Raw genomic sequence first — 57,452 nt, 5'->3', positions numbered from 1 at the left:
TGCGTTAGATTTATTTGCAGGTGCAGCGGTAGATCCTCAAAGTAAAAGTTGGTCAGGTTTACAAAGTCGTTTTGAAAAGAAAGTAGAAGCCGGAGCGCAATTTTTTCAAAGTCAATTAATTACAGATTTTGAAATTCTTGAAAAGTTCATGGATAAAATCGCCGCAGGTTATAATAAACCAATTTTAGCAGGAATTTTTCTGTTGAAATCAGCAAAAAATGCCCAGTTTATTAATAAGGCTGTCCCCGGTGTAAATATTCCCCAACATATTATTGATAGGTTAGCAAAAGCCAAAGATCCACTTGAGGAAGGAATAAAAATCGCAGCGGAACAAGTGCAGATTGCGCGGGAATTGTGCCAGGGTGTGCATATGATGGCGGTGAAACGAGAAGATGCGATCGCACCTATCTTAGATTTAGCAGGGGTGGAGAAGGTTAGTTAGAGGGAAATGCAGCTTAAATTATGAATTTTGTTTGTAGAGACGTTCCATGTAACCTCTCTACAAAGATTTTGACATCACGCATATTTAAATTCAGTCGTTGTCTTTTATATTGCTAATTTTGCTAAACTAAAACAAACCTCACGCCAGCAAGAGGATATATGACTTTTACCACCAATCCCCCAACCTCTGAAACCACTCTCCCAGACCATACCCAACTTCCAGAGTCGGACGGTACATTTGTGAAAAACTGGCAAGAACATCCTCAAAGCATCTTACTGACTGACTCAATTACACCCATTCTCAAAAAATCAAATCCTGATGGTCAATATTGTATTGGCCAGGACTTAGGTATCTACTGGCGTATTACCGACCCCCCAGAACGCGGTGCTGAAGCTCCAGACTGGTTTTATGTACCCAATGTACCGCCTACCTTAAATGGGCAAACACGCCGTTCTTATGTCCTCTGGCAAGAATACATTGCCCCATTAATTGTGTTAGAATTTGTTTCTGGAAATGGCAGCGAAGAGCGCGATAAAACTCCTTGGAAAGGTAAATTTTGGATTTATGAGCAGGTAATTCGTACCCCCTTTTACGGCATTTATGAAGTGAATAAAGCCAGTGTAGAAATTTATGAATTAATTGGTGGACAATATCAGTTATTACCAGCAAATGAACGGGGACATTATCCGATTACACCTTTGGGGATTGAGTTAGGTTTGTGGCAAGGAGAATATCAGAATGCAGAATTACCCTGGTTACGGTGGTGGGATTTGCAAGGTAATTTGTTGTTGAGTGGTGAAGAAAGAGCGAATCGCTTGGCTGAACAGTTGCGTGCTTTGGGAGTTGAACCGGAAGCGTAATATTAAATTAAATGTAATGGTGTAATAGTGACAATGTTGGATTTAACAGGAGTAGAGACAGATGATCGATCACCTTTTTATCACCAAACAAACTATTAGACTAATAGACTTCATCATGATTACCAATATAAAGTAAAACAATCACTTCTTCTGTATTATTTTCATCAATTTCTAAAGTAAATAAAATTCGACAGTCATAACCACAAGAACAAGCTTTTAGTCCTAATAATTTTCCTTAGAAATAGTTCATGGATACTCAAGAGATAAAAGACCAGACCTGAAACAATTTATAGCCTTTCCCACTCTAGTTAGATACAAAATTACCCCTCCCCAACCCTTACCAAGGGGAGGGTGCGCGACAGCGCGGGTGGGGTGTATTTCATGAGCTTGGGAATTGCTATATGAACACCTCTTTTTCTCTACCTCTGCGCTCTCTGCGTCTCTGCGGTATGGCTAACGCCACGCTGCGCGAACGTTATAAGCTCTATCTTTTGGCAAATAAAGTTAAATTCAGCCAGAAAAATTAGGTAGATAAAATTTTCCTGGCTGGAATTTTTCAAAAATATCAATAATCTGAGTCACATCTGCGGAATGTGGGTACAATCAGTGGTAGGTTCAAGCCTACACTAATTGCAATTACGAATTATTTTGACGCTTCTTCTAAAAAGGGATAGTCAGTGTAGCCCTGTTCTGTGCCGCCGTAAAAGGTACTGCGATCGTAGGGATTTAACGACGCATTCAAGGCAAAACGTTTCACCAGGTCAGGATTAGAAATATAGATGCGACCATAGGCAATTAGATCAGCTTCGCCCTTGGAGATGATGTGTTCGCCAATTTCACGGTTTAATCCGCCAGCGGCAATAATTTTGCTGTTAAACAGGGGACGGAAAAAACCAGAGGTGAGGTCGCTACTGAGATGTTCTAGGGTATCTTGGCTCGCATTGAGACGGGGTTCGATGAGGTGCAGGTAGGCTAAGTTAAATTTGTTGAGTTCCTGCACGACATAGCTGAAGAGGGTCTTGGGGTCTGAGTCGCCCATATCGTTAAAACTGCCGGAAGGAGATAACCGCAAACCAACGCGATTGCCACCCCAGACTTCAATCACGGCTTCCAGAACTTCCATCAAAAAGCGCGACCGATTTTCTACTGAGCCGCCATAGGCATCGGTGCGGTGGTTAGTGCAGTCTTGCAAAAATTGATCAATCAGATAACCATTTGCGCCATGTACTTCAACGCCGTCAAAGCCTGCTTCGAGGGCATTTTTCGCACCTTGGCGATATTGGTCAATCACGCTGGGGATTTCTTCGAGTTCAAGGGCGCGGGGCGCGACGTAGGGTTTCATGCCTTCGTAGGTTCCGACTTCTCCTGTTGGAGCGATCGCGCTAGGGGCAACGGGTAATTCACCATTTGGCTGAAAATCAGGATGGGAAATGCGCCCAACGTGCCAGAGTTGCAGAAAAATGCGACCACCTTGGTCGTGAACCGCTTGGGTAACTTTTTTCCAGCCAGCAATCTGTGCAGCGGAATGGATGCCGGGGGTAGCGGGATAACCTTGTCCTTGGGGACAGACTTGGGTGGCTTCGGAAATAATCAGTCCAGCGGTTGCTCGTTGTGCATAGTAGGTGGCATGGAGTTCGTAGGGAACGTTGCCAGCCGCAGCACGACAGCGGGTTAAAGGAGCCATCACCAGACGATTCGGTAAGGTGTAAGTACCAAGTTGTATAGGGGTTAATAATTGCAGCGTGTTATCCATAAGTCTAACTGAAATCGTTTTTAAGTACCTAGGATAATCTATCTCAGAAATTTCATTCTTGTTCCTTTTCCTGCCGTGAGAATCGCTACAACAACCATAATCATAATATTAGGAAATTTGCGATAAATGCTTTTTTGATTTGCTCACTTCCAGGTCAAATTATATCAGTTAATCATCTGTAGTGGGAGTCTCCTATAAATTTTAGATTGACAATAAATGTATTGTACCTTAGAAAATACGTATATAGTCTTTCCCACTCTAGTTAGATACAAAATTACCCCTCCCCAACCCTCCCCTTACCAAGGCTACGGTGTACACACAAGTGGGTGGGGTGTATTTCATGAGCTTGGAAATTGCTATATAATCAGCAATATATCTTTAACATCAAATTATGATAACTTCTCCAACCAAGTGCTTACTGTCTATTTTTTGTGGAATGATAACTCTATGTAGCATAGTTCCCTCAAGTATAGGGTCAAAACCAAAACCTAATTCACATTCCTACATATCTAAAAAACCAAATTACACTCAACTGAAAAAATTATTAGCAGCAGGTAAATGGAAAGAAGCTGACTTAGAAACTTGGAAACAAATGGCGATGTTTTCAAAATCTGGTGATAATTATCTTACCTCTGATGAAATGAATAACTTTCCCTGTAATCATCTTGGTATTTTAAACCAACTTTGGCTCAAGTCTAGTAAAAACCGATTTGGTTTTAGTGTTCAGCGCAAAATTTGGCAAAATTTTGGAGGTAAAGCGAATTTTGATGAGAATATCTACAGAAAATTTGTGATTCGTGTTGGCTGGTATACAAAAGATTCAACAGTTATCGGTGGTTATCGGACTATTAATACTAATAATCTCAATTATTCCTTGAAAGCTCCTCCAGGACATTTACCTGGTATTCCTCTATCAGATTATGGTGTTGGTGGTGGTTTTGGTGGTGCTAGTGGTTGGCGTTTTATTCCCCGTGCGGCATTTTGCAAGATTTAGTATGAATTTTTCATCAAAGTTCACCGCAACAATGCTGAGTAAAAAAGTGAGCCGAGATCCTTGTAATTTCCTATTGTTACGACGGGCATCATCCACACCATTATTTGAAGCAGCATCAATTTCACTGTAGCAAGATCCCGTAGGGTACGCTATCACTGCGGAGCGATTCATTAACGCTGTTTGAAACCCCAAGCTGAGATATGTGTAATTTCCTGCAAGATGGTCTGGAGACCCCTGCTATATCTGCTTTTCAGCCTTATAACACTGTTACAATATGTGTTAAGTGCCTGGTAGATTACGGATATGGCTGCGCTAGAGCAAAAATTAACGCACTATTCCAGGTTAAATCAGAATTGCAGGTTATTAAATGTTTAATGATCCAAACTTTGAAAAAATCTAGCAATGTATCTGATAACCTAAAAGGTAATATTCCAGTTAAAAGCTCTACAGCTTTGGCACATCTACACCAGATACCTAACAACGGTGTCAATTATTAGTACCATGTCCGATTTTAACCCTAATTCCACCCAACTCCAAACACAACTCGCTAAAAAATACTTTGATTTATCCCCTGCTATCCAAAAGATCATCCAATTGTTTTCGGTAATTTATGCACCAATAGACAAAAAATTCATTCCTCAGTTGTCTTTCGCAAACTGCTGCCTTAGACGAAAAGAATAGACCTTGGACTACTACAACCCTCAATTACCAAATTGAGAAATTGGTAATAGCACTTTTACTAGTCAAAGAAAGCAAATCAGGTCCTGAATGCAATCCGTTACTCACAGAAATTGCTACTCGTCATGCTGTAGAAACTGGAAAGTTTGAGATCCTAGTTAAAGCCGTAGAGGAAACATTACCAGTAAGTAATCACTGGAACAAAAATTCTCGGATGTTCCGCAGTCTCCGCCAGTGTATCAGAGAAATCCGCATTGGACTTTACCGCCAAGACCCTATTTTTATTAAAAAGCAAATTGAAGATTACCGTAACCATAGTTATAACGAAGAAAAAATAGTCATAGAAAATATCTTTGAACAGATATGCAATAACCCATTTAACGAAAATTGGTTCAACACCCTACCAGAAGAATTATATCAAAGCTGTATATCAAGTGTCCTCTTCAATTCAGCATTAAAATTATCTGACTGCGAAGATGCATTTATGATGCTAGAAGAAGAATGTTATCAACCTGGAAAATATTCTTCAGATTCTTTGCATCTGATTTTGGCAGAACAATTCCTATTACGTGGTGATACGGCAGAAGCAAAAGATTGTTTAGAACGGATATCAGAAGAAAATCAAAATAACGCCGCTATTTATTGGGGTTGGTTGAGTTTTGTGCGGGGTGAAAATGAACAAGCCATTAAATATTATACAGATGCCCTCAAAGCTATAAAAAAAGCCACAGGCAAACGCCAAATATATTTTAATACAATGGGCGGGTTATTTTTTATCCTAGCATTATTAAAAGATGGTTCAGGACAACGCCTCAAAGAAGCAGAAGATTACGCCACATTAATGTCCCGTGAATCAGATCATTGGCTCACATTTGTTTATGCCAGACTGAAAACGGTACTGCAAGTCCAGCAAGGTGATATTACCCAAAAAGAACTTGTAGTAAGTGCCTATATTGCTTCGGTGGAAGAAGAAAATAGCTTACAAACATTGTTTTGTTCACTATGTCTTTATTGGATGGATGCTGAGAGTGCAAAAAAACGCTTACCTGATTTGTTAGAACCATTATATCGGAGAGCGATCGCATCCGGTCATCACTGGCTGGCAATGGAAACCGCAGAACTCCTATCCCGACTCAAACCCAGTAGTAACTATAAAAAACAAGCAGAAGCACTAAGAGAAGATAGCGGCATCCAAACCATAGTAGACCTCATCCAACCCCAAGAAGCTTGGGAAATGTGCCTCAATGCCCTAGCAAATCTCCAGAAACAACCACAAACCCCTGGCAAACCAGAGTCAGAACTGCGGTTAGCATGGTTCATCACCTTCCATTCCGTTCAATGTAGTTTACAACCCAAGGAACAAAAAGTTAATGCCAAAGGAGAATGGAGTAAAGGTCGTCCCATAGCCCTTAAACGTCTTAGCAGTGGACTATCTGAATTTGATTACGTCACACCCCAAGATATGCGGGTCTGTAGTTGTATTCAGACATATAGTGAGGGCTATTATGGCAAAGTTGACTATATGTTTAACGAAAAAGCCATCTTGGCATTAATTGGACACCCAGTGGTTTTTTGGGAAGACACGCCTAATATCCGGGTAGAAATTGTCAAAGGAGAACCAGAACTACTGGTGAAAAAAGAAAAACAAGGTCGTCTCACCTTGGAATTTTCGCCCAAATTACCAGAATCACAGAACATTCTGCATATTAAAGAAACTCCAACTCGCATCAAAGTTATTGAAATTAAAACTGAACACAGACGCATTGCCGAGATTATTGGTAAAGATAACAAATTAAACGTACCTGCGATCGCCCAAAAGCAAGTTTTAGCAGCCATTAATGCCGTCTCTGGTATCGTTACCGTCCATTCTGACATCGGTGGTGGACTAGAAAATGCAGAAGAAGTCCCCGCCCAAACACTACCCCACATTCACCTCTTACCTGCCAATTCCGGTTTGAAAATCACCCTCTTATCCCGTCCTTTTACCCAAGGTGGCCCTTACTTCCGTCCCGGTGCAGGTGGTGAAACAGTCATTGCCGAAATTGAAGGTAAACGTCTGCAAACCAAACGCAATCTATCAGAAGAGAAAAAACTAGCTAAAGCTGCTATAGCCGCCTGTCCCACCTTAACGCAAACAGAAGAACAAGATGGTGAATGGACAATAGAAGACCCAGAGGAATGTTTAGAACTGCTGCTAGAACTGCAAACACTGGGAAACAGCGTCGTCATGGCTTGGCCAGAAGGAGAAAAACTGCGGGTTAGTCACAATGCAGACTTGAAAGACTTTAATTTATCAATTCAACGTCAACAAGATTGGTTTGCAGCTACTGGTGAATTGAAATTAAATGATGACTTAGTGCTGGATATGCAGCAACTCCTAGCACTTCTAGAAAAAACCCCCAGCCGTTTTATCCCCCTTGGTGACGGTCAATTTTTAGCTTTAACCCAAGCATTTCGTAAACGTCTTGACGAATTACGGATGTTTTCGGAAAAACACGGTAAAGGTATGCGTTTTCACCCCTTAGCCACATTAGGGTTAGAAGATTTTGTTGATGAGGTAGGTAAGCTAAAAGCAGATAAACACTGGAAGGAACATATCCAGAAACTCAAAGAAGTACAAGACCTGCAACCAGAACTCCCGTCTACGTTTCAAGCCGAATTACGGGACTATCAAATGGATGGTTTCTGTTGGTTAGCACGTTTAGCACATTGGGGTGTAGGTGCTTGTTTAGCCGACCAAATGGGACTGGGTAAAACCGTGCAAGCATTAGCAGTCATTCTTAGAAATGCCCATGCAGGCCCAACTTTAATTATTGCCCCTACTTCCGTTTGCATGAATTGGGTGAGTGAAGCGCAAAAATTCGCTCCAACTCTGAATATTATGCAATTTTCAGGTGCTAACCGTCAAAAATTATTAGATGGTTTACAACCATTGGATATGTTGATATGTAGCTATGGTTTATTGCAACAGGAAGAAGTATCTCAGATGCTTGCTCAAGTAGATTGGCAAACAATAGTGCTAGATGAAGCCCAGGCTATCAAAAATATGTCTACTAAACGTTCCCAGGCAGCCATGAACCTGAAATCTAGTTTTAAACTGCTTACAACTGGAACTCCCATTGAAAATCATCTCGGTGAGTTGTGGAATTTGTTCCGCTTTATTAATCCTGGGTTATTGGGTTCTTTTGAAAGCTTTAATCAACGCTTTGCAAATCCTATTGAGAAATATCAGGATAAACAAGCACGTAATAAACTGAAAAAGCTAATTCAACCATTCTTATTACGACGCACAAAAAAATCAGGTGTTAGAAGAATTGCCTTCCCGAACTGAAATTCTGCTTCATGTGGAGTTGAGTAAAGAGGAAAAAGCATTTTATGAGGCTTTGCGTCGTCAAGCTATATCTAAACTAACTGAAAGTAATGCAGATGCAGGACAGAAGCATTTGCAAGTTTTAGCGGAGATTATGAAACTACGTCGTGCTTGCTGTAATCCGAGTTTGGTAATGCCTGATACTGAGTTATCTAGTTCTAAGTTGCAACTTTTTGGTGAGGTGCTGGATGAACTGCTGGAAAATCGCCATAAGGCGTTGGTGTTTAGCCAGTTTGTTGACCATCTGCACATCATCCGCGATTATCTGGATAAACAAAGTATTAAATATCAATATTTAGATGGTAGTACCCCAATGGCAGAACGGAAAAGAAGCGTGGATGCCTTTCAAGCGGGGGATGGGGATGTTTTTCTCATTAGTTTGAAAGCTGGGGTACAGGACTGAATCTAACCGCCGCTGATTACGTGATCCATACAGACCCTTGGTGGAATCCCGCTGTGGAAGATCAAGCTTCTGACCGCGCTCACCGGATTGGGCAACAACGTCCGGTAACAATTTATCGCTTGGTCGCTAAGGATACTATTGAGGACAAGATTGTGGAATTACATCACCACAAGCGAGATTTGGCGGATAGTTTATTGGAAGGTACTGATATGAGTGGCAAGATATCAACGGAAGCATTACTGCAATTAATTCATGAGGGTTGACCAAATAATTACTAATTCGTAATTCGTAATTAAAGAGGGTACAAGCCTCCACTGATTGCAATTACGAATTACGTTGGCTACGCCTGCCGGAGGCATTATTATCAATTACGAATTATTTTGACCGGGAATTTTAGATTTTAGATTAAAATAATTCGTAATTCGTAATTCGTAATTCGTAATTAAGTTTTGTAATGGGGATTTAACCCCAACACAAAACTTGCCGATTATAGAACCGGGGGACTTAAACCCACGGAACTAGTTAAAAAAATAATGATATAGGACTCCTATTTGATTTTTGAACAAACACCGATTCTCTATACGGGTTATACAAATTGCGATTACATTGTTTGTGAGAAATACGGAAGTAAAGGTTTCAGGGTTAATAGCTTTTTTTGTACACTTGAGCCAAAATTTCGTCAGGAGAAATATCAAGATGGTTCATTAATATGCTAATTCACGGCTGTTTTCTTTGGTAAATCCTGATAATGAGCTTTATAGTGTATTACAGGTATTAAAACGTTTGGGAATGGAGGCGATAGCGTTCGCAAAGCGTCCCGGAGGGAACTAGCGCGACATAGGAATCGTCGATGTTTGATAATGTCTGTCGCTTTTTAGCAGAGTCATTTTCAGCCGATTTCGCCACCTGGTTAATCGGTGAATCTATTGAACTCACCCAACTCAGTCCATCAGAATTATCTCTATCAGGACGTATACATTTCTGACAAGTGAAAGTTATTCGTCATTTATCAATAAGCAATAATATTCAAAATGTCGTGAAAAAATGTGCTTTTAGCTACGCATATCACAGACATAATTAAATTAAAACCCTTTTAGTAAACGTTGAATAGAAACTTTAATTTCTGGAAATGCTAACGGAGATATTTCACCTAAAGTCAAGGTTAATTCTTGGGAATAATCACTATTTATTGGCTCTCTAAACACTTTGAATTGTTGATTCTTTAAATCTACTACCCAATATTCAGAAATTGATGTAGCAGCATAGGTGTAGTTCAACCTGACGACTAGCTAAAAGGCCAATTTCAATCATGCGATGATAGTCGTCTAATTGTGTCGGTGTCATGGGTAAAGGTGAGTTAGTTCATTCCTGGTCTAAGCGAAATCATCTCAATCACTTCCTGGTCATTAACTCCCTAGATTGCTCCACTAAGCGAATAAACTCACCGCGATAACCTTCCTGATCTTCCCCCTGACCTTGAGTTGCTAATTTCATTACCAAATCATAGTTAGCATTCCCTTTGTACTCAGAATCACGTATTATCATCCCAAAAGTAGCGATCGCAGCAGCAAATCTCAAATTAGTCGATGGTGTTTGGTTAGCGTTGAATTCACTATCTTTGATAGTCTGAGTAATTAATTGACTGGTGTTGTCCTGGGGTAACTTATAGCGGAGTTTCACCAACATCATCTCATTATCAGCAGTATCGGTCGCAGTTACACCAGAACGCTGATAACGCAAAGGGTCTATATCTGGTAGTTTCACATCACTTTTCATGTCAGTAGGAATAATTTCATATAGTGCTGTCACCGAATGACCAGCGCCAATTTCCCCTGCATCTTTCTTATCATCATTGAAATCTTGGTTTTGCAACAGGCGATTTTCATAGCCAATCAAGCGGTATGCTTGCACTTTAGCAGGATTAAATTCCACCTGAATTTTCACATCTTTGGCAATAGTAAACAGCGTTCCCCGAATGTCATTAACTAGGACTTTTTTAGCTTCTAATAAGGTATCAATATAGGCATAGTTGCCATTACCCTTATCAGCTAGTTGTTCCATTTTTCCATCTTTATAGTTACCAGTACCAAATCCTATAACTGTAAGAAAAATTCCCTGGTCTCGCTTCTGTTCAATTAATCGAGTTAATTCAGCATCGCTGGAAACCCCGACGTTAAAATCTCCATCAGTGGCTAAAATAACTCTGTTATTACCAGATTTGAGGAAGTTTTGTTTGGCGATTTTGTAAGCTAATTCAATCCCTTGACCACCAGCAGTAGAACCTCCGGCTTCTAAGCGGTCAATGGCTGCCAGAATTTTTGTTTTTTGACTTCCAGGGGTAGCAGGTAAGACTACACCCGCATTTCCGGCATAAACTACCAAACTTACCCTGTCTTCAGGACTGAGTTTATTCACTAGCAATTTTAAAGACTGTTTTACCAAGGGTAATTTGTTGGGTTCACCCATAGAACCGGAGACATCAATTAGAAATACAAGGTTACTTGGTGGTAAGGTTTCACTCTCTAAACGTTTTCCTTGCAAACCTACTTGTACTAATTTATGTTGGGGATTCCAGGGGGCAGCAGTCACTTCAGTGGTGACGGAAAAAGGTCTATTTCCTGTTGGTTGAGGATAATTATAGGTGAAGTAGTTAATCAATTCTTCTATTCGTACTGCATCTTTGGGTGGTAATTGCCCTTGGGTAATAAACCGTCGCATATTACTATATGATGCCGTATCTACATCTATGGAAAAGGTAGAAAGAGGGTCATTACCAACACGATGAAAGGGATTATCATCAATTCGGTTATAGTTCTCTGTGTTGAATTGCCGACTGATTTCAGGTTCGGGGGCAATCATACCATTAATGCCACCCCCAACTGTGCGTTTAGGAATACTGTAACGGTTAACATTAGACGTGACAGGGGAACTAGGTGGTAAATTCAGAGGTTTTGCCGTGATTACACCTGACGGGTTAGTCTTGCGAGTAGACTGGTCTTGAATGCGTTCTCTGGTATCTTGAGTAGGAGCGATGTTAGTTTGAGCCTCTAATTCATCTTTGGGATTATTGAGGGTTACTAATTCTGGGGCAAATTCTTTTTGTAAGCGTTGTAGAGTTTGCAGGTCTGTTTGGGCAACTGTGGTGGGGTTATTTGCTATTAGTTCATTGATTCGTTGTGAACAAGTATTCAAGACTGTAGCAAATTCTGTGCGGGCGACGGGAAGAGTGCCAAAGTTGGGAACGGAAACGACACAACTATAATTGTTGACTAATGCCTGGAGTACTTGATAATTCGAGTTATTGGGGAGAATAGAGTTGGCTGAGGTAGTCTGATTGGTGGGAATTGCTTTTGTCAGAGACTGATTTAAAACGGCAATTCCTACTGTTGGTAGTAATAATAAGAACGTTAAAATACTGACGCGCTGCCACATTTTGGACGGAATCGGGTAAGACATTGCTAAATCCTCACACTCAAGATAGTTGCCCTGTTGTTCTTACTTAGAATAGTCCTGAGCAGGGTGAGATTTGATCACCGTTACAGTTTTGGTAACTGTGGGAGATACAATACTTCACATAGTCAAAAGAGGATGATTATGAGTGAATACCAGTATTATGAATTTCAAGCTTTAGATAGAATATTAACAAAAACTGAACAAAGTTACGTTGAAAGTCTTTCTAGTCGAGTGGAATTATCACCAACAAAAGCAGCTTTCACTTATAGTTACGGTGACTTTCGGGGCAACCCCCAAGATTTGTTAGAAAAGTGTTTTGATGTCATGTTGTACATGGCTAACTGGGGAACAAGACAGCTTTTATTTCGGTTGCCGAAAAAACTGGTAGATGCTACTTTAATTAAGCAATATTGTGTAGATGATTGTATTTCTGTTTCTAATACTTCAAATTATCTAATTCTTGATATCAATATTAATGATGAAGAATATCGAGATTGGATAGAAGGTGAAGGGTGGCTGTCTAATTTAGCATCACTGAGAAATGAATTATTGCAAGGTGATTTCCGGGTTTTATATTTGGCTTGGTTAAAAGCTAAAACTAGAGTATGCGATGATTATGAGCTATCGGAAGATGAGTCAGATGTACTAGAACCACCTGTACCTGCCAATTTACAAAAGTTGTCGGACTCGCTGCAAAGTTTTGTTGAGTTTTTTAAGGTTGATAATGATTTAATTACAGTAGCAGCTACAGCTAGTAATTCTACACAGGCAGAATTTACGTCTTTAGAAGCATTAATTCCAAGTTTACCAGAAGCAGAACGCAACGAATTTTTGGTTAAAGTCCTCAAGAATGAGCCATTAATTGGAGTTCAATTAGCAAAAAGATTGAAAGAATTATCTAATAGTCAAATTGCTTTAGTTCAAGATCATAGTAATAGACGATTGCTTTTTCAATTAATAGCTAGTGCGGAGGATTGTAGCAGACTTCGCCAAGAACAAGAGCTTAAAGCGGCAAAGGAGGCAAGAATTCGTCAATTGTTAGCACTAGTTCCCAAGGAAGCGAAATTATGGGAGGAGGTTTTTAGATTAATTGCTCTCAAACAATCTAAACCCTATGATGATGCAATTGCACATTTGAGAAATCTACGCGATTTAGCTGAACATCAAGGAAAACTAGAGCAGTTTAAGTTACGCGTTCAGGAAATGCAAACAGATTACAGCAATCGTCCTGGTTTACTCTCACGTTTACAAAAGGCAGGGTTGTTAAGGCTTTAATTAACCGCTGTCATGAAGCTTATCGTTTATAGGAGTTACGCATTGACAAAAAAACTAATCCATGTCTAAAGGTTTTACCAATCCACGCGATCGCGCTTTATTTGCCATTTGTCTCTATACCAGGTGTCGGGTGTCGGAAGCCCTGGGACTTCAGACGTTAGCGGACATAATGATTTGGGGACTTTGCAGCGTTATCTGGAGGTATCCCCAGAACAACGCCGCAAGGCAACTTCTGTTATTGGGTTTTAGATTAGATTTATTTTATTGTTAGAACAGGTACAGGCAGAAAATGTAATATTGCAGCGTGGCGTAAGCCATAATTGTTAGCATTTTTGGATAGGCTATTAATTGGAAAATACATCATGAATATTCAAGTCAAACCAGAAACTCAGGAATTGATACAGGCTTATAATGTCGCAATATAGCGAGGTTTCCTAAAATCGTGCGTAGTTATGGAAATATGGATTCTGTATTATAGCCTTTCCCACTCTAGTAAGATACAAAATTACCCCTCCCCAACCCTCCCCTTACCAACTACCGTGTACACACAAGTGATCTGATTACCCAAAACAAGCCCTGGCGATTATAAATCACGGCTACACAAACAAAGTCCACCTGCGTGGACTAAGAAACAATACTAGTTTTCAACCCACGGAGGTGGTGAGACCATTCCCTACGGCGGGAGACCCGCCGTAGGGAACTGGCGAATCCGAAGGAGTTTTGCCTGTGTAGTTGCGGTTTCTAACCGCCGATTTAATCTTAAATAGGACTTGTGTGTACACCGTAGCCCTTACCAAGGGGAGGGTGCGCGACAGCGCGGGTGGGGTGTATTTCATGAGCTTGGGAATTGCCATAAGGGGTATTCCTATTGATGGATATATTATTTTTTATCGGGTGTTTGAAAATAGTATTGTCATTGTGCGGGTTGTTAGTTGAGAGGCCCCGGCGACAAACTCCTATAACAATAAGTAAAGATATGTTTATCCAATAGTTAATAAAAAATATTTTAATTATCCTTCTTTCGTCACTTTCGGCAACGCAAAATTTAAAACCTTGATTTAACGAAAGTAGCAATGAGAGGAATAGGAGTCTCTGGCGGGTGATAACTTGGGTTATCAATTAATTTATCAATAGTTAATCTTAGATTAACCTGTTGACAAAAAGGTTCTTTTTTTTGTACAAAGCCTCCATTTTTACAAAAAAATCTGATAGATTATCGGTATTGAGTTTTACATTGTCAGTCTCACCTTTGAGAATTTCATAACCTCGATTCCCTATCATTAATTTAGTTGTTGCATATGGATATCTTGTTTGTTCGTGGTGAAGAAAGTAAAAACATCATCGGATGTTATGGCGATATCGAAGGAATTGCAGCAGTTGTTGTTACAGTATTTCAAGACAATAGTAAGTATGAAATTATTGATTCTGTGTTCCGTCGTCGTCTTGGATTGAAGCCAACTGCTGATGATTTGCTAGGACTGGCTGACATCCATAAAGTTAAATATATTATCGGCAATAAGCTTGTAGAAAATGTTTACCGTGGTGGAACATTAGAAAAAAATTATGAGTTTCCTGTCGAGATTCAATGGGAAATCAACGAAATTAATGTTGAGAAACTGCTATTTTTAACCGAATGTTATCTCAATGAAGGTAGGTTAAATTTATCTGCTGATGTCGAAGATGTAATAGAAAAAGAATTACGGTCTTTCGATCTACAACAATACCGAGATTATGGTCGAGCTAAACACAGGCTATTTGCATTCTTCCATGCGATCTCTGCTGCGCGTCCATCCACTCCTACCTGGGCAAATTCTTAAGAGAACCTAACTGTACCCCAGCCAACGTGTCAATGCATTGAACTTTAATATATGGACTGCAAGCATTAGAGAGGTTTGAAGGATAATGTTGCCGAAGTGAATTGGAAGCATAAGCAAGTCATTCCGGCAACATTATCCTTCCACCGACACTAGCACAGTTTCCAGACTATCTTGTCGGGTAAGGAGGCACACGTCGCCGTGTCCCCCTCCCCAAAGAACGGCTCGTGATAGTTTCCCCTCAAGCCGCTCAAGCATCCAGTTATTCAGAGAGTTTTTCGATGATGCAGATGACGGTGGCAAGATGTATGTAGATGAACAAGATTATCTACGGTATCCGTACCTCCCTCTGCAACACTCAGAAGATGATGTGTATTCAGTGTTTCTCCATTGAACAGGTGTTCGTGGCAGACTGGACAACGCCAATTTTGGTTCACTGCTACTTTGTAGAGCTTAGATCCCTTTTCCCAATAGGTCTTGCCATACCGGGTTTGACGTTGTTCCCAGTAGTGTTTTAACTCTGGGTCATCAGGAGATGCAGCGCCTTTGACCTTAACGTGCCGTTCAATATTGATACCCGGCAGATATACTAGAGAAATGGTAGTCCATTCTCCCCGTCGGTCTTTTACCGTTGCTGCAAAGTTCCATTTTCTACCATTGATAGTTTTGAAGTATCGATTGGCGACCCATCGCTTACCTTTATTCGGATGTCTACGCAGTGACCACTTCCAGAGAGCTTTCCAGATTTCGTGGTCTACGTAACTGAATACTTGTGTACTGACACTATGTTTGTAGTAGTTGCCCCAGCCTCTAAGAATAGGGTTGAGGTGGTAGATAACCATTTCAGGAGTGGCTTGCTTATTAGCTTTTAGCCAATCCCGTATGCCTTTGAGAAAGTCTTTGACTTTTTCTTTCTGTGGCATAATGTAGCAACTGCCGTGGAACTTTCGGACATGGAAACCCAAAAAATTAAACCCTTGTTCCACAGGAACAATGTTGGTTTTGTCAGAATTTAGTTCCAAGCCTCTAACATGAAGGAAATCTACAACCTTGGGAACAATTGCTTCAATATCTTCCTTAGTTTCAGCCGTAATTAGGAAATCATCGGCGTATAGCATCATGACAACCTCTACCACAGCGAAAGCCATAGGAATTTGACTCAAAGCGGGCTTCCCAACTTGGTTCTAAGGCATTTTTGATAACTGCTTGTGCCACTCGGTCTACCAGACAGGGAATTCCTAATGGTCTAAGTTTTCCCCCTGACTTGGGAATGTAAACCCGTTTAACCGGGTGTGTTTGCCATATTCTGTATTCTTGCATCTGGTTGACCAGTGCTACCCTAGCTTCTGAGGTGAGGGCTATCTGACCATCTATGCCAGCAGTCCGTTTGCCGTCATTTTCTTGGGTAACTCGTCGCACCGCTAGTAGCAGGTTTGAATAGCTCCTTAACATCAGTTTCATCAGGCTTCTGACCCGATTCCATTGGCATCTCTGAGTAGCCCGATAAATTCTTTGTCTCAGGTTTGTTACCCGTCGTTTGATTTATCGCCAATTAATGGTTGACCAATCTAACAACGTTTCCGAAGTTCCGATGTCATTGCTGACTCTATCTTTCACCTTGGTTTATTCCGTTACTTTGGTTTATCGGTGGATACCTGTTGGAAGTCTGCTGCCTTTCGGCATAGAGTAATCTTGACTCTTATCTCCCGCATTACCAGGAGCATTTGCTTTCTCCAACTTCCTTTACCCTCTGGATATTATTGATGTCTTCCTCGCGGTTGACCTACTCAGGTTATCGACTCCCCTGAGAATCCATAGGGCTTACCGTGTTCTGTGTATTTGACATTCGACCGTTTTGGGTTCTATCTATACTCCGATGAGCGTTTGTTCCTTCGTTGCTGTCTAGGACACTCCAGCAACCTGCTCATTTACCTTTTGGTTGAAGTGTATCAGCCTGATTTCACTTCTCTGTCATCACGAAGTTTAAGATAGTTCACTAGCGTTAACCCTTGACGGTCTTCCCCTTGCTTGCTTTACCAATTTAGGCTCTCAGTAAGTAAGCTTTCATACCTTGCATTCCACTGATTTCATTACTTACTATCAGTGTAGGTGGGGTCAATGACCCTTTTACGTGGGGACAGAGAGAAGGACTTCTCTGGAGAGGACAGCCTCTCGGTCTTATAGCGCGGATGCGCCTAATACACAACTTTCACGTCGCACGCCCCTCATGACAGCTTGGCTAAATTGTAGTCCTGCTACCCGACCACAATCTAGCTAGGTGGAGAAGGGTAATAATGCGATTTGGAAGCCTGATTTTAATTGGGGACAGTTGCTTCCTGCGGTGATGTTATTGGAGGAATTGAAGATTTCGCAGTTGTTTAATGCTGATGTGGAGTTGCAGAAATTGCGATCGCTGGCTGTGGAACATAAGCAGGTGATTAAAAACTACCTGGGGGTTTCTATTTGTTTGTCTACTGTCAGCCCGTTTTTGAGGTGAATAAAGAAGCTTATCCTGGTTTTGAGCATTTTGGTCATCTTGAACAAATAACCCGCCCATATCGTTACGCAGGGGCTTGATAAAGCGATAACCAGCCGGGGTATCATGTTGGCTGAAACTCCGTAGGCACTCAATTAGATTATCTGGGCGAATAGCGCAACCATGATGGTTGCCACAGACAGGACAAGGATTGCGTTTGGTGGTGTATTGACGTTTCATGGCAGCGCACTCAAAACCAGGTGAGTAGCTGGAATAGATATCAACAGATCATATTGATGAAGAACTATATAGTTTGGGTAATCATAATGAAATATAAGTCTATTTTTATTGATACTTGGGGATGGTTAGCTTTAGGACATCGTAGAGATAATTATCATCAATCCGTCAAAGAAGTTTATTATCAATAAAAACAACAAAAGACTTCGATATATACCAGTGATTATGTTTTATATGAATTAATTTCTTTATTATTTAAAAGAGAAAACTTTCAAGAGGCTACAACTTTTATTGAAGGTATCATGCAATCCGCCGAATTAGGTAATTTGCAAATTGAACAGGTGACAACTGATAAATTTAAACTAGCTTATGAATTAAGAAAAAAATTAAACGATAAACCTTATATATCATTTAAGAAGCCACTAAAGGCAACATTAATGGCATCAACTGCATTTTATCTATACTTCTCCAAATTCCATCTAATACTTGTCAGTTAAGAAGAAAATGGAAAGAAAAAAGCATCTCTTAAGTATGATTAAAGTTCTATCATCAGTATGAGGGAATACTTGAAAAACTTCATCACCCTAAAAGAATGATTTTTTAAACCAAGTTCTTCATCAAGAGGTCTACAATGACAACTACAAACGGAAAAAACAAAATTCGTTACGCCGTTGTGGGTTTAGGTTGGTTTGCTCAAGAAGCAGCTTTACCGGCCTTTACTTCTGCCGATAACTCTGAATTAGTGGCTCTAGTTTCCGATGACCCCACAAAACGTGAAGAACTCAGTAAAAAGTATGGGATTCAGCATACTTATTCTTATGATGAGTATGAAGACTGTCTAACAAGCGGTGATATTGATGCTGTTTATATTGCATTACCCAATCACCTACATTGTGATTATACTGTGCGGGCAGCTAATCAAGCCATTCATGTACTTTGTGAAAAGCCAATGGCTGTAACAGAAAAAGAATGCGAAGCCATGATGAAAGCTGCTAATGACAATGGTGTCAAGTTAATGATTGCTTATCGCTTACATCTAGAACAGGCAAACTTACAAGCAGTAGAAATAGTGCGTTCTCATCAAATTGGTGAACCAAGACTTTTCAACTCTGTATTCTCTCAACAAGTAGAACAGGGAAACATCCGTTTACGAGAGATTACAGGAGGAGGAACAATCTATGATATTGGTATTTACTGCATTAATGCCGCACGCTATCTATTTCAAGATGAACCAACGGAAGTGTTTGCTGTAGCTGCTACCAAGGGAGAACAACGTTTCAGTGAAGTGGAAGAAATGACCAGTGTTATCCTGCGTTTTCCCAATGAACGACTAGCAACATTTACCTGTAGCTTTGGCGCAGCCAAAGTTTCTAATTACCAGGTTGTAGGCACTAAAGGCGACATCCGAGTAGAATCTGCTTACACTTGGCAGGGAGAAATTAAGCATTATCTGACTATTGATGGTGAAACTCAAGAACGTACCTTTGAGAGCCATGATCAACTAGCGGCTGAATTCTCCTATTTCTCAGATTGTATTCTCCAAAATAAAGACCCAGAGCCGTCCGGAATCGAAGGATTGAATGATGTTCGCATAATTGTGGCGCTCTACCAATCTATTGAAACAGGTCAGCCGATGAAAGTAGAAACTCTGAAGCGTGAACAACGTCCAACATCGGCTCAAACTATTGAGCGTCCTGCTACTGAAGAAAAACCAGAGCTAATTCATGCCGCTTCACCTGCTGGTAATTGATAAATTACCCTATATTCAAATACATTTCCATCATCTTCAATTAGAAACTACACAAAGCAGCGGAGGCAATGGTTATGAACCAGCCAAACAAAGTTGAAAAGGTGGTGACGATTAACAAACCGGCGGAAGAACTCTACCGCTTTTGGCATAAATTTGAGAATTTGCCGCGTTTTATGAAACATCTCAAAGATGTGAAGGTATACGACGATAGGCGATCGCACTGGGTTACCCGTGGGCCATTAGACAGCAGCATTGAATGGGATGCAGTCATCATCGAAGACCGGGAAAACGAATTGATTTCTTGGGCTTCGGTTCAAGGAGCAGATGTTGATAACTCTGGTTCTGTAAGCTTCCAGCCAGCACCCGGCAATCGCGGTACTGAGGTCAAAGTCGTGACCCAATATAATCCCCCTGGTGGAGCAATTGGAGATGCTGTAGCCAAACTCTTTGGTGAAGAACCAAAACAGCAACTTGGAGATGATCTGCATCGCTTCAAAATGATCGCCGAAGCTGGCGAAATTGCCACCATAGAAGGTCAACCAAAAGGTAATGGGTAGGAAGGGGAGCAGGGGAGCAGGGGAGATTATAGCAATTCCCAAGCTCATGAAATACACCCCACCCGCGCTGTCGCGCACCCTCCCCTTACTAAGCTACGGTGTACACACAAGTGGTTGCCTCATAGGTTTCAGGTTTTTTAGCCCCTGAAATGCCTGATATTTTGCGAAACTCAAACCTCCATCTCTCTATAAAATTGGGATTTGGAGTAGCAAAACCAAGTGTTAAATATGATTTCAAGACTTCTGTGTACACTGTAGCCCTTACTAAGGGGAGGGTTGGGGAGGGGTAATTTTGTATCTAACTAGAGTGGGAAAGGCTATATCTTCCCAATTACCAATCACCAATCACCAATCACCAATCACCAAAAATTATTATGAAAGCTATTTGTTGGCATGGTACTAATGATGTGCGCTTAGAAAGCGTACCCGATCCAAAAATCATTAATCCGCGTGATGCTATTGTTAAAATCACGACAACGGCGATTTGTGGTTCTGACCTGCATCTTTATAACGGCTACATCCCCACGATGGAAAAGGGCGATATCCTGGGTCATGAATTTATGGGGGAGGTAGTTGAACTAGGTAGCGCGGTCAAAAATATCAAAGTAGGCGATAGGGTGGTTGTACCATTTCCGATTTCCTGTGGTAACTGTTTCTTCTGCCAAAGGGATTTATGGTCACTGTGCGATAACTCTAACCCGAATGCCTGGATGGCAGAAAAAATTATGGGTCATTCCCCATCTGGTATTTTCGGTTACTCTCATATGCTGGGGGGCTATGCTGGTGGTCAAGCTGAATATGCCCGTGTTCCCTTTGCCGATGTTGGTTTGTTGAAGATTCCTGATGGACTGACAGACGAACAAGTTGTATTTTTGACAGATATCTTCCCCACTGGCTATATGGCAGCGGAAAACTGTGAGATTCAGCCTGGTGATATTGTTGCTATTTGGGGTTGTGGACCGGTTGGGCAATTCGCTATTCGTAGTGCTTATATGTTGGGTGCTGAACGGGTGATTGCGATTGATCGTGTTCCTGAACGTCTACAAATGGCGAAAGACGGTAACGCTGAAATCCTCAACTTTGAAGAACTTGATGTTGGTGAAGCTCTCAAAGAAATGACAGGGGGGCGCGGTCCTGATGCGGTGATGGACGCAGTGGGAATGGAAGCTCATGGTATGGGTCTAGAAGGTCTGTATGACAAGGCCAAACAAGCAGTGCGTTTAGAAACAGACCGCCCCCATGTGCTGCGGCAAGCAATTGTGGCTTGTCGTAAAGGTGGTACTGTGTCAATTCCTGGTGTTTATGGTGGCTTTGTAGATAAGATACCGATGGGTGCTGCTATGAACAAGGGCCTGACATTCAAAATGGGACAAACTCATGTTCATAGATATCTGCGATCGCTATTGGAACATATTCAAAATGGTGATATTGACCCTTCTTTTGTCATCACCCATCGTCTACCGCTAGAGCAAGCACCCCACGGCTATGAGATTTTCAAGCACAAGCAGGATAACTGTATTAAAGTTGTTCTCAAGCCATAAGCTCATGGTGAAGCTTGTGTGGGTTCGCGCATAAGATGAAATTTGAACAACGAAGTTATAAGGGTTTGGGGCAAAGTAATTCGCGCATAAAGTGAAATCGCTTGTGGAATAAGGCTTTTCCCCAGAAAATCAATTTGCAGATCAAGTGAAATTTCCGCTCAAAACTCCAGTACACCAGCCAGAACTATAATTTGGGGCATTTTGAACATAAATAGGGTTTGCTGAAAAAGTCATTCCAAGACAAGAGAAGAATTGACTAAATAGTCAGACAAAGGAAAATATAAGTTTTTGTTGTGTGCGAGAAGCCAAAACATAACTTGTATTAATAAAATTGACGAAAAAAGATGTTGTTTGGAAAAATTGCCATAAAAACACAGAAAAAACCCGTGAAAGTCGGGTAGAAAGATTCATAACTAAAAAAGTAATAGCAATAGAAGTTAAAGAAGTATGAGGAAGTTTAGCCATGACTCTACCCAAGCTAAATCTTCTTTTACCTTGTCCAAACTTTCCCTCAATACAATTACGAATTCTCTCGTCATAAGCAGCTTGCTTCTTTTTTTCTTTACTGACATTTTTAGGTGGTCTTCCTAAAGGAGGTCCACTGATTCTAATTCCTCTTTCTTTACACCAATCTCGGTTCTCCCTTGTCCGATAAATTTTATCCACATGAACTGATTCAGGATAATACCCGGTATAAGTTTTGTAGGCTTCTACCTGTGATTTTAAGTCTCCTGATTCGTTAAAATTGTCCCAACTAATATGGTCTAGAAATACATATCCATCATAGCAACTGGCTGATAATTTGGCTCCAAATTCCACTGGTTTACCCGCTTTTCCTCTGATAATCGGACGGATATGCGGTTGGCTGAGACTGACTATTCGGTCTTCTATACTTTGTTTTTTATTTTCATATAACCAAAGTTGTTGGCGATAAATTTCTCCTACTACCAGTAACATCTTATATTGTCTATTACTCAGGTTTAAAAGTGAGGCACCTACATCTATTAACTGCTGAATATGAGATAAATTTCTTTTGATATATTGCAGTTGACTTTTTATAGCTTTTCTTCTTTCTTTAATGGTTACTTTTCTTTTTTTTGCTACTAATAAATAATTCTTTCTCGCTATATTCCTGTATGTTCTCGGTTTGTTTATGGTTTTTACATTTAGGGAGTTATATAAAATATCTATAATTGTTTCTGTGTGCTTTCTAGCTTGATTTAATAATCCTAAGTCTGTGGGATAACTGATATCTGCTGGCGCACAACTGGCATCTAATATTAATTTTCCCCGATTGTTCATCTCACTTTTTAAATCCTCGGTTTCTGACTTTTTTTCTTTTTCTGCCTCCTCGTTTATTTCTAATCCTTGTTTGACAATTTCTCTATTCAATTTATTGACTAAGTTTATATCTATTCTTTCTCTAAAGTGAACTAACATCGAAGGGTCAAATGGTGGTTTATTACTATAAGCTGACATTCCTATAAAGTATTGTAGATAGGGATTCTCCCTAATCTGTTCTACTGTTTCCCTATCACTTATCCCTAACTTTTCTTTGATTATTAATGCCCCTAATGCCATTCTAAATGTTTTCGCTGGTGCGCCTATTTCTTCTGAGAATATAGCTGCATATTCTGCTTCAAACTCTGACCACGGTATCATGTTTGCCATGATTACCCATCGGTTATCTGACGCTAGTTTTCCCCCAAAGGGTAGTTCAAAGTTTTCTGGGGGCGTTTCTTGTTTTTGCGCTCTTCGATACATCTTGATGCACCTTGATGCAAGGGTTTTTACTTATCTTATACCTTTTCCTTGCACCTTTTTCTCCTTTTTGCCCCTTAATCTCTTAATTTATCTAGGTTTTAGGGTTATTCAGCAAGCCCTAAATCCCACATTCCGCAGATGTGACTCAGATTATTGATATTTTTGAAAAATTCCAGCCAGGAAAATTTTATCTACCTAATTTTTCTGGCTGAATTTAACTTTATTTGCCAAAAGATAGAGCTTATTAAGTAAGTTAATTTCACAAGTTTTTAAAATAGATTCTCTCTCTCAATTAAAGTAGTCATTTTCGGTAAAATAAACATGACAATTAAAGCCAAGAATATTTCCGTCTTCGCTAAAAACTTCTATTTACTACTTTTACCCTTGAACTTTCTACATCTTTTAGGTCAAATAAACCACATCAAGTAATTAGATAATATTTACTACAACTCTTTCCTAAATATCTGACAATCTTTTCACGTTCCTCCGTTAAATTGCTCATTTGTTTCTGTCCATTTATGATTACCAAATGTACAGCCTGAAACATCTGAAATACCCACCTCATTGTCGGTTTATTTGTGATTTTCTTAACTTGATTTCTAATCCCATCATCAAATTTAGCTAATTCTTGCCTTAATTTTCTTTGGGCAAGGTTATAGACTAACAAACACAATCCCATTATCATTGCTATTGCTTCTACTCTTTCCGGGGTTTTGACAAATACGCTTGATGTAAAAAACAATGGGTCTTTTAAAAATCTAAATCCTCTTTCGTTAGATTGTTGAGCTTTGTATTCTTCTAATACTTTCTCATCACTCAATTCATTTCTATCTAATACATTCGTTGCTAATATAAATCTCCCTGCGTTAATTTTTTCAGTTTCTATTACTTCTTCTCTTGTTTCTATTTGACCTTTTATTTGATATTTTATTTGACTTGGTTCGGTCAATTTACTTGGTCTACCTGCTGTTTTATATTCTAGTTTCTCTATGTATTCAATTTCTTTTATTTGGTGATATTTCCAGGATTTTGATAGCTTTTCTATTACTATTTTTGCATCTGGCTGACAGGCGAACTCTTGTCTGGATAGTTTGCTGAGTGCGGCTTTTGCTTTTGCTTCCTGTTTTTTGACTTGTTTTTCTACTTGTTGGATACTTGATTTTTTTCTGATTTCACTTTCTACGATTATCCATCTTTGTTTTATGCCTGCATATTCTGATTCTTTGGCTGCTATTTTATAGCCTGATATTTGACTATCTTTCCATTCTGCTTCTTTTATATCTACAATTTTATTTTTTGCTTCTTTGATACTTAGTGGTACTCTTGTTATCCATTTCAGTTCTCTCATTGCTGCTAAGTTTTCTGCTGTATATAAGGCACTGTCTGCTACACTTATGCCCTCAAATGTCCATTGTTTTTTAAATTCTTTTAATCTTTCTACAAATACACTTTTATCATCTACGTTTCCTGAGTCTACTTTTAAATATAATGGGATGTCTCCATCTCCTGTTACTATCATGTCTATGATAAATTGTTTCAAGTCTGGTCTTTTATCTCTTGAATATCCGTGGACTATTTCTATTGCTTTCATCTCCGGTTCTATTTCTAATTTATTCTCTTCTGTTTCTTGCTTTATTTCGTCTATTTCTTTGATTTCTTTTTTGTACTCTCCTTCTACACTCATTGATGTCCCATCTAAATGAATACTATCCATTTCTACTTGGAATTTATGGGCTGCTTTTATGGCTACTGCTGTAAATATCTTGGTTGTTCCTATTTGATGATATTTGTCTAGTTCTCTTCCTAGTTTGTCGTCATTTAAATGCTCTGGTAATACTCCTTCTCCTATTAAATATTCTGTTGCTTTTCCTACAAAAAATTCCCCAAATAGATATAATGGGGCGCTTAAAAACCCTAATCCATTCAATATCATCGCTTTTACTACTTGTCCTGGTGTTAGGGTTTCTTTTGTTTTTATTCCCACTATTTTATTCACTTCTTCTACCAATTCCATCTCGTCTATTATTCCTGCTACTATTCCTAAATGGTCTATATCTAGGGTTTGTATGGCAACTTGAGACTCTTTCACGGTTTTTCCCTTCTCTATTTGACGCTTTTTATTTTAACAAATAAAAGCCTGAAATCCTTGCTAGACAATCTTTTCAGGCTTTTCTTTCTCTAAATTTTTAATTCCTAAATTTGCTTTAACATCTGCGGAATGTGGGCTAAATATTAATTCCTGTGAATATGCACAGTAGCAAGGCTTTTCTCTAATGAGAACAAGTATGCACACAGATTAACTTGGTGAAAAGTGGCTGTTTGTGCTTGCCCTGTGCGAAAATCGAAACCACATCGGCAACGAGCGACTGCGGGTCTACACCACTGAATATTTTTTTGACAACCAGGGCATTGTGTCATCAGTACACATTTATGTAGAGAACAAGCTGTGACTAAATCCCAATCCCAAATTTTGCGGCAATAAACAGATTCGATTAAACAATAAGGACATAGTTTTCTAGCATAATTAGAAATGGTGTATTGCCGAGAATTAACATCCCCACCTAATTGATGAGGAAGAGAAGCCATTAACCGGATCTGTTCATCCTTGACTTGAATAAGTTGACTAAGCTTTGAAGGCTGATCAAGATTGTTGCCAAGCGGAATTCTGCGATTGATATGTAGACCAGCTAGTTGCAAAATCCAATTGGGTGATGAATAATAATTACTTTCATTTAGCCGAATAAGATAACCAGCTAGACTTTCATCTTGATAGGGACTTGGAGTTCGTAGCAGCATTTGAGTAGGCATATTTTCTTCAAGAGCGCCAACTTCTAACCCACATTCCGCAGATGTTAAAGCAAATTTAGGAATTAAAAATTTAGAGAAAGAAAAGCCTGAAAAGATTGTCTAGCAAGGATTTCAGGCTTTTATTTGTTAAAATAAAAAGCGTCAAATAGAGAAGGGAAAAACCGTGAAAGAGTCTCAAGTTGCCATACAAACCCTAGATATAGACCATTTAGGAATAGTAGCAGGAATAATAGACGAGATGGAATTGGTAGAAGAAGTGAATAAAATAGTGGGAATAAAAACAAAAGAAACCCTAACACCAGGACAAGTAGTAAAAGCGATGATATTGAATGGATTAGGGTTTTTAAGCGCCCCATTATATCTATTTGGGGAATTTTTTGTAGGAAAAGCAACAGAATATTTAATAGGAGAAGGAGTATTACCAGAGCATTTAAATGACGACAAACTAGGAAGAGAACTAGACAAATATCATCAAATAGGAACAACCAAGATATTTACAGCAGTAGCCATAAAAGCAGCCCATAAATTCCAAGTAGAAATGGATAGTATTCATTTAGATGGGACATCAATGAGTGTAGAAGGAGAGTACAAAAAGAAATCAAAGAAATAGACGAAATAAAGCAAGAAACAGAAGAGAATAAATTAGAAATAGAACCGGAGATGAAAGCAATAGAAATAGTCCACGGATATTCAAGAGATAAAAGACCAGACTTGAAACAATTTATCATAGACATGATAGTAACAGGAGATGGAGACATCCCATTATATTTAAAAGTAGACTCAGGAAACGTAGATGATAAAAGTGTATTTGTAGAAAGATTAAAAGAATTTAAAAAACAATGGACATTTGAGGGCATAAGTGTAGCAGACAGTGCCTTATATACAGCAGAAAACTTAGCAGCAATGAGAGAACTGAAATGGATAACAAGAGTACCACTAAGTATCAAAGAAGCAAAAAATAAAATTGTAGATATAAAAGAAGCAGAATGGAAAGATAGTCAAATATCAGGCTATAAAATAGCAGCCAAAGAATCAGAATATGCAGGCATAAAACAAAGATGGATAATCGTAGAAAGTGAAATCAGAAAAAAATCAAGTATCCAACAAGTAGAAAAACAAGTCAAAAAACAGGAAGCAAAAGCAAAAGCCGCACTCAGCAAACTATCCAGACAAGAGTTCGCCTGTCAGCCAGATGCAAAAATAGTAATAGAAAAGCTATCAAAATCCTGGAAATATCACCAAATAAAAGAAATTGAATACATAGAGAAACTAGAATATAAAACAGCAGGTAGACCAAGTAAATTGACCGAACCAAGTCAAATAAAATATCAAATAAAAGGTCAAATAGAAACAAGAGAAGAAGTAATAGAAACTGAAAAAAATTAACGCAGGAGATTTATATTAGCAACGAATGTATTAGATAGAAATGAATTGAGTGATGAGAAAGTATTAGAAGAATACAAAGCTCAACAATCTAACGAAAGAGGATTTAGATTTTTAAAAGACCCATTGTTTTTTACATCAAGCGTATTTGTCAAAACCCCGGAAAGAGTAGAAGCAATAGCAATGATAATGGGATTGTGTTTGTTAGTCTATAACCTTGCCCAAAGAAAATTAAGGCAAGAATTAGCTAAATTTGATGATGGGATTAGAAATCAAGTTAAGAAAATCACAAATAAACCGACAATGAGGTGGGTATTTCAGATGTTTCAGGCTGTACATTTGGTAATCATAAATGGACAGAAACAAATGAGCAATTTAACGGAGGAACGTGAAAAGATTGTCAGATATTTAGGAAAGAGTTGTAGTAAATATTATCTAATTACTTGATGTGGTTTATTTGACCTAAAAGATGTAGAAAGTTCAAGGGTAAAAGTAGTAAATAGAAGTTTTTAGCGAAGACGGAAATATTCTTGGCTTTAATTGTCATGTTTATTTTACCGAAAATGACTACTTTAATTGAGAGAGAGAATCTATTTTAAAAACTTGTGAAATTAACTTACTTAATAAGCTCTATCTTTTGGCAAATAAAGTTAAATTCAGCCAGAAAAATTAGGTAGATAAAATTTTCCTGGCTGGAATTTTTCAAAAATATCAATAATCTGAGTCACATCTGCGGAATGTGGGTTCTAAATCTACAGTCGGAAGATTAACTGGCTCAATCTCAAAATTATCAGTAATAAAAGGATTAATCTTTCCAGGTTTATCAGCCTGAACAAACTTCTCAAAAGCCATTGCTAAAATATTTAAGTCCAGTTTTTCTTGATTTTTATTAAGAGCTAAATAAGTGCCATACCGAACTAGCTTCATCACATGAGCAATAATTCCATCTGAGGCATAGTAAAGCCTTCTTGCTGTATATACTTCAGAAAGATTTGACGCTTCATATAGAGGTAGCTTTGACTCTAACAAATGTAAAAAAGTCCGAAATTATGCACCACAATCTGTCTGCCATAAAAAAGACGAGAGATAATGACGATTGGCAAAACGGCGACTGAGTTGAGAATGAGATTTAAGTTTAAGAACTTCCTCAGCTTCGGGTAAGCCAATTAAAATAATGGGCAAATTTGTATCGATAATTAAAGTTTTTAACCAATCAGAAACTGTTTTGAGAACTCTTTCTGAATCTCGGTCAATGAAGTGTTGGAATTCATCGAGAATAATTAATTCAACCTGGCAATCTTTAAGCAGACCAATTAAACGAATTGTTTGGTTGCCAATTGTACCTTTATCATAAGCAGGGTCGCCAAGTGTCCATAACAATTTTTATTGGCGGGAAACCCTTTAATTTTTGTTATTTTACCACATTCTAATTCTTCTTCACTCCATTGTAATAATTCAATACGTTTATATTTTTCTTTGCCAAAAGTATCATCAACTAAACGATTATCCTTTAAAGGACAATAATAAATTTTATCTAGACTATCAATATAAAGCATCAGATTGTGTACCGCATACCATGTATCCATTAAAACGGTATCAAATGGTAAAAGCTTATGATACACAAGGTTTTACAGCATTTCTTTAACATGGTCTATCTTGGTTTTACCATCTGCATCAGGATTAAAAATGCGGTAATCTACTACCCAAAATTTTTGAAGTTTAGGATTCACATATACACAGATGACAACACCAATTCCTTTGATTACACCATGTTCGTTACCACTATATTGTCTCCTGACTATTTCAATTTCTTCAGAATACCTTTTATCTAAAACACTATCATCAAATATAATGTAACCGTTATCATCAGTCATGATTACATCTTTAACATTATCCCAAAGTAAACGAGGTGTTAATTTTTCTTTTTTTAAATAGTAGTTAATTTTATCATGACTAATATTTTCTAAATGCTCTGCCAAATTAGTAATAGTATAGTTGATTTGGCTACTTAGCAAATATTGGCAATAATCTAATTTAGTAAATTTCATATTAAATCAGAATTGATAATTCATGGTATTGATTATTCTAACATTTCAGGAATAATAGTATTTTTATTATTTATGATGTTTGCCACTAAAAATCTATTTTAATAATTGCAAAATTCCCTTTTTACTGGAGTTTGGTTTTTTTAACCCTAGTTGTTGAGGGGGCGCGGAACCGCCGCGCCGAGACTCATTTTGCCAGTTGCGTCACTTATTTCAGTACAAAAATACTATGATATAGCGATCGCCTGTGCCAGTTGCGTAAGTCCTGGTAGTATTCGACAAAAATCAAGACGAGCTGCGATGAATGATCAATACATGGTTTCTGTGTTAGCAGCATCCATAGCAAACTATTCTCCTCTACTGTAATTCCTCTGTCAATAGGGTTTGAGATGCGCTAACCCTGGTTAGATTAGGAATAAGTCAGGCAAAACAGGTATTCTTCATTGCTGATGGTGCTGAATGGATTTGGAAACGGATTCCTCCACTTTTAGAACGGTTAGGTTGCCCATCTGAAACTTATCAATTATTTGATTTCTACCACGTCACCGAACATTTACAAATGTTTACAGATGTAGCTTTTTCTGATGAAACAGAACGAAAAAATTGGTTTCAAAAAGCTAGGAAAATGCTCAAAAAAGGCAAGGCTCTAATATTAATTCAGGAGATGGATGAATTTATTGCTTCCGCAGCAGCAGAGCATTCTAAAGCTCTGGTTAAACAAAGAGATTATCTTTTACGCGCTTATCGGGAAGGGCATTTAAATTACTCTAAAGTTTTAGCTCGTAAATTACCTATTGGTAGTGGTGCTATAGAGAGTTTAATCCGCCAAGTTGTCAATTTAAGAATGAAAGGAAACAGTAAATTTTGGTTAAAAGAAAATGCGGAAATTATGTTACATCTGCGTTGTCAATGGATAGCTGGAAACTGGAATAATTTCTGCAATTCCATTTTTACTTCTTTTATCCATCCTCAAACTGTTTAATATTTTATACCTCCAACTGCTGTTTAATCGGCGTTTTTGCATTAATAAGCACTGAGTTATTAAAATACTGGCGTAAGCAGTTTATTTTAATCAGCCCCAAATCATTGAATGCAAGTCTTATTGAGATATTTTGAGAAGATACTTTGTCGTGCAATTTTATTTCTTCATGTGATTTAATTTACTTCAATGTTAGAAAAATATTTTAGCTATGTCTGTAGTACCAGTAGCTAAAAGCACATTTTTTTACCCGACTTCACAAAATCGCGTTGCTCCCCTCTACCGATAGCTTGCGTGGCGTAGCCGGGGTGAGGAAGTTAAACAACGGCCTGTACAGGCGATTAATTCTCCTAAGCGTCGTTAATTCTATTGCTTAAGATCCACACAATAACAAAGTTTGTTATTTTCTGTTATTTCCAGTAAAATGATTAGTAGAAGCCTTTTTAGCGAGCGCAAATGAACGTTTCTCTCACCACCGAACTAGAAAAGTGGGTACATTCTAAAGTAGAAAGCGGTATGTATACTTCCGCCAGTGAAGTGATTCGGGAAGGACTGCGGCTACTCAAAGAACAGGATGCCCTGAAAGGAATACGTCTTGCTGAGTTACGACGAGACATTCAACAAGGTATTGATAGCGGAGAATCTACACCCTTAAACATGAGTGAAATCATTGCCAAAGCAAAACAACAACGGCAGGAGAAACAGTCTAAATAATGGCAATTATTCTGAAGAAACCCCTTGCCGAAGCTGATTTGTTAGATACTTGGGATTTCATTGCTAATCAAAGCCTTGAAAAAGCAGATAGTTTCCTACAAAAGATAGAAAACAAACTCAAAATTCTGGCAGAAAATCCTGGTCTGGGCAGAAAACGTGATGAATTAGTGCCAGGTTTACGGAGTTTTATGGTAGGAAGTTATCTGATTTTTTACTCCCCAATCAACCAAGGAATTCCCGTTCTGTAATTATACAGCAATAGAATAATTCACTTATGGTCAGATAAAATTTATGAAAATTGGTAGTTTTTGGAGTTTAGCTACTTTATTGATAATGATGGGAAAGTTTATCGAACCAGTATTGATCAGCTAGAAAAGTTGACAAGTTTTGATTTCCTTTCAGCAGTTTCATCAAATATTCAAAACCTACGGCGTACCCCTCCCAACAAACAAGCCACGCGGAGCGATCGCTTTCGCCATAATCTAAGACTAACAAGAATTTAACCTGCGTAAGCAAAGCCATTAGTTATCATCCTGTTGTTACATCGAAATCAAACCCAGTAAATTCCAAAGTTGTGGATTTACTGATAACTACTGAACAAACACAGGTTAAATCACACCCATGATAGCGAATTTTTGGACAAAAATTTATCGTAATGCTTGGCTGACAGGATTAGTCATAGTTTTACTAATTACCTTCAACACCCTATTTAGCGCCAAAGGTGCAACTATTATCGAGGGTTTTGAATCTGGCTCCAAAGGCAGTTACGCAGCGGCTGATGTCACCCTTAGCACAGGTGTTTGGAATTTAAATGATGCCTTAATTGGAAATTTAGCAGGTGATGCCAAAAGCGGAACCCAATCTGCAAGAATTCGCAATAGTGGTACGATCTCCATGAAATTTGATCGTACTACTGGGGCTGGCACAGTTACCATTAAACACGCCAAATATGGTACAGATGGTAGCAGCACTTGGAATTTACAATGTTCAACAAATAGCGGTAGTTCCTGGACAACAATAGGTTCATCAGTTACTACCAGTTCGACAACACTGTCCACAGCAACCTTTACACCAAATATTTCTGGAACAGTTCGCTGTCAAGTAAAAAAAACAGATGGAACTGCTAACAGAATTAACATTGATGATATTAGCATCACTGATTCTGGTACTTCAGGTGGTGGTGGCGGTAGTGGAAGTCCTCACCTAACAATGGGTAATCCTAGCAGTGCGGCAACTGCCAATTTAGATAATTATTTGCTTAATAAAACTCAGTATGCAGTTGGGTACAATTGTACGTTGGGTCGTCCTAATTGGGTATCTTGGCAGTTAAACTCCTCGTGGCTAGGCTCAACTCCCAGACAGGATGATTTTCGTGCAGACACTACCTTACCTTCTGGATGTTATCAAGTTCAGGGTACAGATTTCAGTGGTAGCGGATTTGATAGAGGTCACATGACTCCTAGTGCTGACAGAACTAGCACAGTTGCAGTTAATTCCAGCACCTTTTTAATGAGTAACATGATTGCTCAAGCACCCGATAATAATCAGGGGATTTGGGCAAACTTAGAAGACTATTCTAGAACCCTAGTCAGTCAAGGAAAAGAACTCTATATAATTTCCGGTGGATATGGAACGGGTGGGACTGGAAGCAATGGCACATTCAATACTATTGCTGGTGGTAAGGTTACAGTTCCTAATCGCACTTGGAAAATTATAGTTGTTCTCAATACACCTGGTTCTGGAGTTTCTGGTGTCACTACATCTACAAGAGTGATTGCTGTTAATATTCCCAATGCCCAAGGGGTTAGAACTGCTGACTGGAGAAATTACAGAGTTTCTGTAGACAGTATTGAATCTTTGACTGGGTATGATTTTCTTTCACAAGTTTCAACATCTATTCAGTCTGTAATTGAAGCACAAGTTGATAATTTGTAAGTTTCGATAATTTCCAAAATTAGATAAAATTATCAGTGTTGGCGAAATTCCAACAGCAAAGTTGATAATTTGTAAGTTTCGATAACTTCAAAAATGATTAAGCCTGTCTGCATCTGTGGACAGGTTTACAAATTAGCAGCAATTCTCATTTTGAAACGAGTTTGCGCCATTTCAGCGATACCCGGATTCGTTAAGAATTATAAAACCCTATGAATGTAAGGGTTTCAATGTCATGAAACCTTAAAATAAGAATTGCTGACAAATTAGCCTCAAGATATTCAACGCTACCATTAGACAGAATATGCCCAAGTTAAAAAGTGTCAAATTAACGAATTTACTCTTCTTGTTATGTTTTTTGAATAATTGGTTTTTGGCAACTCCATCTCAAGCTCAGGTAATTCAACCAAATCAACTTGATTGTGAAAATGTAGAGTCTAGCGCGATGGTAATGACAACTGAAGGTGTGAAAACTGTAAGTATGTTTTGTGATTTTCAGGAGAAACGTGAACAAAAATTTACTGATGTTAAAAGCCAACAACAGCAAACTCAGTCTATACCCCGCCCTTCTTTGGGAAAACCTTATGAGTTAAATGGAAATGTTTGCAGAAATCAGGGTGCAGATATGATTTGTTTAACGCCTCAAGGTGCTTCTAATCTGAGATGGAATAAATAGATGTTTTGGAACATTAAAATAAAACTACAAAGTCTATCCATAGATTAGGGTAAGCTTTGTAGTTTATAGCGATTTATAAATTTATGACTATACCCATCCATCTTGAAAACTTGAGTTTTCGCCATAGAAAAACTATAGGTTTCAACGTAGATGGGGTTTAGGTTTCCACAACTTTTGTAGAAATTCCTGCTGAATTTTTATCTGAAGTTTTTCCAATAATATAGACATCGATGCTGATAGTACCTACTCGATAAACCTTGATTTCATTTAAGTTATTTTTAAGGCTTTGGAGAAGTATTTGAAATTTCTTAACTTCTTCTTTTTGGATTTCGTTATGCCACTCTTTTTCAAAGGCACAGTTTCTAAAGAAATATTCTAATTCAACTTCCTCTATTGGTGAATCTTGAGGATGATTTTTTAATTGGAGGATTTTTGGCGTTGTTAAAGGTTCTTTTTCTTCCCATAAAATTACTTCAAACGGATATTCTGACTCGCTCATCATCAATAAGCCGTCTGTAGCTTTTTTCAACTGGTCAATAATAGTGTTAGTCATTTTAGCGTTCACGAAGTGTAGTGTAACTATCTCTTAATAAACCGTAGGTAATCATTCGCCATTTTCCCCCAAGAGTCACATAGTGTCATCTTTCCAAATGTAGTTTTTTTTAGAAAAAATTCAATGATGTCTATTGCTTATCATTTACCCCTCAAATCAGATACTATAGGAATCCGGTTTGATTCTTGTTCATTATACTGAGACTTAATCGTTGTTTCGATAAGGTTTACAGCTTGTATGGCTTACGCCACGCTACGCTATCAAAAATCAAATAGTAGCCCTATATCATCTTTCCAGTTACAAACAAAACTGGGGACAAAAACCGATAAACATTGGGTGGGTATCTAAAATTTCTAATTGTTGTTCTATTGTTAATGGGAATGGTTGTAAAATTAGTTCACCATTGTAATAACTCACGCCTTCTGGTTGCCATTGTTCTTCAACTTCTGCACTAATATTTTCCCTAAAATCAATACAATTATCACTTTCTACTCCCGATGGATGAACAGAACATATAAGGTGAGGGTTGTGTGAGTAAAAAAGACAGCGGTTACAATCTGGGATTTTGGGCATAACATCAATTTCCCTTAAGAACGGGAGGAAAGATCATAGTTTTTGAGTAAATATGTTTTGATTAAGGTAGACAGCTAAACATACTCACCATGTCTACCAAAGTTCATTTAGTTAGTATTATTGAGAATGTTACCTTGTTGGTATTCTACACAGAATTGGATTGCTGGCAGTTCCGGTTAATTAGTGCTGGTGGTTCGGTGTTTGGGCAACGGAGGATTTATTATACCCCAGAAGCAGCAGAGAAGGCAGGGCGCGAGTGGATTTATCAGGGATATTGATTAACTACTAATTCTTCTAAGATTGCCTGATTAATTCGTTGGGATTCCTCGCTAGACTTTTCCTGAATCTCAAAAAACTGATTTACCGTATCTTGAGTTTCCTGGGGTAAAGCAGCAAATTTCTCAGTATTACCAATGACCAACCGACGACCGGGATAAGGTGTAAAATCTTGAAACAGTTCCATACCAAAAACCCCGATAATTCCCCGATGGGGTGGGGTTTCTGGTTGTCTTGGGTGCAGTTGGTTTCAGAAGCCAAGTAACCGCAAAACCAGGAAATGCTATCAATATCTAAAACAGCGATCGTTTGCATGAATTAGAGGATCAAGAAAACCCCAAAGAAATATAAATTCTTGATGAAGTGACAGACCAGTATATCCACTCTCATAAAGCATCCCATACAGTTTATTTATGAGGAAGTGTTAAGTATGTGAAGCCGCTATGCTTTATAATTTCAGCGAATTAGTGTTTACTTTACACAAAAAACTTACTATTGCAACTGTATTTATGCTGAAGCTCGATTAGCAGTGTCTAGATTTTTACTGAAGTTTCATTACAGTGTTTATCTATTTAGGAACGAAACTAAACCAAGAAAGTGTTTGCAACTACGCTTGAATGTGATTAGAATGTTAACTAGTATATCACTTGTTACATCAGGCAATGAACCAGATGTTAAAAAGACCATTGGTGGTCAAACAACCCGAAATTGGGGGGCTAATTCGGGAGTTCTGCCTGTTGACTGGACTTACTCAAGAACAGTTCGGAGCTTATCTAGGCGTGACCTATGGCACTATTAACCGTTGGGAGAATGGCCGCTCCAAGTCTTCACCTATGGCTATGGACAAGATTGAGCAGAAGCTTGGGGAATGGGGGGAACAGGGAAAAATTTTGTTACGGAAGTATTTGGTTAAATAAAAACTAAATTTGCACGAACTTAATGCAAACAAATAAAAGCAGAAAAATGCTACACATAACTCTCATATACTTGCTAAAGTTCGATAAATATTGATACATTCATCAAGCAACACTCAAAAATAATCATGGCACAAAAGAATGTTAGACACATATTAGGTATTTCAGGAGGGAAAGATAGTACGGCTTTAGCAGTATTACTGCATAAGGAAATTCCAGAAATGGAATACTTTTTTTGCGACACCCATAAAGAACTACCAGAAACTTACGAATATCTTGACCGCATCAAGGCACGTTTGGGTATTAAAATTCAGGGGTAGTGGTAAATATGTAGTGAAATCTTATATTTTCTAACTCAAATTATTCATTTGTAGCCGTTGCAATTTGAATTACATTTAACCAACTAATTGAAACTCCTCTAAAGTATAAAGTTTCTAAATATATGATTTAGCGAGAACGTGTTAAGTGTTATATGTAGTATAGTATCAGTGTTTTTAAATTCAACTATTTCAGTATTGATGTCAATCTCCAGACCTACTTGCCCCAATTGTGGTTCTCAACACATTGTCAAAAATGGGAAGATTCATAATCAAAAACCAAAATACCAGTGTCAAAACTGCAAAAGACAGTTTATAGAAAATCCCACTAATAAAGTTATTAGCAAAGATACTATAGAACTGATTGATAGACTTTTACTTGAGAAAATACCTCTCGCAGGTATTGCTCGTGCTGCTCGTGTTTCAGAGACTTGGTTGCAAAAATATGTGAATAATAAATATGCCCAGATTCCGACTCAGGTAAATGTTTCAGCCAAACCAAGAGGTAAATTGACTATTGAGTGTGATGAGGCTTGGTCATTTGTAGGTCATAAGGGTAATAAGCAATGGATTTGGTTAGCTTTGGATAAAAAAACTAGAGAAATAGTTGGAGTTTACATAGGCGACCGCAGTGAAGATGGCGCTAGGGGATTATGGAATTCTCTACCACCAGTTTATCGTCAATGTGCTGTTTGCTATACAGATTTTTGGGCAGCTTACGCACAAGTTATTCCTAGCAAACGTCATCAGGCAGTAGGGAAAGAAAGTGGCAAGACTAACCATATTGAACGCTTTAATAATACAATGCGTCAAAGAATTTCTCGTTTGGTTAGAAAGACTTTATCCTTCTCTAAAAAGTTAGATAATCATATTGGTGCTATCTGGTATTTTATTCATCATTATAATTCTTGTTGTAGCGCCTAATTTTATTATCACTACATATTTACCACTACCTAATAGTAAAACTCGCTATTAGTTGCTCTCATCTGTCTAGTGTAAACTGGATGATAACAAATCATGTAAAATAAAAAAAGGAGGTATGTTATGACATCACAACTTCAACAAGCTATCAATATTGCTCAAAATCTCTCATTAGTAGAGCAGCTTGAACTGCTAAAAATACTATCCATCAGTATTCAAAAAACCCATTCTCTGGAAGTTCAAACTCAAAACGATATAAAAGATGATACAGATTTTTCATCTGAAAGCTTTCGCAAATCTTGGCAACAAGCTGTAACGGGACAAACTCTCCCAATTTCTCAACTTTGGGAGGACATTAACGTTGACTGATTCTTTTTTAATCGAAATTAGATTAACACCTGAATTTAGGCGGAGACTGAGAATTTTAGCCAAAAAATACCGCCAAATTCAAGTGGATCTCCAGCCGATTTTAGAAATGTTACAGATGGGAGAATTTCCAGGTGATCAAATTCCTGGAACTGGGTTCACAGTCATGAAAGTGCGGGTTAAAAATAGTGATAGTCAAAAAGGTAAAAGTGGAGGTTATCGTTTAATATACTGGATTGCAAATACTACATTAGTTGTTTTACTGGACATTTACTCAAAATCAGATCAAAGTAATATTGAAGTGTCTGAAATTTGCCAAATTATTAATAATTTTGATACATTACCTACAGAGGATGATTATTAGTTGATACTGGCAGAAATCCACCGGCTTGCATTTGCCATAATCTGTGATAAGCGCCACCCTTAGCCAATAATTGAGAGTGTGTACCATCTTCAATAATGCGACCGTGATTAAACACCAAAATCCTGTCTAAATGTGCGATAGTAGATAAACGATGTGCCACCACAATTACCGTTTTTCCATTCATTGCTGTGTCTAAAGTATCTTGAATCGCTTTTTCGGTAATGGAATCAAGGCTAGAAGTGGCTTCATCTAAGATTAAGATCGGTGCATTTTTGAGGATAACGCGGGCGATCGCAATCCGTTGTCTTTGTCCCCCAGATAATTTTACACCACGTTCTCCCACCAGAGAATCATAACCCTCCGTCATTTGGGCAATAAAATCGTCAGCATAAGCTTTCCGTGATGCTTCTATCAATTCCGCCTGTGATGCTTCTAAACGTCCATAGAGAATATTTTCCAGCAAACTTCGGTGAAACAGAGAAGGATCTTGAGGAATCAAGCTAATTTGCGAATGTAGGGCTTCCTGAGACATATCTTTGATATCCACCCCATCAATTAATATTTGTCCATATTGAGGGTCAAATAAACGCAAAATCAGATTAACAAAAGTAGATTTCCCAGAACCGGAAAAACCCACCAGTCCAACGCGCTCTCTTGGTTGAATGGTGACAGAGAGATTAGTGAATACAGTCTTCTCTGATGAGTAGCTGAAATGCACCTGCCGAAACTCAATGCTACCTTTAGTGATGGCATGATTTATAGCATTGTCCCGATCAATAATTTCATGGGGTTGAATGATAGTATTCACACCATTGGCGATATTACCAATATGTTCAAACAATTCCAAAAACCGTTTGCTTAAATTGCGGGCTTCACTAATGATTAACAGTGATAAACTGGTAGCAACAACAAAGTCAGCCGTAGCAATTTTTCCTTGACTCCAGAGAGAAAGAGAGTAATACAAAGTGCCGATTTTCAGAACTGCTGCTGAGATAAACTGAAACCAGCGTATTTGTTCAGAATACCAGTTAGACTTTCTTACCTCTTTGAGTTCGCGCTTTAATTGTTCATTCAAATAGCGGCGTTCAAAACCCAAACGGGCAAATAGTCGGCTACTGGTGAGATTTGTCACCGAATCTACAATAATCCCAGTGGTTTCACTTCTAGCTCCTGCGGCTTTCCGTGCATAAATTCGGCAACGAGTCGCTAACCAGAAGGAAATACTGATAAATAAAACTGCCCAAATTCCCACAAATGCAGCTAGAGGAGGATAGACGCGATAGAGTAAAATTGTAGAGACGATATAAACGATAATTACTGGCATAAATTCAGTAATCGTCATTTGCATGGTTTGCGTGACACCCAGGGAAGTTTCCGCAATCCGATGTGCTAATGCGCCAGCAAAACTACTGCTAAGATAACGATGGGAATGTTGTTGTAAATAGGCATAGAGCGATCGCACAATATGCTGTCTGTGGATAGGATGGAGAATAGTTTGCAACAGTCCAGCCGATCGCCCAAATACCACTTCACCTATACTCAGGGATGTGAACAGGATCAAGGGTTGCTTCAAGCTATCAAAAATGAGTTTGCTGTCTCCTGTGGAGCGTGTGACACTGCGGATCATCTCACCAATCGCATAGGGCAACATTATCCCACAGGTGGCGTGTATGATTTCCAGAGACACCATTAACACATACCACCAGCGGAACTGATTAACGAAATAACAAATAAATTGGAAGGGAGTGTCTGGCAAGTTTGGCGCATTGGGAGCGCGTTGAAAAGATTTAGAAAGTCTTACCTTTTTAGTCATTTTAGCTGCTGTAAAAAATAAAAATAGACGGCTGGATTAACCGTCCGATAGTATTAAATTGAGTAACATAGCGGTACTATTTGCTAAACCATAATTTCTGGTGGTGTGATTGCAGCATATAAATCAGGTGAAAGTAAGGCTTCCTTAATGTTGATTTTTTTAGGAATAACAGCCTCTTGAAAGAACAAATCTGCCACCCGTTGCTGTTCAGCGATTAGTGCAGGGCTGAGTCCTCTACGTCCGGCAAAAGAACGACGAGATATCACTCTTGCAGCCACATCTTGATCTAACTTTTGTTCAGTGATCATCAACTTAGCCACTTCATCTCGATTGCCATCTGCCCATTTATCGAGAGCATGAAGTTCTTCAATAATAATTTTGAGTAAGCCAGGATTTTCTTTGGCAAATTTTCGATCAGCAATATAGTAACCACCAGGAGAATCTAACCCTACAGAATTTTTGAGGACACGAATTCGACCCGCTTTTTCAGCGATCGCATAGTATGGATCATTCGTCATCCAAACGGGAATTTTACCTTGGAGAAAAGCACCAGATGCCTCGACAGTCGGCAGACTTTTGATTTTAATATCCTTGATAGTTAAGCCAATTGACTGCAAAGCTCTGAGAATAAAATAGTGGGATGCCGAGCCTTTTTGAAAATATACTTCTTGCCCTTTAATATCCTCAAACTTCTTCAGTGGAGATTCCGGTGGTACGGCAATAACACTACTTGTTCCTGTAGTTGCGGTTCTTTGTGTACCCACCACATAAACAAGATTGGAACTAGCTACTTGGGCAAAAATTGGTGGTGTTTCTCCCACTGATCCCACATCAATTTTGCCAACACGCATCCCTTCCATAAGTTGAGGACCTTGGGCAAATTGCGCCCATTCCACCTTAATTCCCAACGGCTCTAAGCGTTTCTCTAAAACTTTGCGATTTCTGAATAGATCCCCCGCACTTTGATAACCCATGCGGAGAACCTTAGTTTTTATATCCAAGGAACTGGGACTTTTTGCCACGTCCTCCGGGTTTTGGTCGCTACAACTTCCTAACAGATATGCCATAGAAAAACCACATAGACTTGATGTAGCAAAATTGAGAAAACGACGACGTTTAATCATAGCTGTTTTATCCACGAGATATTTCTGATTTAAATAACTTTTGGTGGTCATCTAGCAAAAATTCGGGCGTTGAGATCCTGACCACCAATTCAAAATTCAAGGTTTGGAAGAGAGTTAATATTCGGTTCTAACGCAGAGAATCTCCCCTACGATATTCGGCGGTGATGTCGTTTAATTTTTGTTTCAAATTGTCATCTAGTTTGACTTCCACAGCTTTGAGACTGTCAGCAAGTTGTTCTGGACAACTAGCACCAATAATGGGGGCTGTAATAATTGGATTAGCCAAAACCCAAGCTAAAGCTAGAGTAGTGAGAGATAATCCTGCGAGATCAGCGACTGTGCGTAATTCCTCCACAGTATTGAACTCGCGATCGCGCCAATAACGTTCTTGATAACGTTCTGCGGCTGCACCCAAGGTAAAACGAGTACCTGCGGTGGGTCCTCCAGCAAGATTATGTTTACCTGTCAGCAGTCCACCTGCTAAAGGATTGTAGGGAATTACAGCCAGTCCTTCTTCTTGCGCTAAGGGTAATAATTCTCGCTCAATTTCTCGGAATAAGAGATTATAGCGGGGTTGGATGGAGACAAAACGAGTCAAATGACGCACATCTGCACGACCCAAAGCGCGGGCTAATCGGTAAGCTAAGAAGTTGGAAACTCCGATATAGCGTACTTTACCAGCCCGAACTATTGTATCGAGTGCTTCTAGAGTTTCATCGAGGGGAGTTGAAGCATCATCAGAGTGCAATTGATACAGGTCAACATAATCAGTTCCCAATCGTCTCAGGGAAGCATCTATGGCATCTAAAATATGTTTGCGTGAAGATCCTTGATCCCAAGGTGCAGTCCCAACTTTACCGACGGCTTTAGTAGCAACAATAAAATGTTCGCGTTTACCTTTTAACCAGCGGCCAATAATTTCCTCCGTGCGTCCAGCAGTGGGTAGTCCACCACCAAGGGGATAAACATCGGCTGTATCAAGAAAATTTATTCCTGCTTCGGCTGCGGTATCGAGGATTTTTATAGAAGTTTCTTCATCGGTTTGTAGTCCGAAGGTCATTGTACCGAGAACGAGTCGAGAAACGGTGAGTCCGGTTTGACCGAGTTTAGTATTTGGTAATGTCATGAAAATATTAGTTGTAGAATTTTTATCTCACGCAGAGGCGCAAAGAAGTAGAGAAGCAAGAGTATGGTCTAAATATATGTACCAAATTAATTTGAAGCTGCATAAAATAAGATATCAATAATAATTGACCGCAGATAAACGCAAATTAACGCGGATAAAGAGGGATAAATTTATTGATTTCATAATTCTGGGCAGCCTCATATAATATTGGCTTATTATTCTCTGATTCAACTTACTACAGCCGGCTGACGAAGGCTTTGTGAAACCAGCCATTGTTGCAATGTTGGGTTACTGTAAACTTCATCAGCAATAAAATGATCGCCTTCAGGTAATACAGTAAAATCTACTTTTGCTCCCGCTTCATGCAGGATATTAACAATATTTTGTGTACCCTCAATTGAAAGTTTTTCGTCTTTTGCACCTTGGAATATTTGGATTGAAATTTCTTTGAGTGCAGCTATTTGGGTTGCTTCTAATGTTTGGGGTACACGACCTGATGTGGCTACTAAACCGGCAAAGCGACCTGGATAGGAAGAGGCGATATGCCAAGCTCCAGCCGTTCCTAAACTGAATCCAGATATGATCACACTGGATGGATCTACGGGTTGGGTGGCAATGATATGATCAAGTAAAGCAATTACATCTTCTGCTCTATCTACCCAAGTCTGTCCTTCAGGAAGTTGAGGGGCAACAAAGAAGTAGGGTAAGGATGTTGATGAATCTACGAAAAGAGGGAAACCCCATTTTAGTAAAACATTAATATCTGTTCCTCTGTCTTTTGCTCCATGCAGAAATAATACTAAAGGGGCGGGTTTATCGGTATTAGCAGAAGAGAAAATATAAGGTAATGAACCATTGCTGGTGTCGTGGGATCTTTTTTCAACTGACATAGTTTTAAATCCTCAAATGTGCGTTTGCAAATACCTGACAATAAACATCTGGTGAAAATTAAATCTGCATTTTCCAGAAGCCTTGTAGAGAAGTTAAATGGAACGTCTACAATCTAATCTTCTCTCTTCTTAATTTCTCCGTGTCCTCTGTGCCTCTGTGGTTCGTCTTCCTCATTATCTATTGATGTAGAGACGTTCCATGGAACGTCTCTAGTGGTTTACAAGGTTATTTACACAGCTACCAAGGTCTTATCTACTGGTTGAGATTCGGTTTTAGGTAGTTTGGATTCTACCGCCGTACCTTTGAAGAAATCGGGGTTGGCTTGGGTGTAGAATTTGTGGGGATTGCCAAATACATAAGCTTTGAAATCAGCTTCAGAAATTACGCCTTCTCTGACCAAATCCCAGCTTTCAGCTAAAGGTGCGGTGAGATCGGGTACATCCCAGTGACCAACATCGGAGGAGTAAATGGCGTTAAGCTTGACTCCCAATGGGTTGGCTTTGTCGTTGAATGCCGCAGCTATAGTACGATCATCTGATTCAGAACCAAAGAAGAAACTGTTCACCCAGTGATCGCGGATATCTTCAATTGACTGAATCCCTGCTGCACCAAAATCTTCCAATTCACTACCCACTGGTGAACGGCTATGACGGTTGAAGGAAGAACCCAATACACTCTTGGTTAACTCTTCTTTGCTGAGAGAATATCCTTGAGTAATTTCTCCACCATACTCTGCAAATAACTCAAACAACTCATCAGCGTTGGTGAGGTCTGGATTGTAGTTTTGCAATCCTTCTAAACTCCGTTTGGAGAAACGATCTACCAAATGAATGTAGACGTGAGCGCCCCAATCTGCACCGCCTTCAAGCATCCCCACACGCAATTGTGGGAATCTTCTAGTTACACCACCAAAGAACAAGGCTTTCGCAAATGCTTGTGAACCATCACCAAAGTGACCGATGTGGTTGTTCATGTAGTTACTGATGGAGGAGCGTCCAGTCCATCCTTGACTACCATAATGAGTGGTGAGAGGTACGCCTAATTCGACGGCTTTAGCCCAGAAGGGATCATAGTCGTATTCACTATCTAGTCCAAAGAAGTCAATGTAGGAAGCATATTTGCCAATTTCAGGGAATTGATCGGCTGGGTATTTATCTGCGATCGCTTTAATTGGTCTTTTTACACCACCAGGAATGTTAGCTACCTTCAATCCTAGTGTTTTGACTGCAAACTCTAACTCTTCAATCGCTTCTTGGGGAGTAGTCATGGGGATACCAGCTACTACTGTCAGGCGATCGCTATATTTGCGGTAAATATCGGCGTGATAGTGATTAATCGCCCGTTGCAATAATTGCCGATTCTCCTTACTTGCACCAGCCGCAGCTAAGGCATTATTAGGAAATAATACTGAATAGTCTGAACCTTGCTCTGCTTGACGTTCATAGAGTAATGCAGGGAGAGTGTAGGTAGCCAAATCTAAGGTATTACGGGTAACTCTAGCCCACCAAGGCGATCGCAATGTGCGATTATACTGGCGTTCTTCTGGAGTTTGTTCATACCAGTCTTTACCTTCAGACTTGGAATTAAGACGAGAAGATTCAGCCTTGCGTAATTCATCTACCAGCTTCACACCGCCGTAGTGAGCAATATAATCCTCAAGGGCAGGAGTAAAGTCATTAGTGTGAACATCAGTATCAATGACAGGATAATCCAGATTGGCTCTAACTGCGGCGGAGGGAGAGCTTTTTAATTTGCTATATTTAGTCATATTTTCCTTAGAAAAGTTACAAGACAATTTAGATACCTGACTTCTAAAAGTTATGAATTTTCAAAAAATCGGGAATCTGTGGGAAATCGTGCTGCTGATTTTGACTTGAGTTTTAAACGTGAGATTCTTGTCTTTTGGACAAGCCTAACTTTCCGATAGTCTGCATAGACTCCGGTAGGCTTTTAACGTCTGTGCTGACGGGGTGGTTTAGATCCCCCCGACTTCTTGAAGCAGTCGGAGATCTGTAAAAATCACGCAAATGCCAGCGTTTTCTCCTGTTGTTTCACAGCAAAACGGTTAACTGGACGACGTAAACCCAGATTTTCACGCAAGGTACTACCCTCATATTCAGTGCGGAATAATCCACGTTTTTGCAAAACAGGAATGACTAAGTTGACAAACTCATCCAACCCTGTAGGTAGGATCGGTGGCATAATATTGAAACCATCCGCCGCACCATTGATAAACCATTCTTCTAATTGATCAGCGATCGCTTCAGGAGTACCCAAAATGGTACGATGACCCCGTGCTGTTGCCAAAGATAGGTACAATTGACGTAGGGTAAGACTACCGCGAGTAGCCAAATCTGTGACCAGTTTCAAGCGACTTTTATTATTGTTAGTATCACTAGGCAATTCCGGTGCTAAATCATCAAAGGAGTATTGTGATAAATCCACACCTTTGTAATAATTTCTGAGGATTCCCCAAGCTACATCGGGATGAATTAAAGATTGCAGAAACTCGTATTTTTCCTGAGCTTCTTCTTCAGTTCGTCCGATGATGGGAAAAGCACCGGGCATGATTTTGAGATCATCGGGGGAGCGATCGTATTTCGCCAGCCGCCCTTTGACATCTGCATAAAATTCCTGAGCATCAGCTAAGGTTTGATTAGCTGTAAAAATTACCTCAGCAGTACGAGCAGCTAAATCTCTTCCTGGTTCAGAAGCGCCGGCTTGAACAATGACTGGGTAGCCTTGGGGTGGACGGCTTACATTTAAAGGACCCCTAACAGAAAAATGTTTGCCTTTATGATTTAATGTGTGCAGTTTATCAGCATCAAAATAAACACCAGATTCTCGATCACGAATGAAGGCATCATCTTCCCAACTATCCCACAATCCTTGCACCACTTCCACAAACTCTTCAGCCCGTTCATAACGTTGGCTGTGTTCTGGATGATGTTCCAGTCCAAAATTAGCCGCCGCATTTTCATTCCCTGTAGTCACTACATTCCATCCCGCACGTCCCTTACTCAAATGGTCTAGGGATGCAAACTTCCGTGCCAATGTGTACGGTTCTTCATAGGTAGTAGAAGCAGTGGAAATAAAACCGATGTTTTTGGTGACAGAGGATAAGGCAGAAAATAGAGTAACAGGCTCAAAATGAGCTATTTTCCCATTACGAATTTGAGTTTCAGGAGAACCACCCCAAATTCCTGGACTATCTGCTAGAAAAACCGCATCAAATAACCCCCGTTCCGCAGTTTGAGTAATTTCTTTGTAATGCTCAAAATTCAAACCTGCATCTATTTGTGTATTGGGGTGTCGCCAAGCAGAAATATGATGACCAGTAGCTTGAATAAATGCACCTAACCGAAACTGACGTTTTGCACTCATATATTTTTATCTTTGTATAGTGTAATTACAAATTGGCTCAACCTTAGATTTAAAATCTAAAACTTTGCTCCTTTGCGACTTTGCGCGAAACCCAATTTTTAAACTGCTGCTAATACCTTTTGATATTGATTAACTGGACGAGATAAACCCAGATTTTCACGCAGAGTTGTTCCTTCATACTCAGTACGAAATAAGCCCCGCCGTTGTAGTTCAGGAATTACCAAGTCAACAAAATCATCTAATCCACCGGGAAGATAAGGAGGCATAATATTGAAGCCGTCAGCAGCATCATTAACAAACCAGCTTTCCAGTTGATCTGCAATTTGCACTGGTGTACCGATAATTGTCCAATGACCACGCGCTCCCGCAATCCATTGATAAAGCTCACGAATGGTAAAATTGTGTTTACGAGCAATATCAATTAATAATGCTTGGCGGCTTTTGTTATCATTGGTTTCTGGTAAATCTGGTAGTGGTCCATCCAGAGGATAAGAGGAAAGATCCGTGCCTATGAGTCCCTGTAATAAAGCCAAACCAACTTGAGGATGAATTAAATCCTGTAGTTCCTGATACTTGGCTTTTGCCTCTGCCTCTGTGATACCAACTACGGGAAAGACACCGGGCATAACTTTGAGTTGGTCTGGTGTGCGGCCATATTTTGCTAATCTACCTTTAACGTCTGCGTAGAAGGCTTGAGCATCTTCTAGGGTTTGTTGAGCAGTAAATATAACTTCCGCAGTTCTTCCCGCCAGTTCTTTACCATCTTCAGAAGAACCTGCTTGGACAATTACAGGATAACCTTGGGGCGGACGGGCAATATTCAATGGTCCGCGCACGGAGAAAAATCTGCCTTTATGGTTAAGTTCATGTATTTTATTGGGGTCGTAGTAAAAAGCTGTTTCCTTATCACGAACAAAAGCATCGTCTTCCCAGCTATCCCACAAACCTTTCACCACATCAATAAATTCATGGGCGCGAATATAGCGATCTGCGTGAATAGGATGGTTTTCCAAACCGAAATTGCCGGCTGTTTCACTACTTCCTGTTGTGACTACATTCCAGCCGGCTCTTCCCCCAGAAATATGATCTAAGGAAGCAAATTTGCGTGCGAGAATATACGGATCTTCATAAGTAGTAGAAGCAGTGGCGATAAAACCAATCTTTTCTGTCACCGCAGACAAGGCTGAGAAGAGGGTGACAGGTTCAAAGTCCCCACCGAAGGCTGTGCGTCCTTCCGCACCACGGCGTTGTTGTAAGGCTAAACCGTCGGCGAGAAAAAATGCGTCGAATTTACCACGTTCGGCTGTCTGGGCTATCTGCTTATAATGCTCAATGTTGAGAGCGCCATTACTTTGTGCTTGGGGATGTCTCCAAGCGGCAACGTGCTGACCTGCTCCGGGTAAAAATGCACCTAGTCTTAGTTGTTTTTGTTGTTGGCTCATATTGGACTCCAAGTAATATTTTTTACTAAATGAATATAGGATGATAAAAATTTTCTTGTCTGGCAGTTGTCATATATATCAATGTGACTACCGCATATTTATTTGTTGGGAAAGCTTTTTGAACTCCTTAGCCATAGTTGTAGGCATTAGCGTTAGTTGTGGGTTGTTGATAAAACTACTGTATCTCGACTGGATTAGCGTAGATTAATAGTAGAATCTCACAACTCTCATGAAAAAGCAAGTACCTTTTATAAAAATATGGCGAGCTAAATTTATTGTTAGCTAATTTTTAGATATTCTAAGTATTTGACGGCTTTAGGGTGTGCGATCGCATCTGGTAGACAGAACGCGATCGCTCAATTTGCACAAAATATAGGACTAGCGTACTATACTAGTAAGTTTTTTAGTCAAAAATCACTCAGTGATAAGTAAAAAATTTTATTCGTTGTGAAAATTGACAAATTAGAGCTATGATTTATTACATCAACGTAATATAATAAAACGTGAGTTGGGAAATAGAATATACGAATGAGTTTGAACTAACGATTTTATGAAAAATATATTCCTATAGCAGATCGTCTTTATGAAGAATATCTTCAAGAAATTAGTCGAGAGGGTTTAATATGACAGGACATAAAAAGTTTAGCAATCTTACTAAAGATTTCTCCGCAGAAAGAAAAGCCCAAATTGCCAGTCAAACAGCTAAATTAAAAGAAGAAATGGCATTAGCAGAATTACGCCAATCTTTAAAAATGTCTCAAGCTGAATTAGCTGAAAAGTTGCAAATTAAACAACCCGCTATTTCTAGATTAGAGAATCGTACTGATATGTATGTTAGTCATCTGCGACAAGTTATTGAAGCTATGGGAGGAGAGTTGAAAATAACGGCAATATTTCCTGATGTGGAAGTGACAATTACTAATTTTGAAGATTTGGCAATGGAGATTGATGAGTAGGGTTTGAAGATAGAGCAAAAGCTGAGATTTATTTTTTAACTTTTAGAGTTTTGCTAAACTAGAAATAGGTAGAAAACAAGGAAATATCAAACTATGACACTTGCTAATTCATCAATCCCTCAACACTATACACTTGATATTGAACCGGAAGGACGTTTAACTTTACCCCAAGAAATCCAAGAAATACTTAATTTAGAATCTGGAGATAGATTAATTTTAACTCTGGAAGATAATGGTAAACTCCAATTAGTCAGTCTCAAACAACAAGTTAAAAAATTAAGAGGTTTATTAAAAGATAAATCACCTGATAGAAACTTGGTAGATGAACTCATCCAGGAACGCAGACAGGAGTATTTAAGTGAATAAATCTGTCTTAGATGCTTCTGCTTTTTTAGCTTATCTTAGAGATGAACCAGGAGCAGAAATTGTAGAAAATGCTTTGATTAATGGGTGTTATATCAGTATTATTAATTGGGTAGAGGTATTGTCAAAAATTGTTGATTTAGGAGAATCACCAGACGAAATTATTAAACGATTGAGAGATGAAGGATTATTAGAAAATAGTCTAGAAATTATTGCTTGCAATGAGGAAGATGCTATAATCATAGCTAAATTTCGACCTTTAACAAAAAGTGCAGGATTATCATTAGGAGATCGTGCTTGTCTTGCTTTAGGAAAACGCTTGAATTTACCTGTATTAACAGCAGATAAAGTATGGTGTAGTTTATCTCTGGGAATTACAATTAATTTGATTCGTTAAAGTTCATCATCATTTGACAAATACTTTTTAACATTTTCTGATTGATAATTTCGTTCATAGCTGTTTCGGTAAATTGATGCAAAATCAAGAAACTCTAAAATTGCTTGTTCTTCAATCCATTCAATAAGCGTCAGCATTGGGATACTTATCAGGGAAATTGCAAATTAGGGTCAAATTCATGTATCTCTCACTTTAGCCATCAGTTACAACGACAGTCAAAATGGATAAAACAAGCAGCTATTTGGGAACTTTTTATATTGGCACATAAACCTGGAAAAGAGCCACCTCATTTTGATTCTTGGGCATCTACCTGTATCTAGCATAGGGATACTTATGAATTCGATAAAACATATCGGAGTTCCAAATTACTATGGACAGATTTAGAACTTAAAGAACTTGTAAAAGCTAAATCTGGAAAACAAAAAAACTTGATGTCAATGCTTCAAGTTGCCTGTCAACAAAAGAAAGGAAATTACATACCAATCTCTCATGGACAAGTAACGCTTACTGGTATGGATGGATCAGATGAAAGGGTATCTATTCCTGCCACGCTTGAGAGACTTGATAATATCGGTAGATTTTGTGATGATAATGGCATTGCAAATTTCCTATTCCTCCAAGTTGAAGAAGAAGGATAACAACACGCTACTGATGATCACACAATGTAAATTTATTGTATAATTGGAATAAGCAAAAAAATCAAACAAAACAATAATGGAAGTTATAACAGTCACTAAAAATGGACAAATCACTCTTCCTGAAAATTTAAGACAACAATTAAGACTAAATGAAGAGTCTAAATTATCCTTAAAAATAGAGGCAGGAAGGCTAATTTTAACACCCATTACGGAAGATGTTGAACTATTAGAAGAAGACGGTATATTAACTTTTTCTGCTACTTTAACTGCTGATGAAGATATTAATACACTGATTGAGAAATTACGATACTAAAAAATTAGATGATAAAAGTATTATTTGATACTTCTGTGATTGTAGCAGGGTTATGGTTAGAACATCCAGAACATCAAAAATGTTTGCCTTGGCTACAACAAGTACAAACACAAGCAATTCAAGGAATAATTTGTACTAGAACATTAGCAGAACTTTATCGAGTTTTAACAAGTCTTCCTATTAAACCTCGTCTATCTCCTCGAATCACTAAACAACTGATTGATACTAATTTAAAACATTTTGAAATTATTCCTCTAACTACAGAAGATTATCAGCAAGTCGTTGAACGAAATGGTGAAGTTAAATATTATGGGTGGTGTAATTTATGATGCTTTAATTGCTCAAATTGCCATTAAACATAATATAGATCAGATAGTTACTTTGAATGCTAAAGACTTTACACGATTGAGTAATCAAATTGCTCAATTAGTAATAGTCCCTTAATCATGAATTTGTTTTCATTTCTTGCTATTACTAAATAGGTTTAAATTTTGTATCTTAATCAAATCAAAGGCAGTAATGTGGGAATTTCCTTTGGACAATCAGCAATCAAATCAGCACCGTGAGTTTCCAATTCCTCCCTACTTCCATAACCATAAGTCACACCAATTGAAGCAATATTATTTTTCTTAGCCCCAATGATATCATGAGAGCGATCTGCTTGCAGCAGCGCTTCGCTATCGCCTACCATAACAACAGTAGAAGGTAAAAGGCTCTCTCTATCTATAATGTAGGAAATTAAATCACCTTTCACACTTCTATTACCATCTAATTCACTACCATAAACACCATTAAACAAAGGTGCTAAATCAAAATATTCAATAATGCGCGTAGCATAAATCTGAGGTTTAGAAGTCGCTACAAAAGTTTGATAACCAGCAGCACGAATAATTTTTAGGGTTTCGGGAATTTGCGGATAAAGTGAATTTTCAAATAACCCAATCGTAGAAAGGCGACTACGATATAGTGAAATTGCCTACACTGTCACCTGTTCCCTGTCACCTGCTATAACCTTTGTAGAAACTCAATATTCAACGGTAGTTTTTCTCCCAACCACAGAGAATGATCTGTATGATCTTTGACATCATCTCCCGTTTCTGGGTGAACCAAAATATCTAAACCTTCACGGTTAAGCATTAACCAAGTCACAACTTCACTAAACTGATGTGGTAAAAAAGCAACTTGATACATTGATTTGGGGTGTGGTCCTACAGGCTGTTCATGCCAACGTCCCAATCTTACATCAAATTTAGCACCTAACCCTTCTCTTACACGAGTAGCTGCTTCAAGACTAGCGGTATCAAAATAAATATGTGCATGAAAACCAGTAATGTCAGTATTTGTATTCATAGTTTTTGATTTCATCTTTTGTTCTCAAGTATAACTTAACAATTATTTAGATATGCTAATCATTAGTCAGCCATAAATTTGGTTAAACATCTATTTTCTTGTCAAACCACTTGAAATTTCTTTCTAGTCATGTAATACTAATAAAACAATCACCAGTAACTCGGTCAACAAACTGTAGTTTTTATTTTGTCTCAAGTCGTCAATAAATTATTCAACCCCGTCAAGGGTGATGCACAGATAACTGGCAATAGTCATGTCTGCGCTGATCTCGTTATTGCCAGTAACTACTGATTATTTAAGATTTGGGCGTTTTTGATGTAAAAAATTCCCCATACCCAAATGCAAATCCTAATTTACTAAGGAATTTAAACATGGCTGACATTAAGATTTATAGTGCGGTTGTTTGTCCTTATGCTCACCGTACCCGCTTGGTACTTCAAGAAAAGGGTATTGATTTCGATTTGATTGAAATTGATTTGCAGAATAAACCAGAAGGTTTTACAAGAGTTTCTCCTTATGGAAAAGTACCTGCAATTACTCATGGGGAAAATCGAGTTTGGGAATCAGCAGTTATTAACGAATATCTGGATGAAGTATTTCCCAATCCACCGCTTTTACCTAGCAACCCTATTGCAAAAGCTCAGGCTCGGATTTGGATAGATTTTGCCAATACTAGATTAGTTCCTGCTTTTTCTACGCTGTTACGTAGTCCAGATTTCCAAAAACAAGAAGAAGCGAAACAAGAACTCTACAAACATCTAGAATTTATTGAAAATGAAGGTTTAGGGAAACTTTCTGGAGATGGTCCCTACTGGTTTGGTGAATCTATCAGTTTGGTTGATTTTACCTTTTTCCCCTGGTTTGAAAGATGGGCTGCACTTAAGCATTATCGTAGCTTTGGTATCCCTGCTGAATTCACTCGTGTGAAACAGTGGAAACACGCGCTCAAAGAACGTGAATCAGTGAAAGCGATCGCTCACTCCAAAGAATTTTATATTGAGCGATATGCTAAATTTGCTACTCCCGTCCCCGTCGCTGCTTAGTGAAACGCTGCATTCAACTATTCCTAAATTGAGAACACAGACTTATGAGTTATCAAAACATAGAAATCAAACTAATTGCTGGACGTATCGGTGCAAAAATTAAAGGTGTGAACCTAGCTGATCATCTTAGTGATGACATCATCAGCGAAATTAGAAAAGCTTTAGTTCAATATAAAGTCATCTTCTTCCGCAACCAAGAACTTGATGCTAATGGACAAGTAAATTTTGCTCGTCGTTTTGGGGAAATAACTACCGCACACCCTACTGTTCCCTCTCTACCTGGACATCCAGAAGTGTTGGATTTGGATTATGGACGCACTGTTGCTCGTGCAAATAACTGGCACACCGATGTCACATTTGTGGATCGTCCGCCCCTTGGTTCGGTCTTGCGGGCGCTAGTAATTCCACCTGCTGGAGGGGATACGATTTGGGCAAATTCAGTGACTGCATACCAAGATTTACCGGAACATTTGCGCAATTTAGCTGATAAACTTTGGGCTGTACACAGCAATGCTTATGATTATGCCACAGCCTTTGACTTACCAGAAGCAGTGAAATCTTACCGAGATGTTTTTACTTCTACTGTGTATGAAACCTTGCATCCGGTGGTGAGAATTCACCCTGAATCTGGGGAAAAAGGTTTGTTTATTGGTGGTTTTGTGCGTCAGTTGCGTGGTTTATCTCCGACTGAATCAGGGGATATTATTCGGTTGTTGCAATCTTATATTACACGACCTGAGAATACAGTGCGTTGGCGTTGGCAAGTTGGTGATGTGGCGTTTTGGGATAATCGTGCTACTCAACATTATGCGATCGCAGATTATGGAGATCAACCCCGTCGGGTACAGCGTGTAACCATTGCTGGTGATATTCCTTTAGGTATTGATGGTAAGTATAGTCAAGCCATTAAAGGTGATTCTTCGGCATATATTCCCAATCTTGTAGCTGCTTAACCTAACTCAACTCCATTACCTCAGGAAAAATGGGGGATAATGTAGAAATGTAGAGACGTTTTATGAAACGTCTCTACACTGTAATTAGAAAATTATAGGACTTACGCATTGACAGAATAACAAAATAGTGCATTGATAAATAAGGGTTGTCTAGTAATGGGTATGGAAAAATGAGAGAAATTACTAAACCCTTGCTACGCAACGCTAACGCGAACGACAGCACAATGCAATCTAGACATCTACACCTTATTTTTGCTGTCAGAGCCAAAGTATGGAGGGTGCAGTAGGTTAGCCGAGATATTGGGAGATGTTTCACATGATAGTGTCAATCGCTTTTTATTGAGAGAGAGATATGAACCAAAAGATTTATTCAGCATAATAGAGAAAATTATCAATCTGGTAGGGGGGATATTAAGTGTAGATGATACAGTCATAGAAAAGATTTACAGCGACCCTAAAAATGCGGAATTAATCAGTTATTTTTGGTCAGGGAAAGCCCATAAAACTATTATTGGCTTAAATTTAATCACTCTATATTACAGCGATATTAATGGTAATTCAGTGCCAATTAATTACAGAATATATGATAAAAAGGAGGGAAAAACAAAAAACGATTATTTTAGAGAAATGGTAAGTGAAATAATAAGCTGGGGAGTCAAACCCAGAATGGTAACAGGAGATAGTTGGTACTCAGGAGTAGAAAACTTAAAATTTCTAAAAAACCAGAAATTGGGTTTCCTATTCGGAATTGAAAAAAATAGAACTGTTTCAAATGAGCCGCAAAAGTATTGCCAAGTAGGCATTTTGGATATTCCTGAAGAAGGATTAAGAACTCATCTGAAAGAATTTGGATTTATAAAGTTGTTTAGGAAAGACTTTAAAAAAGAAGACTCTAGACATTATATTTTATATCTGCCAGATGAGGAAAAAATCAAAGACATAACCAGAAGTACCTTCGTCACAATTCATGATACCCATTGGGGTATTGAAACATTTCATCGAGCCATAAAACAAGTATGTGGAATTTGTCGATTCATGGTTAGAGATACCTGTGCAATCAAAACTCACATATTTTGTTCACTTCAAGCATTTGTGAAATTGGAGTTTATGCGCTCTGAAAATATAATTAGCAACTGGTATGAAGTACAGAGGAATCTGTTTACTTCTGTTGTCCGTGAGCATATTTTTGCCAACCTTCGCAAGGATGCCATTATCTAGACTACATAGATGCTATTTTTTGTCAATGCGTAAGTCCTAACTTCTTTAAATACTGCCTCTGCTTTATCTAAAGGATTCAAATCTTCAAAGCCAAGAAAAGTTAGTAATGCCGATTGATCTAAGTCTTTAGGCATTGCCGCTATGACTGCACAAATAGTTGACCACCCCAGCAATTTAGCTGCTTCAGTCCGGAGTTGTCCATCTAGTAAGGTGTAACGACCATTCCCCTGTGGTATCAGAATTACTGCTGAAATTTGTCCATGTTTTTTTAGTAACCGGGCTTTCGCTTGTATAAGTTCTGGTGTAATTGTTTGCCGGGGCTGATCAGGATTAGGATCAATGAGAGCTAAATCAATTTGTGATTCTCCTGATTGGTTTTGCAGCTGTTCTCGGAGTTCTTGCAATTCATTTTCTAAATCTGGAGATTGGGCGGCTCTCAATCTTTCTATCTCGGCTTGCAGTTCAGCAATTTTTTGCTCTTGCTCTGTTTTTTGGATTGCGCCGCTAAATTTGTTAGCAATTTTAGGCAATGCCACGATTATTTGTTCTCCTGAATTAAAGCTGCTAAATCATCTGTAATTTGTTGAAAATCTCTACAGGCAGGATGTTTGGGACGGTATTTTTGTAAAGGTAAGCCGTGAGCGCTGGCATTTTTGAATTCGTTTGAGTTGCGAACTTTAGGATAAAGTTTTAAATGTAAATGTTCGGTAATCTCTGGTAATTGCTCTAAATATTGCCTGTGCATTGCCACGGTATCATCATACATACTTGGCACAAATCCCAAGATGGGTGGGCGAGGTTCTAAATGTAACTCATCACCTGTAGAAATACACCACTCTACTAATTCTGCTGAACCAGAAATGGCTTTCATTTCCAATTGCACGGGAACTAATATATGGGTTGAGGCAGCTAAAGCATTAACATTTAACATTCCTAAAGTAGCCGGACAATCCAAAATTACTAGATTGTGGGGCAAAGGGTATTTTTTTAAGCGATCGCTTAGTGTGTACTCTCCTCGTTTGCGGATAACTAATTCATTGGCTATTTCCGCTAAAAGTGGATGTCCCTGACAAACTTGAGTTTTTGATTGTTCCCAAACCGAAATTAAATCCCAATCTCCTTAGAAATCTTTTGATAATACCTTAACTAAAGTGGTTGATACGTCAGCCGATGGTAATCGTCAAAATTTGAATTTGGAATTGCTGACAGCAGCCAATTCCATAATACATTTTAGTAAAAATATACTATGATTGTACTTTTATTTATTGCTTTAAAAATACAACTTTGTCATGACTGCACTTGGCATCCACTTAACGCATAATGTCCACTGCACCAAACCCAACGGACCAACAAATAAATGCTTCTATTCCCCCAATACTGTAGCCAAAAAAAGAGTATAAAAAGAGGGCTGATGTAGTAGAGTTGTAGTCTTCCACAACGACAACTCGAAAGCCACACACAGCCCATGTTTGACATACTAGCACTGTTGCAATGCCTATTACCAGAAATAAAAGTGACGACGATGCGGCGATTGAGCCAGATCATCATGGCTATGTTAGCTATGAGCGGGCGAGTAACAATGTTGGCAATATCGCGTTGGACGCTTAGTGGTGGTAGTTATCGGACGGTAATCAGATTCTTTCGGACAGTCATACCGTGGGCAACATTATTTTGGGTGTTTTTTCGGCGGCATTTGTTTTCTCCAAAGGATGTTTATCTGCTCGCAGGAGACGAGGTGGTAATAAGCAAAGCCGGGAAAAAAACCTATGGATTAGATAGGTTCTTTTCCAGTCTAATAAGCAAACCAATATCGGGGCTATCTTTCTTTACCTTATCATTAGTAAGTGTTCAACAAAGACACTCATTTCCGATTCAGATAGAACAGTTAATCAAGAGCGATGTAGAAAAAAGTATTGTCTCACCAAACCCGGAAATAAAACCCCAAGAAAAACGTGGACGTGGACGACCTAAAGGAAGTAAGAATAAAAATAAAACGGAAGTGATTTTCACATTTGAATTACTACGAATTCAGAAGATGATTAATGAGTTATTCAAGTTAGTAACTGACTTTATTCCTCTCACCTACTTAGTCGTAGACGGTCACTTTGGGAACAATAATGCTTTGCAGATGGCTAGGCAGGTAAAGTTACACATAATTTCCAAGTTACGCCACGATTCGGCATTATATATACCTTACCAAAATTCTGATCCTCATCATCCTTCTCGTCGTAAATACGGTGAAGCAGCCCTGAA

The 57,452-nt window shown here is 38.8% G+C and carries 58 protein-coding genes and 5 pseudogenes (2 of these 63 running past the window's edge); 35 read left to right on the top strand and 28 right to left on the bottom strand.

Annotation, left to right across the window (positions count from 1 at the left end):
* A protein-coding gene (locus ACOWPH_RS00830; protein WP_015213532.1) for a methylenetetrahydrofolate reductase crosses the window boundary here: on the top strand, window positions 1-442 show its 3' end. Its footprint begins 473 nt before the window's first position; 442 of the gene's 915 nt are visible here — the last part of the coding sequence; its start codon lies off the left edge, out of view; its stop codon occupies window positions 440-442.
* 158 nt (window positions 443-600) lie between these two features.
* Window positions 601-1,302, top strand: coding sequence for a Uma2 family endonuclease (locus ACOWPH_RS00825; RefSeq protein WP_015213531.1), 702 nt, complete (start codon window positions 601-603; stop codon window positions 1,300-1,302).
* Between the two features lie 643 nt (window positions 1,303-1,945).
* Here ACOWPH_RS00825 and ACOWPH_RS00820 read toward each other — a convergent pair.
* Window positions 1,946-3,055, bottom strand: coding sequence for an alkene reductase (locus ACOWPH_RS00820; RefSeq protein ID WP_015213530.1), 1,110 nt, complete (start codon window positions 3,053-3,055; stop codon window positions 1,946-1,948).
* A 391-nt stretch (window positions 3,056-3,446) separates the two neighbouring features.
* Here ACOWPH_RS00820 and ACOWPH_RS00815 point away from each other — a divergent pair, with 391 nt between their 5' ends.
* From ACOWPH_RS00815 to ACOWPH_RS00805, 3 genes and pseudogenes are all read left to right on the top strand, one after another.
* Window positions 3,447-4,049, top strand: a complete 603-nt coding sequence (locus tag ACOWPH_RS00815; RefSeq protein ID WP_015213529.1) for a GUN4 domain-containing protein — start codon at window positions 3,447-3,449, stop codon at window positions 4,047-4,049.
* Between the two features lie 501 nt (window positions 4,050-4,550).
* Window positions 4,551-8,763, top strand: a pseudogene (locus ACOWPH_RS00810) (SNF2-related protein).
* 587 nt (window positions 8,764-9,350) lie between these two features.
* Entirely contained in the window at window positions 9,351-9,485 is a 135-nt protein-coding gene (locus ACOWPH_RS00805) for a hypothetical protein (protein ID WP_277882416.1), read from the top strand.
* Window positions 9,486-9,582: 97 nt separating this feature from the next.
* Here the strand turns inward: ACOWPH_RS00805 and ACOWPH_RS00800 are convergent, their stop codons facing one another.
* Both ACOWPH_RS00800 and ACOWPH_RS00795 read right to left on the bottom strand, forming a co-directional pair.
* A complete protein-coding gene (locus tag ACOWPH_RS00800) occupies window positions 9,583-9,777 on the bottom strand; it encodes a Uma2 family endonuclease (protein WP_042464705.1) in 195 nt (64 codons plus the stop codon).
* 115 nt (window positions 9,778-9,892) lie between these two features.
* Window positions 9,893-11,956 carry a VWA domain-containing protein gene (locus ACOWPH_RS00795; protein WP_015213526.1) on the bottom strand — a complete coding sequence of 688 codons (2,064 nt, stop codon included), beginning with the start codon at window positions 11,954-11,956 and terminating at the stop codon, window positions 9,893-9,895.
* 138 nt (window positions 11,957-12,094) lie between these two features.
* Here ACOWPH_RS00795 and ACOWPH_RS00790 point away from each other — a divergent pair, with 138 nt between their 5' ends.
* Window positions 12,095-13,228 carry a hypothetical protein gene (locus tag ACOWPH_RS00790; RefSeq protein ID WP_015213525.1) on the top strand — a complete coding sequence of 378 codons (1,134 nt, stop codon included), beginning with the start codon at window positions 12,095-12,097 and terminating at the stop codon, window positions 13,226-13,228.
* Between the two features lie 1,298 nt (window positions 13,229-14,526).
* On the top strand, window positions 14,527-15,045 hold the full coding sequence (locus ACOWPH_RS00785) for a hypothetical protein (protein ID WP_015213523.1): 519 nt from the start codon (window positions 14,527-14,529) through the stop codon (window positions 15,043-15,045).
* A 263-nt stretch (window positions 15,046-15,308) separates the two neighbouring features.
* On the opposite strand, the gene ACOWPH_RS00780 is transcribed toward ACOWPH_RS00785, so the two are convergent.
* The 3 genes from ACOWPH_RS00780 to ACOWPH_RS00770 form a co-directional block, all read right to left on the bottom strand.
* Window positions 15,309-16,190 carry a group II intron reverse transcriptase gene (locus ACOWPH_RS00780; RefSeq protein ID WP_422665656.1) on the bottom strand — a complete coding sequence of 294 codons (882 nt, stop codon included), beginning with the start codon at window positions 16,188-16,190 and terminating at the stop codon, window positions 15,309-15,311.
* Window positions 16,144-16,551, bottom strand: a complete 408-nt coding sequence (locus ACOWPH_RS00775; protein WP_244887753.1) for a reverse transcriptase N-terminal domain-containing protein — start codon at window positions 16,549-16,551, stop codon at window positions 16,144-16,146. Before ACOWPH_RS00775 ends, ACOWPH_RS00780 begins: the two co-directional genes overlap by 47 nt.
* An 838-nt stretch (window positions 16,552-17,389) precedes the next feature.
* The gene (locus ACOWPH_RS00770) at window positions 17,390-17,758 is read right to left on the bottom strand and encodes a hypothetical protein (RefSeq protein ID WP_015213522.1); all 369 of its coding nucleotides are present in this window, start codon (window positions 17,756-17,758) and stop codon (window positions 17,390-17,392) included.
* Between the two features lie 628 nt (window positions 17,759-18,386).
* Here ACOWPH_RS00770 and ACOWPH_RS00765 point away from each other — a divergent pair.
* The 3 genes from ACOWPH_RS00765 (at window position 18,387) to ACOWPH_RS00755 (ending at window position 21,603) form a co-directional block, all read left to right on the top strand.
* Complete coding sequence (locus ACOWPH_RS00765) at window positions 18,387-19,505, top strand: Gfo/Idh/MocA family protein (protein ID WP_015213520.1); 1,119 nt, start codon at window positions 18,387-18,389, stop codon at window positions 19,503-19,505.
* Window positions 19,506-19,579: 74 nt separating this feature from the next.
* On the top strand, window positions 19,580-20,062 hold the full coding sequence (locus tag ACOWPH_RS00760) for an SRPBCC family protein (RefSeq protein WP_015213518.1): 483 nt from the start codon (window positions 19,580-19,582) through the stop codon (window positions 20,060-20,062).
* 374 nt (window positions 20,063-20,436) lie between these two features.
* Window positions 20,437-21,603 carry a zinc-dependent alcohol dehydrogenase gene (locus ACOWPH_RS00755; protein WP_015213517.1) on the top strand — a complete coding sequence of 389 codons (1,167 nt, stop codon included), beginning with the start codon at window positions 20,437-20,439 and terminating at the stop codon, window positions 21,601-21,603.
* 264 nt (window positions 21,604-21,867) lie between these two features.
* Here ACOWPH_RS00755 and ACOWPH_RS00750 read toward each other — a convergent pair whose 3' ends face one another.
* The 3 genes from ACOWPH_RS00750 to ACOWPH_RS00740 form a co-directional block, all read right to left on the bottom strand.
* On the bottom strand, window positions 21,868-23,367 hold the full coding sequence (locus ACOWPH_RS00750; protein ID WP_085930359.1) for an IS5 family transposase: 1,500 nt from the start codon (window positions 23,365-23,367) through the stop codon (window positions 21,868-21,870).
* 421 nt (window positions 23,368-23,788) lie between these two features.
* On the bottom strand, window positions 23,789-25,456 hold the full coding sequence (locus ACOWPH_RS00745) for an IS1634 family transposase (RefSeq protein WP_015213515.1): 1,668 nt from the start codon (window positions 25,454-25,456) through the stop codon (window positions 23,789-23,791).
* A gap of 143 nt (window positions 25,457-25,599) precedes the next feature.
* Window positions 25,600-26,175, bottom strand: a complete 576-nt coding sequence (locus ACOWPH_RS00740) for a TniQ family protein (RefSeq protein WP_015213516.1) — start codon at window positions 26,173-26,175, stop codon at window positions 25,600-25,602.
* A gap of 163 nt (window positions 26,176-26,338) precedes the next feature.
* Here ACOWPH_RS00740 and ACOWPH_RS00735 point away from each other — a divergent pair.
* Window positions 26,339-28,005: pseudogene (locus ACOWPH_RS00735) on the top strand (IS1634 family transposase).
* Window positions 28,006-28,269: 264 nt separating this feature from the next.
* Here ACOWPH_RS00735 and ACOWPH_RS00730 read toward each other — a convergent pair.
* The 3 genes and pseudogenes from ACOWPH_RS00730 to ACOWPH_RS00720 all read right to left on the bottom strand — a co-directional run.
* Entirely contained in the window at window positions 28,270-28,587 is a 318-nt protein-coding gene (locus tag ACOWPH_RS00730) for a hypothetical protein (RefSeq protein WP_242043058.1), read from the bottom strand.
* Window positions 28,588-28,605: 18 nt separating this feature from the next.
* Complete coding sequence (locus ACOWPH_RS00725; protein WP_052334510.1) at window positions 28,606-28,938, bottom strand: TniB family NTP-binding protein; 333 nt, start codon at window positions 28,936-28,938, stop codon at window positions 28,606-28,608.
* 11 nt (window positions 28,939-28,949) lie between these two features.
* Window positions 28,950-29,606: pseudogene (locus tag ACOWPH_RS00720) on the bottom strand (IS701 family transposase); the annotation flags it as partial.
* A 189-nt stretch (window positions 29,607-29,795) separates the two neighbouring features.
* On the opposite strand from ACOWPH_RS00720, the gene ACOWPH_RS00715 reads away from it, so the two are divergent.
* The 4 genes and pseudogenes from ACOWPH_RS00715 to ACOWPH_RS00700 all read left to right on the top strand — a co-directional run bounded on the left by ACOWPH_RS00715 (window position 29,796) and on the right by ACOWPH_RS00700 (window position 31,544).
* Window positions 29,796-29,969: a hypothetical protein gene (locus ACOWPH_RS00715; RefSeq protein WP_190645364.1), complete on the top strand. Its 174-nt coding sequence runs from the start codon at window positions 29,796-29,798 to the stop codon at window positions 29,967-29,969.
* A 34-nt stretch (window positions 29,970-30,003) separates the two neighbouring features.
* A pseudogene (locus tag ACOWPH_RS00710) lies at window positions 30,004-30,585 on the top strand (ISLre2 family transposase); the annotation flags it as partial.
* A gap of 453 nt (window positions 30,586-31,038) precedes the next feature.
* Window positions 31,039-31,296, top strand: coding sequence for a type II toxin-antitoxin system ParD family antitoxin (locus tag ACOWPH_RS00705; protein WP_015213514.1), 258 nt, complete (start codon window positions 31,039-31,041; stop codon window positions 31,294-31,296).
* A complete protein-coding gene (locus ACOWPH_RS00700; RefSeq protein ID WP_015213513.1) occupies window positions 31,296-31,544 on the top strand; it encodes a type II toxin-antitoxin system RelE/ParE family toxin in 249 nt (82 codons plus the stop codon). The genes ACOWPH_RS00705 and ACOWPH_RS00700 overlap by 1 nt, the downstream gene beginning before the upstream one ends.
* Window positions 31,545-31,620: 76 nt before the next feature.
* Here ACOWPH_RS00700 and ACOWPH_RS00695 read toward each other — a convergent pair whose 3' ends face one another.
* On the bottom strand, window positions 31,621-31,818 hold the full coding sequence (locus tag ACOWPH_RS00695; RefSeq protein ID WP_042464702.1) for a hypothetical protein: 198 nt from the start codon (window positions 31,816-31,818) through the stop codon (window positions 31,621-31,623).
* Between the two features lie 99 nt (window positions 31,819-31,917).
* Between ACOWPH_RS00695 and ACOWPH_RS00690 the strand changes: the two genes are divergently transcribed.
* Both ACOWPH_RS00690 and ACOWPH_RS00685 read left to right on the top strand, forming a co-directional pair.
* A complete protein-coding gene (locus ACOWPH_RS00690; protein WP_015213512.1) occupies window positions 31,918-33,231 on the top strand; it encodes a DNA/RNA non-specific endonuclease in 1,314 nt (437 codons plus the stop codon).
* Between the two features lie 301 nt (window positions 33,232-33,532).
* Window positions 33,533-33,904: a hypothetical protein gene (locus tag ACOWPH_RS00685; protein ID WP_015213511.1), complete on the top strand. Its 372-nt coding sequence runs from the start codon at window positions 33,533-33,535 to the stop codon at window positions 33,902-33,904.
* A gap of 157 nt (window positions 33,905-34,061) precedes the next feature.
* Here ACOWPH_RS00685 and ACOWPH_RS00680 read toward each other — a convergent pair whose 3' ends face one another.
* The gene (locus tag ACOWPH_RS00680) at window positions 34,062-34,457 is read right to left on the bottom strand and encodes a nuclease A inhibitor family protein (RefSeq protein WP_015213510.1); all 396 of its coding nucleotides are present in this window, start codon (window positions 34,455-34,457) and stop codon (window positions 34,062-34,064) included.
* A gap of 297 nt (window positions 34,458-34,754) precedes the next feature.
* Window positions 34,755-35,030, bottom strand: coding sequence for a hypothetical protein (locus ACOWPH_RS00675; protein ID WP_015213509.1), 276 nt, complete (start codon window positions 35,028-35,030; stop codon window positions 34,755-34,757).
* An 89-nt stretch (window positions 35,031-35,119) separates the two neighbouring features.
* Here ACOWPH_RS00675 and ACOWPH_RS00670 point away from each other — a divergent pair, with 89 nt between their 5' ends.
* On the top strand, window positions 35,120-35,308 hold the full coding sequence (locus tag ACOWPH_RS00670; RefSeq protein ID WP_015213508.1) for a hypothetical protein: 189 nt from the start codon (window positions 35,120-35,122) through the stop codon (window positions 35,306-35,308).
* Here ACOWPH_RS00670 and ACOWPH_RS00665 read toward each other — a convergent pair.
* Entirely contained in the window at window positions 35,296-35,493 is a 198-nt protein-coding gene (locus ACOWPH_RS00665) for a hypothetical protein (RefSeq protein ID WP_015213507.1), read from the bottom strand. The genes ACOWPH_RS00670 and ACOWPH_RS00665 overlap by 13 nt on opposite strands.
* 475 nt (window positions 35,494-35,968) lie before the next feature.
* Here ACOWPH_RS00665 and ACOWPH_RS00660 point away from each other — a divergent pair, with 475 nt between their 5' ends.
* The 5 genes from ACOWPH_RS00660 (at window position 35,969) to ACOWPH_RS00640 (ending at window position 38,188) form a co-directional block, all read left to right on the top strand.
* A complete protein-coding gene (locus ACOWPH_RS00660) occupies window positions 35,969-36,223 on the top strand; it encodes a helix-turn-helix domain-containing protein (protein ID WP_250973255.1) in 255 nt (84 codons plus the stop codon).
* 125 nt (window positions 36,224-36,348) lie between these two features.
* On the top strand, window positions 36,349-36,540 hold the full coding sequence (locus ACOWPH_RS00655; protein WP_242043057.1) for a phosphoadenosine phosphosulfate reductase family protein: 192 nt from the start codon (window positions 36,349-36,351) through the stop codon (window positions 36,538-36,540).
* Window positions 36,541-36,738: 198 nt separating this feature from the next.
* Window positions 36,739-37,461 carry an IS1 family transposase gene (locus ACOWPH_RS00650; RefSeq protein ID WP_015213505.1) on the top strand — a complete coding sequence of 241 codons (723 nt, stop codon included), beginning with the start codon at window positions 36,739-36,741 and terminating at the stop codon, window positions 37,459-37,461.
* 120 nt (window positions 37,462-37,581) lie between these two features.
* The gene (locus ACOWPH_RS00645; protein WP_015213504.1) at window positions 37,582-37,827 is read left to right on the top strand and encodes a hypothetical protein; all 246 of its coding nucleotides are present in this window, start codon (window positions 37,582-37,584) and stop codon (window positions 37,825-37,827) included.
* Entirely contained in the window at window positions 37,820-38,188 is a 369-nt protein-coding gene (locus tag ACOWPH_RS00640) for a type II toxin-antitoxin system RelE family toxin (protein WP_015213503.1), read from the top strand. Before ACOWPH_RS00645 ends, ACOWPH_RS00640 begins: the two co-directional genes overlap by 8 nt.
* On the opposite strand, the gene ACOWPH_RS00635 is transcribed toward ACOWPH_RS00640, so the two are convergent.
* From ACOWPH_RS00635 to ACOWPH_RS00605, 7 genes are all read right to left on the bottom strand, one after another.
* Window positions 38,169-40,001: an ABC transporter ATP-binding protein gene (locus tag ACOWPH_RS00635; RefSeq protein ID WP_015213502.1), complete on the bottom strand. Its 1,833-nt coding sequence runs from the start codon at window positions 39,999-40,001 to the stop codon at window positions 38,169-38,171. The two genes, ACOWPH_RS00640 and ACOWPH_RS00635, sit on opposite strands and share 20 nt — an antisense overlap.
* Before the next feature lie 83 nt (window positions 40,002-40,084).
* The gene (locus tag ACOWPH_RS00630) at window positions 40,085-41,125 is read right to left on the bottom strand and encodes an aliphatic sulfonate ABC transporter substrate-binding protein (protein ID WP_015213501.1); all 1,041 of its coding nucleotides are present in this window, start codon (window positions 41,123-41,125) and stop codon (window positions 40,085-40,087) included.
* A gap of 127 nt (window positions 41,126-41,252) precedes the next feature.
* Entirely contained in the window at window positions 41,253-42,251 is a 999-nt protein-coding gene (locus tag ACOWPH_RS00625) for an aldo/keto reductase (protein ID WP_015213500.1), read from the bottom strand.
* Window positions 42,252-42,478: 227 nt separating this feature from the next.
* Window positions 42,479-43,141: a dienelactone hydrolase family protein gene (locus tag ACOWPH_RS00620; protein ID WP_015213499.1), complete on the bottom strand. Its 663-nt coding sequence runs from the start codon at window positions 43,139-43,141 to the stop codon at window positions 42,479-42,481.
* 230 nt (window positions 43,142-43,371) lie between these two features.
* The gene (locus ACOWPH_RS00615; RefSeq protein ID WP_015213498.1) at window positions 43,372-44,910 is read right to left on the bottom strand and encodes an amidohydrolase family protein; all 1,539 of its coding nucleotides are present in this window, start codon (window positions 44,908-44,910) and stop codon (window positions 43,372-43,374) included.
* Between the two features lie 251 nt (window positions 44,911-45,161).
* Window positions 45,162-46,526 (bottom strand): LLM class flavin-dependent oxidoreductase, encoded by a 1,365-nt coding sequence (locus tag ACOWPH_RS00610; protein WP_015213497.1) that lies wholly within the window; start codon window positions 46,524-46,526, stop codon window positions 45,162-45,164.
* 98 nt (window positions 46,527-46,624) lie between these two features.
* On the bottom strand, window positions 46,625-47,968 hold the full coding sequence (locus ACOWPH_RS00605) for an LLM class flavin-dependent oxidoreductase (protein WP_015213496.1): 1,344 nt from the start codon (window positions 47,966-47,968) through the stop codon (window positions 46,625-46,627).
* Window positions 47,969-48,274: 306 nt separating this feature from the next.
* On the opposite strand from ACOWPH_RS00605, the gene ACOWPH_RS00600 reads away from it, so the two are divergent.
* The 4 genes from ACOWPH_RS00600 (at window position 48,275) to ACOWPH_RS00585 (ending at window position 49,684) form a co-directional block, all read left to right on the top strand.
* Window positions 48,275-48,400 (top strand): hypothetical protein, encoded by a 126-nt coding sequence (locus ACOWPH_RS00600; RefSeq protein ID WP_277882405.1) that lies wholly within the window; start codon window positions 48,275-48,277, stop codon window positions 48,398-48,400.
* Between the two features lie 191 nt (window positions 48,401-48,591).
* On the top strand, window positions 48,592-48,924 hold the full coding sequence (locus ACOWPH_RS00595; RefSeq protein WP_015213495.1) for an XRE family transcriptional regulator: 333 nt from the start codon (window positions 48,592-48,594) through the stop codon (window positions 48,922-48,924).
* Between the two features lie 93 nt (window positions 48,925-49,017).
* A complete protein-coding gene (locus ACOWPH_RS00590) occupies window positions 49,018-49,290 on the top strand; it encodes an AbrB/MazE/SpoVT family DNA-binding domain-containing protein (protein WP_015213494.1) in 273 nt (90 codons plus the stop codon).
* Window positions 49,283-49,684: a PIN domain-containing protein gene (locus ACOWPH_RS00585; RefSeq protein ID WP_015213493.1), complete on the top strand. Its 402-nt coding sequence runs from the start codon at window positions 49,283-49,285 to the stop codon at window positions 49,682-49,684. Before ACOWPH_RS00590 ends, ACOWPH_RS00585 begins: the two co-directional genes overlap by 8 nt.
* Here ACOWPH_RS00585 and ACOWPH_RS00580 read toward each other — a convergent pair.
* Window positions 49,681-49,821 (bottom strand): hypothetical protein, encoded by a 141-nt coding sequence (locus ACOWPH_RS00580; RefSeq protein ID WP_015213492.1) that lies wholly within the window; start codon window positions 49,819-49,821, stop codon window positions 49,681-49,683. The genes ACOWPH_RS00585 and ACOWPH_RS00580 overlap by 4 nt on opposite strands.
* Window positions 49,822-50,115: 294 nt before the next feature.
* On the opposite strand from ACOWPH_RS00580, the gene ACOWPH_RS00575 reads away from it, so the two are divergent.
* The 4 genes from ACOWPH_RS00575 to ACOWPH_RS00560 all read left to right on the top strand — a co-directional run bounded on the left by ACOWPH_RS00575 (window position 50,116) and on the right by ACOWPH_RS00560 (window position 51,079).
* Window positions 50,116-50,322, top strand: a complete 207-nt coding sequence (locus tag ACOWPH_RS00575; RefSeq protein WP_015213491.1) for a hypothetical protein — start codon at window positions 50,116-50,118, stop codon at window positions 50,320-50,322.
* Window positions 50,323-50,398: 76 nt separating this feature from the next.
* The gene (locus ACOWPH_RS00570) at window positions 50,399-50,635 is read left to right on the top strand and encodes an AbrB/MazE/SpoVT family DNA-binding domain-containing protein (protein WP_015213490.1); all 237 of its coding nucleotides are present in this window, start codon (window positions 50,399-50,401) and stop codon (window positions 50,633-50,635) included.
* Window positions 50,636-50,643: 8 nt separating this feature from the next.
* On the top strand, window positions 50,644-50,964 hold the full coding sequence (locus tag ACOWPH_RS00565) for a type II toxin-antitoxin system VapC family toxin (RefSeq protein WP_199327494.1): 321 nt from the start codon (window positions 50,644-50,646) through the stop codon (window positions 50,962-50,964).
* Window positions 50,945-51,079 carry a hypothetical protein gene (locus ACOWPH_RS00560; protein WP_277882404.1) on the top strand — a complete coding sequence of 45 codons (135 nt, stop codon included), beginning with the start codon at window positions 50,945-50,947 and terminating at the stop codon, window positions 51,077-51,079. The genes ACOWPH_RS00565 and ACOWPH_RS00560 overlap by 20 nt, the downstream gene beginning before the upstream one ends.
* Window positions 51,080-51,137: 58 nt before the next feature.
* Here the strand turns inward: ACOWPH_RS00560 and ACOWPH_RS00555 are convergent, their stop codons facing one another.
* Together ACOWPH_RS00555 and ACOWPH_RS00550 are read right to left on the bottom strand one after the other, a co-directional pair.
* On the bottom strand, window positions 51,138-51,578 hold the full coding sequence (locus tag ACOWPH_RS00555; RefSeq protein WP_280514233.1) for an HAD family hydrolase: 441 nt from the start codon (window positions 51,576-51,578) through the stop codon (window positions 51,138-51,140).
* A 62-nt stretch (window positions 51,579-51,640) separates the two neighbouring features.
* On the bottom strand, window positions 51,641-51,985 hold the full coding sequence (locus ACOWPH_RS00550; RefSeq protein ID WP_042465790.1) for a DOPA 4,5-dioxygenase family protein: 345 nt from the start codon (window positions 51,983-51,985) through the stop codon (window positions 51,641-51,643).
* 371 nt (window positions 51,986-52,356) lie between these two features.
* Between ACOWPH_RS00550 and ACOWPH_RS00545 the strand changes: the two genes are divergently transcribed.
* The 3 genes from ACOWPH_RS00545 to ACOWPH_RS00535 all read left to right on the top strand — a co-directional run bounded on the left by ACOWPH_RS00545 (window position 52,357) and on the right by ACOWPH_RS00535 (window position 55,199).
* Window positions 52,357-53,028: a glutathione S-transferase family protein gene (locus ACOWPH_RS00545; RefSeq protein ID WP_015213488.1), complete on the top strand. Its 672-nt coding sequence runs from the start codon at window positions 52,357-52,359 to the stop codon at window positions 53,026-53,028.
* 44 nt (window positions 53,029-53,072) lie between these two features.
* Window positions 53,073-53,981, top strand: coding sequence for a TauD/TfdA dioxygenase family protein (locus ACOWPH_RS00540; protein WP_015213487.1), 909 nt, complete (start codon window positions 53,073-53,075; stop codon window positions 53,979-53,981).
* A gap of 237 nt (window positions 53,982-54,218) precedes the next feature.
* On the top strand, window positions 54,219-55,199 hold the full coding sequence (locus ACOWPH_RS00535) for an IS701 family transposase (protein ID WP_081593666.1): 981 nt from the start codon (window positions 54,219-54,221) through the stop codon (window positions 55,197-55,199).
* Here ACOWPH_RS00535 and ACOWPH_RS00530 read toward each other — a convergent pair.
* Both ACOWPH_RS00530 and ACOWPH_RS00525 read right to left on the bottom strand, forming a co-directional pair.
* Window positions 55,196-55,735, bottom strand: a complete 540-nt coding sequence (locus tag ACOWPH_RS00530) for a ParB/RepB/Spo0J family partition protein (RefSeq protein WP_015213485.1) — start codon at window positions 55,733-55,735, stop codon at window positions 55,196-55,198. The genes ACOWPH_RS00535 and ACOWPH_RS00530 overlap by 4 nt on opposite strands.
* A 2-nt stretch (window positions 55,736-55,737) precedes the next feature.
* The gene (locus ACOWPH_RS00525) at window positions 55,738-56,304 is read right to left on the bottom strand and encodes a ParA family protein (protein WP_280514232.1); all 567 of its coding nucleotides are present in this window, start codon (window positions 56,302-56,304) and stop codon (window positions 55,738-55,740) included.
* A gap of 360 nt (window positions 56,305-56,664) precedes the next feature.
* On the opposite strand from ACOWPH_RS00525, the pseudogene ACOWPH_RS00520 reads away from it, so the two are divergent.
* Window positions 56,665-57,452 (top strand): annotated as a pseudogene (locus tag ACOWPH_RS00520) (transposase); it runs 600 nt beyond the window's last position.

This window comes from Anabaena sp. PCC 7938 (genome assembly GCF_049315035.1).
Classification (GTDB): domain Bacteria; phylum Cyanobacteriota; class Cyanobacteriia; order Cyanobacteriales; family Nostocaceae; genus Anabaena; species Anabaena cylindrica.
This window is presented reverse-complemented; position numbering and strand designations above follow the sequence as displayed.

Coding starts and splice junctions, on each gene's coding strand:
- ACOWPH_RS00825 (WP_015213531.1), top strand. CDS start 601: ATGACTTTTACCACCAATCCCCCAACCTCTGAAACCACTCTCCCAGAC.
- ACOWPH_RS00820 (WP_015213530.1), bottom strand. CDS start 3,055: ATGGATAACACGCTGCAATTATTAACCCCTATACAACTTGGTACTTAC.
- ACOWPH_RS00815 (WP_015213529.1), top strand. CDS start 3,447: ATGATAACTTCTCCAACCAAGTGCTTACTGTCTATTTTTTGTGGAATG.
- ACOWPH_RS00805 (WP_277882416.1), top strand. CDS start 9,351: ATGTTTGATAATGTCTGTCGCTTTTTAGCAGAGTCATTTTCAGCCGAT.
- ACOWPH_RS00795 (WP_015213526.1), bottom strand. CDS start 11,956: ATGTCTTACCCGATTCCGTCCAAAATGTGGCAGCGCGTCAGTATTTTA.
- ACOWPH_RS00790 (WP_015213525.1), top strand. CDS start 12,095: ATGAGTGAATACCAGTATTATGAATTTCAAGCTTTAGATAGAATATTA.
- ACOWPH_RS00785 (WP_015213523.1), top strand. CDS start 14,527: ATGGATATCTTGTTTGTTCGTGGTGAAGAAAGTAAAAACATCATCGGA.
- ACOWPH_RS00780 (WP_422665656.1), bottom strand. CDS start 16,190: ATGGCTTTCGCTGTGGTAGAGGTTGTCATGATGCTATACGCCGATGAT.
- ACOWPH_RS00770 (WP_015213522.1), bottom strand. CDS start 17,758: ATGAAACGTCAATACACCACCAAACGCAATCCTTGTCCTGTCTGTGGC.
- ACOWPH_RS00765 (WP_015213520.1), top strand. CDS start 18,387: ATGACAACTACAAACGGAAAAAACAAAATTCGTTACGCCGTTGTGGGT.
- ACOWPH_RS00760 (WP_015213518.1), top strand. CDS start 19,580: ATGAACCAGCCAAACAAAGTTGAAAAGGTGGTGACGATTAACAAACCG.
- ACOWPH_RS00755 (WP_015213517.1), top strand. CDS start 20,437: ATGAAAGCTATTTGTTGGCATGGTACTAATGATGTGCGCTTAGAAAGC.
- ACOWPH_RS00750 (WP_085930359.1), bottom strand. CDS start 23,367: ATGTATCGAAGAGCGCAAAAACAAGAAACGCCCCCAGAAAACTTTGAA.
- ACOWPH_RS00740 (WP_015213516.1), bottom strand. CDS start 26,175: ATGCCTACTCAAATGCTGCTACGAACTCCAAGTCCCTATCAAGATGAA.
- ACOWPH_RS00705 (WP_015213514.1), top strand. CDS start 31,039: ATGAACGTTTCTCTCACCACCGAACTAGAAAAGTGGGTACATTCTAAA.
- ACOWPH_RS00700 (WP_015213513.1), top strand. CDS start 31,296: ATGGCAATTATTCTGAAGAAACCCCTTGCCGAAGCTGATTTGTTAGAT.
- ACOWPH_RS00695 (WP_042464702.1), bottom strand. CDS start 31,818: ATGGCTTTGCTTACGCAGGTTAAATTCTTGTTAGTCTTAGATTATGGC.
- ACOWPH_RS00690 (WP_015213512.1), top strand. CDS start 31,918: ATGATAGCGAATTTTTGGACAAAAATTTATCGTAATGCTTGGCTGACA.
- ACOWPH_RS00685 (WP_015213511.1), top strand. CDS start 33,533: ATGCCCAAGTTAAAAAGTGTCAAATTAACGAATTTACTCTTCTTGTTA.
- ACOWPH_RS00680 (WP_015213510.1), bottom strand. CDS start 34,457: ATGACTAACACTATTATTGACCAGTTGAAAAAAGCTACAGACGGCTTA.
- ACOWPH_RS00675 (WP_015213509.1), bottom strand. CDS start 35,030: ATGCCCAAAATCCCAGATTGTAACCGCTGTCTTTTTTACTCACACAAC.
- ACOWPH_RS00670 (WP_015213508.1), top strand. CDS start 35,120: ATGTCTACCAAAGTTCATTTAGTTAGTATTATTGAGAATGTTACCTTG.
- ACOWPH_RS00665 (WP_015213507.1), bottom strand. CDS start 35,493: ATGGAACTGTTTCAAGATTTTACACCTTATCCCGGTCGTCGGTTGGTC.
- ACOWPH_RS00660 (WP_250973255.1), top strand. CDS start 35,969: ATGAACCAGATGTTAAAAAGACCATTGGTGGTCAAACAACCCGAAATT.
- ACOWPH_RS00655 (WP_242043057.1), top strand. CDS start 36,349: ATGGCACAAAAGAATGTTAGACACATATTAGGTATTTCAGGAGGGAAA.
- ACOWPH_RS00650 (WP_015213505.1), top strand. CDS start 36,739: ATGTCAATCTCCAGACCTACTTGCCCCAATTGTGGTTCTCAACACATT.
- ACOWPH_RS00645 (WP_015213504.1), top strand. CDS start 37,582: ATGACATCACAACTTCAACAAGCTATCAATATTGCTCAAAATCTCTCA.
- ACOWPH_RS00635 (WP_015213502.1), bottom strand. CDS start 40,001: ATGACTAAAAAGGTAAGACTTTCTAAATCTTTTCAACGCGCTCCCAAT.
- ACOWPH_RS00630 (WP_015213501.1), bottom strand. CDS start 41,125: ATGATTAAACGTCGTCGTTTTCTCAATTTTGCTACATCAAGTCTATGT.
- ACOWPH_RS00625 (WP_015213500.1), bottom strand. CDS start 42,251: ATGACATTACCAAATACTAAACTCGGTCAAACCGGACTCACCGTTTCT.
- ACOWPH_RS00620 (WP_015213499.1), bottom strand. CDS start 43,141: ATGTCAGTTGAAAAAAGATCCCACGACACCAGCAATGGTTCATTACCT.
- ACOWPH_RS00615 (WP_015213498.1), bottom strand. CDS start 44,910: ATGACTAAATATAGCAAATTAAAAAGCTCTCCCTCCGCCGCAGTTAGA.
- ACOWPH_RS00610 (WP_015213497.1), bottom strand. CDS start 46,526: ATGAGTGCAAAACGTCAGTTTCGGTTAGGTGCATTTATTCAAGCTACT.
- ACOWPH_RS00605 (WP_015213496.1), bottom strand. CDS start 47,968: ATGAGCCAACAACAAAAACAACTAAGACTAGGTGCATTTTTACCCGGA.
- ACOWPH_RS00595 (WP_015213495.1), top strand. CDS start 48,592: ATGACAGGACATAAAAAGTTTAGCAATCTTACTAAAGATTTCTCCGCA.
- ACOWPH_RS00590 (WP_015213494.1), top strand. CDS start 49,018: ATGACACTTGCTAATTCATCAATCCCTCAACACTATACACTTGATATT.
- ACOWPH_RS00580 (WP_015213492.1), bottom strand. CDS start 49,821: ATGCTGACGCTTATTGAATGGATTGAAGAACAAGCAATTTTAGAGTTT.
- ACOWPH_RS00575 (WP_015213491.1), top strand. CDS start 50,116: ATGTCAATGCTTCAAGTTGCCTGTCAACAAAAGAAAGGAAATTACATA.
- ACOWPH_RS00570 (WP_015213490.1), top strand. CDS start 50,399: ATGGAAGTTATAACAGTCACTAAAAATGGACAAATCACTCTTCCTGAA.
- ACOWPH_RS00565 (WP_199327494.1), top strand. CDS start 50,644: ATGATAAAAGTATTATTTGATACTTCTGTGATTGTAGCAGGGTTATGG.
- ACOWPH_RS00560 (WP_277882404.1), top strand. CDS start 50,945: ATGGGTGGTGTAATTTATGATGCTTTAATTGCTCAAATTGCCATTAAA.
- ACOWPH_RS00550 (WP_042465790.1), bottom strand. CDS start 51,985: ATGAATACAAATACTGACATTACTGGTTTTCATGCACATATTTATTTT.
- ACOWPH_RS00545 (WP_015213488.1), top strand. CDS start 52,357: ATGGCTGACATTAAGATTTATAGTGCGGTTGTTTGTCCTTATGCTCAC.
- ACOWPH_RS00540 (WP_015213487.1), top strand. CDS start 53,073: ATGAGTTATCAAAACATAGAAATCAAACTAATTGCTGGACGTATCGGT.